General features: G+C 72.3%; 45 protein-coding genes. 24 read left to right on the forward strand and 21 right to left on the reverse strand.

Annotated elements, in window-relative coordinates; translation table 11 throughout:
• Positions 1-63: 63 nt before the first annotated feature.
• The gene (locus U874_RS0113040) at positions 64-501 is read right to left on the reverse strand and encodes a carboxymuconolactone decarboxylase family protein (RefSeq protein WP_025134975.1); all 438 of its coding nucleotides are present in this window, start codon (positions 499-501) and stop codon (positions 64-66) included.
• 153 nt (positions 502-654) lie between these two features.
• Here U874_RS0113040 and U874_RS0113045 point away from each other — a divergent pair, with 153 nt between their 5' ends.
• Entirely contained in the window at positions 655-1,554 is a 900-nt protein-coding gene (locus U874_RS0113045) for a hypothetical protein (protein ID WP_025134976.1), read from the forward strand.
• A gap of 43 nt (positions 1,555-1,597) precedes the next feature.
• On the opposite strand, the gene U874_RS0113050 is transcribed toward U874_RS0113045, so the two are convergent.
• Positions 1,598-2,329: an SDR family NAD(P)-dependent oxidoreductase gene (locus U874_RS0113050; RefSeq protein ID WP_025134977.1), complete on the reverse strand. Its 732-nt coding sequence runs from the start codon at positions 2,327-2,329 to the stop codon at positions 1,598-1,600.
• Positions 2,330-2,581: 252 nt separating this feature from the next.
• Between U874_RS0113050 and U874_RS0113055 the strand changes: the two genes are divergently transcribed.
• The 5 genes from U874_RS0113055 (at position 2,582) to U874_RS0113075 (ending at position 6,526) form a co-directional block, all read left to right on the forward strand.
• Entirely contained in the window at positions 2,582-2,917 is a 336-nt protein-coding gene (locus U874_RS0113055) for a lactococcin 972 family bacteriocin (RefSeq protein WP_081810023.1), read from the forward strand.
• Positions 2,918-3,053: 136 nt separating this feature from the next.
• The gene (locus tag U874_RS0113060; RefSeq protein WP_025134979.1) at positions 3,054-3,671 is read left to right on the forward strand and encodes a hypothetical protein; all 618 of its coding nucleotides are present in this window, start codon (positions 3,054-3,056) and stop codon (positions 3,669-3,671) included.
• Between the two features lie 13 nt (positions 3,672-3,684).
• Positions 3,685-4,746: a hypothetical protein gene (locus tag U874_RS0113065; protein ID WP_025134980.1), complete on the forward strand. Its 1,062-nt coding sequence runs from the start codon at positions 3,685-3,687 to the stop codon at positions 4,744-4,746.
• Positions 4,743-5,444, forward strand: coding sequence for an ABC transporter ATP-binding protein (locus tag U874_RS0113070; RefSeq protein ID WP_025134981.1), 702 nt, complete (start codon positions 4,743-4,745; stop codon positions 5,442-5,444). Before U874_RS0113065 ends, U874_RS0113070 begins: the two co-directional genes overlap by 4 nt.
• Entirely contained in the window at positions 5,441-6,526 is a 1,086-nt protein-coding gene (locus tag U874_RS0113075; protein WP_025134982.1) for a hypothetical protein, read from the forward strand. The genes U874_RS0113070 and U874_RS0113075 overlap by 4 nt, the downstream gene beginning before the upstream one ends.
• A gap of 9 nt (positions 6,527-6,535) precedes the next feature.
• Here U874_RS0113075 and U874_RS0113080 read toward each other — a convergent pair whose 3' ends face one another.
• Positions 6,536-7,018, reverse strand: coding sequence for a MarR family winged helix-turn-helix transcriptional regulator (locus tag U874_RS0113080; protein ID WP_051582930.1), 483 nt, complete (start codon positions 7,016-7,018; stop codon positions 6,536-6,538).
• Positions 7,019-7,142: 124 nt separating this feature from the next.
• Here U874_RS0113080 and U874_RS0113085 point away from each other — a divergent pair, with 124 nt between their 5' ends.
• Entirely contained in the window at positions 7,143-8,339 is a 1,197-nt protein-coding gene (locus U874_RS0113085) for a hypothetical protein (protein WP_025134984.1), read from the forward strand.
• Here U874_RS0113085 and U874_RS0113090 read toward each other — a convergent pair.
• Positions 8,336-9,286 (reverse strand): dihydrodipicolinate synthase family protein, encoded by a 951-nt coding sequence (locus U874_RS0113090; RefSeq protein ID WP_025134985.1) that lies wholly within the window; start codon positions 9,284-9,286, stop codon positions 8,336-8,338. The genes U874_RS0113085 and U874_RS0113090 overlap by 4 nt on opposite strands.
• 53 nt (positions 9,287-9,339) lie before the next feature.
• On the opposite strand from U874_RS0113090, the gene U874_RS0113095 reads away from it, so the two are divergent.
• The 3 genes from U874_RS0113095 to U874_RS0113105 all read left to right on the forward strand — a co-directional run bounded on the left by U874_RS0113095 (position 9,340) and on the right by U874_RS0113105 (position 11,732).
• Complete coding sequence (locus U874_RS0113095; protein ID WP_025134986.1) at positions 9,340-9,771, forward strand: MepB family protein; 432 nt, start codon at positions 9,340-9,342, stop codon at positions 9,769-9,771.
• Positions 9,772-9,906: 135 nt separating this feature from the next.
• Positions 9,907-10,527 carry a hypothetical protein gene (locus U874_RS14910; protein ID WP_025134987.1) on the forward strand — a complete coding sequence of 207 codons (621 nt, stop codon included), beginning with the start codon at positions 9,907-9,909 and terminating at the stop codon, positions 10,525-10,527.
• Positions 10,524-11,732: a PrsW family intramembrane metalloprotease gene (locus U874_RS0113105; RefSeq protein ID WP_081810024.1), complete on the forward strand. Its 1,209-nt coding sequence runs from the start codon at positions 10,524-10,526 to the stop codon at positions 11,730-11,732. The genes U874_RS14910 and U874_RS0113105 overlap by 4 nt, the downstream gene beginning before the upstream one ends.
• On the opposite strand, the gene U874_RS0113110 is transcribed toward U874_RS0113105, so the two are convergent.
• From U874_RS0113110 to U874_RS15420, 3 genes are all read right to left on the reverse strand, one after another.
• A complete protein-coding gene (locus U874_RS0113110; RefSeq protein WP_025134988.1) occupies positions 11,722-12,252 on the reverse strand; it encodes a hypothetical protein in 531 nt (176 codons plus the stop codon). The genes U874_RS0113105 and U874_RS0113110 overlap by 11 nt on opposite strands.
• 22 nt (positions 12,253-12,274) lie before the next feature.
• Positions 12,275-14,929 (reverse strand): LuxR C-terminal-related transcriptional regulator, encoded by a 2,655-nt coding sequence (locus tag U874_RS14510; protein ID WP_025134989.1) that lies wholly within the window; start codon positions 14,927-14,929, stop codon positions 12,275-12,277.
• A 67-nt stretch (positions 14,930-14,996) separates the two neighbouring features.
• On the reverse strand, positions 14,997-15,434 hold the full coding sequence (locus tag U874_RS15420) for a hypothetical protein (RefSeq protein WP_025134990.1): 438 nt from the start codon (positions 15,432-15,434) through the stop codon (positions 14,997-14,999).
• Between the two features lie 210 nt (positions 15,435-15,644).
• Between U874_RS15420 and U874_RS0113125 the strand changes: the two genes are divergently transcribed.
• The 3 genes from U874_RS0113125 to U874_RS0113135 all read left to right on the forward strand — a co-directional run bounded on the left by U874_RS0113125 (position 15,645) and on the right by U874_RS0113135 (position 18,573).
• A complete protein-coding gene (locus U874_RS0113125; protein ID WP_025134991.1) occupies positions 15,645-17,381 on the forward strand; it encodes a SulP family inorganic anion transporter in 1,737 nt (578 codons plus the stop codon).
• Positions 17,382-17,511: 130 nt separating this feature from the next.
• Complete coding sequence (locus U874_RS0113130; RefSeq protein ID WP_025134992.1) at positions 17,512-17,901, forward strand: SHOCT domain-containing protein; 390 nt, start codon at positions 17,512-17,514, stop codon at positions 17,899-17,901.
• A 3-nt stretch (positions 17,902-17,904) separates the two neighbouring features.
• Positions 17,905-18,573: a GAP family protein gene (locus tag U874_RS0113135; RefSeq protein WP_025134993.1), complete on the forward strand. Its 669-nt coding sequence runs from the start codon at positions 17,905-17,907 to the stop codon at positions 18,571-18,573.
• Positions 18,574-18,630: 57 nt separating this feature from the next.
• On the opposite strand, the gene U874_RS0113140 is transcribed toward U874_RS0113135, so the two are convergent.
• The gene (locus U874_RS0113140) at positions 18,631-19,734 is read right to left on the reverse strand and encodes an ATP-binding protein (RefSeq protein ID WP_025134994.1); all 1,104 of its coding nucleotides are present in this window, start codon (positions 19,732-19,734) and stop codon (positions 18,631-18,633) included.
• Positions 19,735-19,932: 198 nt separating this feature from the next.
• Between U874_RS0113140 and U874_RS0113145 the strand changes: the two genes are divergently transcribed.
• Both U874_RS0113145 and U874_RS0113150 read left to right on the forward strand, forming a co-directional pair.
• Positions 19,933-21,249 carry a DUF1254 domain-containing protein gene (locus tag U874_RS0113145; protein WP_025134995.1) on the forward strand — a complete coding sequence of 439 codons (1,317 nt, stop codon included), beginning with the start codon at positions 19,933-19,935 and terminating at the stop codon, positions 21,247-21,249.
• Between the two features lie 141 nt (positions 21,250-21,390).
• Positions 21,391-23,937 (forward strand): hypothetical protein, encoded by a 2,547-nt coding sequence (locus tag U874_RS0113150; protein ID WP_025134996.1) that lies wholly within the window; start codon positions 21,391-21,393, stop codon positions 23,935-23,937.
• Here U874_RS0113150 and U874_RS0113155 read toward each other — a convergent pair.
• The 4 genes from U874_RS0113155 to U874_RS0113170 form a co-directional block, all read right to left on the reverse strand.
• Positions 23,934-26,486, reverse strand: coding sequence for a LuxR C-terminal-related transcriptional regulator (locus U874_RS0113155; RefSeq protein WP_025134997.1), 2,553 nt, complete (start codon positions 26,484-26,486; stop codon positions 23,934-23,936). The two genes, U874_RS0113150 and U874_RS0113155, sit on opposite strands and share 4 nt — an antisense overlap.
• A gap of 79 nt (positions 26,487-26,565) precedes the next feature.
• The gene (locus tag U874_RS0113160) at positions 26,566-27,267 is read right to left on the reverse strand and encodes a hypothetical protein (RefSeq protein WP_025134998.1); all 702 of its coding nucleotides are present in this window, start codon (positions 27,265-27,267) and stop codon (positions 26,566-26,568) included.
• The gene (locus tag U874_RS0113165; RefSeq protein ID WP_025134999.1) at positions 27,260-27,892 is read right to left on the reverse strand and encodes a S24 family peptidase; all 633 of its coding nucleotides are present in this window, start codon (positions 27,890-27,892) and stop codon (positions 27,260-27,262) included. Before U874_RS0113165 ends, U874_RS0113160 begins: the two co-directional genes overlap by 8 nt.
• 106 nt (positions 27,893-27,998) lie before the next feature.
• Complete coding sequence (locus U874_RS0113170) at positions 27,999-28,547, reverse strand: hypothetical protein (protein WP_025135000.1); 549 nt, start codon at positions 28,545-28,547, stop codon at positions 27,999-28,001.
• Between the two features lie 304 nt (positions 28,548-28,851).
• Here U874_RS0113170 and U874_RS0113175 point away from each other — a divergent pair, with 304 nt between their 5' ends.
• A complete protein-coding gene (locus U874_RS0113175) occupies positions 28,852-30,270 on the forward strand; it encodes a hypothetical protein (RefSeq protein WP_025135001.1) in 1,419 nt (472 codons plus the stop codon).
• 27 nt (positions 30,271-30,297) lie between these two features.
• Here the strand turns inward: U874_RS0113175 and U874_RS0113180 are convergent, their stop codons facing one another.
• The 4 genes from U874_RS0113180 to U874_RS0113195 form a co-directional block, all read right to left on the reverse strand.
• Positions 30,298-31,461 (reverse strand): hypothetical protein, encoded by a 1,164-nt coding sequence (locus U874_RS0113180; protein ID WP_025135002.1) that lies wholly within the window; start codon positions 31,459-31,461, stop codon positions 30,298-30,300.
• Positions 31,451-32,266, reverse strand: a complete 816-nt coding sequence (locus tag U874_RS0113185) for a TIGR03943 family protein (protein ID WP_081810027.1) — start codon at positions 32,264-32,266, stop codon at positions 31,451-31,453. The genes U874_RS0113180 and U874_RS0113185 overlap by 11 nt, the downstream gene beginning before the upstream one ends.
• Entirely contained in the window at positions 32,256-33,269 is a 1,014-nt protein-coding gene (locus U874_RS14515; RefSeq protein ID WP_025135004.1) for a permease, read from the reverse strand. Before U874_RS14515 ends, U874_RS0113185 begins: the two co-directional genes overlap by 11 nt.
• A 110-nt stretch (positions 33,270-33,379) precedes the next feature.
• Positions 33,380-34,036: a metal ABC transporter ATP-binding protein gene (locus U874_RS0113195; protein WP_232755927.1), complete on the reverse strand. Its 657-nt coding sequence runs from the start codon at positions 34,034-34,036 to the stop codon at positions 33,380-33,382.
• Between the two features lie 55 nt (positions 34,037-34,091).
• Between U874_RS0113195 and aztB the strand changes: the two genes are divergently transcribed.
• The 4 genes from aztB to aztD are packed head-to-tail and all read left to right on the forward strand — an operon-like array spanning position 34,092 to position 38,679.
• Positions 34,092-34,979 (forward strand): zinc ABC transporter permease AztB, encoded by an 888-nt coding sequence (aztB, locus tag U874_RS0113200; protein WP_025135006.1) that lies wholly within the window; start codon positions 34,092-34,094, stop codon positions 34,977-34,979.
• Positions 34,976-36,316 (forward strand): hypothetical protein, encoded by a 1,341-nt coding sequence (locus U874_RS0113205; protein ID WP_025135007.1) that lies wholly within the window; start codon positions 34,976-34,978, stop codon positions 36,314-36,316. Before aztB ends, U874_RS0113205 begins: the two co-directional genes overlap by 4 nt.
• Positions 36,313-37,350 (forward strand): metal ABC transporter substrate-binding protein, encoded by a 1,038-nt coding sequence (locus tag U874_RS0113210; RefSeq protein ID WP_198525856.1) that lies wholly within the window; start codon positions 36,313-36,315, stop codon positions 37,348-37,350. The genes U874_RS0113205 and U874_RS0113210 overlap by 4 nt, the downstream gene beginning before the upstream one ends.
• Before the next feature lie 60 nt (positions 37,351-37,410).
• Positions 37,411-38,679: a zinc metallochaperone AztD gene (gene aztD, locus U874_RS0113215; protein WP_025135009.1), complete on the forward strand. Its 1,269-nt coding sequence runs from the start codon at positions 37,411-37,413 to the stop codon at positions 38,677-38,679.
• 95 nt (positions 38,680-38,774) lie between these two features.
• Here aztD and U874_RS15235 read toward each other — a convergent pair whose 3' ends face one another.
• Positions 38,775-39,359, reverse strand: coding sequence for a YdeI family protein (locus tag U874_RS15235; protein ID WP_081810028.1), 585 nt, complete (start codon positions 39,357-39,359; stop codon positions 38,775-38,777).
• 8 nt (positions 39,360-39,367) lie between these two features.
• A complete protein-coding gene (locus U874_RS0113220) occupies positions 39,368-40,321 on the reverse strand; it encodes an alpha/beta fold hydrolase (protein ID WP_025135010.1) in 954 nt (317 codons plus the stop codon).
• Between the two features lie 54 nt (positions 40,322-40,375).
• Between U874_RS0113220 and U874_RS0113225 the strand changes: the two genes are divergently transcribed.
• Positions 40,376-41,389: a YafY family protein gene (locus U874_RS0113225; protein WP_232755928.1), complete on the forward strand. Its 1,014-nt coding sequence runs from the start codon at positions 40,376-40,378 to the stop codon at positions 41,387-41,389.
• A gap of 58 nt (positions 41,390-41,447) precedes the next feature.
• On the forward strand, positions 41,448-42,671 hold the full coding sequence (locus U874_RS0113230) for an MFS transporter (RefSeq protein WP_025135012.1): 1,224 nt from the start codon (positions 41,448-41,450) through the stop codon (positions 42,669-42,671).
• Here the strand turns inward: U874_RS0113230 and U874_RS14915 are convergent.
• Genes U874_RS14915 through U874_RS0113245 form a run of 3 tightly spaced genes read right to left on the reverse strand, consistent with a single transcriptional unit; the run spans position 42,584 to position 44,323 of the window.
• Positions 42,584-43,531, reverse strand: coding sequence for a helix-turn-helix transcriptional regulator (locus U874_RS14915; protein WP_025135013.1), 948 nt, complete (start codon positions 43,529-43,531; stop codon positions 42,584-42,586). The genes U874_RS0113230 and U874_RS14915 overlap by 88 nt on opposite strands.
• A 28-nt stretch (positions 43,532-43,559) precedes the next feature.
• Positions 43,560-44,045 carry an N-acetyltransferase gene (locus tag U874_RS0113240; protein WP_025135014.1) on the reverse strand — a complete coding sequence of 162 codons (486 nt, stop codon included), beginning with the start codon at positions 44,043-44,045 and terminating at the stop codon, positions 43,560-43,562.
• Positions 44,042-44,323 carry a metal-sensitive transcriptional regulator gene (locus U874_RS0113245; protein ID WP_025135015.1) on the reverse strand — a complete coding sequence of 94 codons (282 nt, stop codon included), beginning with the start codon at positions 44,321-44,323 and terminating at the stop codon, positions 44,042-44,044. The genes U874_RS0113240 and U874_RS0113245 overlap by 4 nt, the downstream gene beginning before the upstream one ends.
• Before the next feature lie 107 nt (positions 44,324-44,430).
• Between U874_RS0113245 and U874_RS0113250 the strand changes: the two genes are divergently transcribed.
• Both U874_RS0113250 and U874_RS0113255 read left to right on the forward strand, forming a co-directional pair.
• A complete protein-coding gene (locus tag U874_RS0113250; protein ID WP_025135016.1) occupies positions 44,431-44,619 on the forward strand; it encodes a hypothetical protein in 189 nt (62 codons plus the stop codon).
• A gap of 112 nt (positions 44,620-44,731) precedes the next feature.
• A partial coding sequence (locus tag U874_RS0113255) for an MBL fold metallo-hydrolase (RefSeq protein ID WP_025135017.1) occupies positions 44,732-45,773 on the forward strand: 1,042 nt, incomplete at its 3' end.

Consider the following 45,773-nt stretch of genomic DNA (forward strand, 5'->3'; position numbering starts at 1 on the left):
GGGGCAGGGGCAGGGGCAGGGGGGCAGCGGGGCAGGGGCAGGGGGGCCGAGCCGGTGCCCGGGCTAGGGCGCGACCCGGTAGCCGCTGCGGATCGCCACGCGGTTCCACGCGTTCATCACGACCGCGAGCCACGTCACCGCCGAGACCTGCGCGTCGGTGAGCACACCGGTGTCCCATGCCTCGCGCGCGGGGGCGGAGAGCTCAGTGACCTCCTCGGCGAGCGCGAGAGCAGCGCGCTCCGCCTCCGAGAAGTACTGCGACTCCCACCAGGCCGCGAGCACGGCGAGCCGGTCGGCGGTCTCCCCCGCCGCGACGGCATCTCGGGCGTGCAGGCGGCAGCAGAACGCGCAGCCATTGATCTGGGAGACGCGCAAGCGCACAAGTTCGAGGAGCTTCGGATCGAGGTCCGCGGCGATCGCCGCCTCCCCCGCAGCCTGGCTCAGGCCGGCAAGCTGCTGGTAGGTGGCGGGGTGCTGCTTGCTGATATTGACGCGCGACATCTGGGGCTCCGATCTCGGGGGGGTCTTCCGGCTACCGTCTCACGCTCACCCGGGAGGAGGGTGGCAGCGGCGGCCCTTGAAGGCACCCCGCCCGCCTAGGTGGCGGTGCCCGGCCATACGGAGTTCCGCGTCCGCACGCATAGCCTGCTCCGCATGTCACTGCTCCTCGTCGGCCGCGGGCCGGTCGCCACCGTACTGTCCGGGCTGATCCGGCCAGGGGTGGGCGTCGGCGTGCTCTCGCGAGGTACCGAGCGCAGCGTGCGCCTCCTCGCCGCCCGGTCCGGCGCACCGGAGACGGAATCCGGGCGGGCGTTCCCGGCATTCTCCTGGGACGAGGCGCTCGCGCACGGGCGCTGGGATGCAATCGTCTGCGCGGCTCCCCTCTCCCCCGGCGCGATCCGCGAACTCGCCGCCGCCGCACCCGATGCGCCGTTCGCGCTCACCTCGCACACCCCCTCCGAGGTACGCACGTTTCGATCGCTCGTCCGGCGCGGCCGCTGGGCACTCGCCACCCCGGGGTTCCTGGCCGCCCAGGGTCAGCCCGTGACCTGGTGGCAGCCCGGAGGCGCGCGCGTCGCGTTCGCCGGCCCCGGATCCCGCGCGATCAGCACTTTCTTCCTCCCGCGCGCCGTGAGCGAGGTGCAGCTCACCGAGACGCGGGCACTCGTGCGCGCCGCGACGACGGTGCCGTTCGCTGCTGCGCTCGATGTCGTCCGCGGCGACTGGGCAGAGCTCCTGCGCTGGGATCTGCCCCGGCGAGCGGCCAATGAGGCGCGGATCACGCTGTGCCCGAGCGCGCGCCGCCACCCGCTCCGCCGTCTCCCCACCCGCGCGGCGCTGAGCATGCTCCCGCGGCTCGCGGGGTTTCCCGCCGACGCCGCGCTGCGCGCCCACGTGGGATCCCGCCGCGCGCAGTCGCTGCGCATGCTCGACGACTGGATCGCACTCGGCGAGGCGGGCGGAACCGGTGTCGCAGCGCTTCGCGAACTCCGCGAGCACCTGGCACCCAGCGCCCGGCGCCCGCGACACTCAGCCGAGCCCAAAGGGCACTGATTTCCGTGACGACGGCACCTACCGCCGGACACCGCGCTGGCCGTTAGAGGCCGCCGGCAACCCGCAGCACTGCGCCCGTCGCGTACGCGGCGTCCTCGGAGATGAGCCAGGCCACCGCCCCCGCGATCTCGTCCGGCTGCCCGGCCCGGCCGAGCGGGATCGCCGCGGCGACCTTGGCCGGCCGATCCGGATCGAGATGGAAATCAGTCCACACCGTGCCCGGCTCGACGCAATTGACGCGAACACCGGAGGGCGCGAGCTCCTTGGCGAGCCCGACCGCGAGCGTGGCGACCGCCGCCTTCGCCGCGGCGTAGTGTACGTAGCTCCCGGGGCTGCCACTCGCTGTGGCGGCAGAGCCGAGCAGAACGATCGACCCGCCCGTGCGGGCAAGCCGGGGCGCCGCGGCGCGGCAGCTGAGCACCGCACCGAGCACGTTCACGTCGAGGTCGCGCCGGATCGCCTCGGGTTCGAGAGTCGCGAGCGCCCCGACCGCGGTGACGGCGCCCGCGCTCGCCACGAGCCCGCCGAGCGGGCCCAGCGCTTCGGCGGCGTCGAGGAAGGACTCGAGCGAGGTTGCGTCGGTGATCTCGACGCGCCGGGCTGCGGCGACACGGCCCGCGGCCCGCAGCTCACGAACGAGCGCTTCCGCAGCGGCCTCGTCGGAGCGGTAGCCGACGAGGACCCCGAAGCCGTCGTGCGCAAGACGCCGCACGATCGCGGCACCGATTCCGCGAGACCCGCCAGTGACGGCAATGATTCGAGCGCTTCGTTCCATGCATCGATCCTCTCAGCTCCCAGCGACACTCAGCCGCGACTCACCCGCGGTTGGGGATCAGCCGCCTGGCGATGGGCTCGGGACCGCGGAAGCGCATTCGGCGGCTGCGCATTTCCACCTAATTCCGTTCGCGCAGCCACCTGCACCACCTAGACGCGGTGTTTTTTCATCTGGGTGCAACATTTCTGCTGGTGGACTGAACGGGTTCGCGCGACGCCACCGTTCATCACTGAGGAAGTCCGAGGTACACACATGACACGACGAAGTTCACGATTCTGGGGAGCTGGTGTGCTCTCGGCGGCGCTGCTCGCCGCAGCGATCGTTCCCGTAAGCGCCGCCCACGCATCGGCGGGCAACCAGCAGGGCGCGCAGTATCTTCACGGCGGCTACTGGGACTACGGCGTGAGCTCGACCGTGGTCTGGTCTCGCTACCATCACAGCTGGTTCACGCACTACGTAGGCGTGCAGGCCGGCGAGCGTGTGGTGTGGGCCAAGACCAAACCAGGTTGGAGAATCTATCTTGAGATCCCCCGCGTCGCCTACGAGAACTATCAGTTCGCCGGCCTCGGAGATCCGCCCCGGGTCTAATTGGCGCGTGCCGACCGCGGGTGCGACGGGGTCGCGACATACGCGCCCCCGTCGCACCCGCGGGCCGTCTCAGCAACGTCACGAGCGAACCGCCGTGTGGGACCCCGCACGAGAGCACAGCAGCAACGGAGACCACATGAGAAAACAGACCATCGTGCCGCTCATCGCGGCACTCCTCCTCGCGGGCGCCACCGCGGGGTGCGCCCCGGCAGAACCGAGCCCGCGGAAGGACGGGACACCGGAGTTCTCGGGCCCTTACGCCGAGGAGTTCCGCAAGACGTACGAGAAGACCACCGACCCCGAGCTCCGCGCATTCCTCGAGGACGGCAAGATCACGGAGGCCGAGTCACAGGCCGTGGTGGAGCGGCTGCGCACCTGCCTCGCGGAGCACGGGATCACGCTCGTAAGGAGCGATGAGAACAGCAGCGAGGCCACCCTCCCGGAAGCTGGGCCCGCACGTGAGAACGCCGGTGAGCTGCTCCAAGAGTGCGGTACGCAATCCGGAGAGTTCTCGGTGCTCCCTCTGTACTACTCGATGAAGCAGGACCCGCAGAAGCAGATCACCACCGAAACTCTCGTCGCGTGCCTCGTCCGAGCCGGGGTCGTCCCCGAGGGCTTCACCGTCAAGGACTACGAGAGCGGAGGCATCGACGCCTACCACCCGCCCGAGGTGCTCTACGAGCCCGCAGGCGCGGAGACCCTGGAGCGCATCAAGACGTGCCACAGCGATCCACTGGGCTCCTATGTCGACTAGGCGGAAGAGCGCAATGGTGTCCGTCTCTGCCGTCGCGGCGGTCGTACTCATCACGGGCGGCGCGGTCGCGGGGCAGCGGCTCCTCCCGGTTTCGGAGCCCGCGGCGCTCAGCCCCGCAAGCGCGCGCACGGAGTTCGACGTGGAGCCCATCACCCACGACGACGCACGCACTGTGCAGGTCGGCATCACCCGTGGGGAGGATCACTCGCTCAGCGCGAAGATCGAGGGCCGGCTCACCCGGTCCGCCTGCGCCGCCGGGGAGCCCATCGTCTCCGGCGGCGTCGTGGCGCAGGTCGACGACAAGAGCGTGCTCGCCCTCCACACCACGCTTCCACTGTGGGAGCCGCTCGAGATGGGAGCCACCGGGGAAGAGGTGAACGGGCTCCGACAGGAACTCGCCCGCATGGGCGCCGACCTCCTCCCCGAAGGGCCGGTCAATCAGGCGGTGGTGTCCGTCGTGGCGTCGCTCCTCGCGGGCGAGGACGCCACCCCCGAACGCCTCACCGAGATCCCCTCCGACCGCATCCTGTGGATCCCTGAACGATCCGTCACGGTGCTGAAGTGCTCTGCCAGAGTCGGCCAGACGCTCTCCGCCAACGATCCGCTCGGCGTTGTCTCCGGCACGCTGCAGTCCGTGCAGGTCCGCGCGCTCCCCACGGACCTCGCCCCCGGGGCTCGACAGCTGAGCATCGGCGGGGTGTCGGTCGAGGTCGACGAGGCCGGATCCGTCACCTCCGCGGAGGGGCTCGCCGCGCTCGCGGCAACACCCGAGGTCGCGGCGAGCCGCAGCGATCCAGACGCGAAGGGCGGGGGCGAGGCGCCCACGGTCACCGGACGACTGGCGCTGAGCGAGAACGTGGAGGCCTGGGCGGTGCCGGCCGGCGCCGTCTTCGAGGTTCGCGACGCGGCCGGCTGCGTGCTGGGCCCGGACGGCGCCCTGCCCGTGCAGATCGTCGGATCGCGTCTCGGGAAGACGTTCGTCGTCCCCGCCGAGGCGGGAGCCTCGTTCCCGGGCAGCGTGCGCACCCCCGAGGCCGGGACCGCTTCCTGCTGGGACGACGAGGCAGCCGAGTGAGGCTGCGGCTCTCGGCGCTCGGCCACCGCTTCGGGCAGCAGGCCCCGTGGCTGTTCCGCGGACTCTCCGCGAACCTCAGCCCGGGCGAACGCTGCGCGCTCGTCGGGCCGAGCGGCAGCGGGAAGAGCACGCTGCTCTCGCTCGTCGCCGGCTGGTCGGCTCCCGCGGAGGGCACGATCCTCCTGGAAGGGATCGAGCGGATTCACTGGGTGTTCCAGAACCCGCACGGCGTGCCGCGGCGCGCGGCGATCGACCACGTGGCGTTCCCGCTCCTCGCCCAGGGCGCGGGCCTCGCGGAGGCCGACACCGAAGCCCTCGCGCTCTGCTCCCGAGTGGGCCTCGGCGAGCTCGCAGACCGGCGCCCGTTCTCCATGCTCTCGGGCGGCGAGGCGCAGCGCCTCATGCTCGCCCGGGCCATTGCGAGCAAGCCCGATCTGCTCCTCGTCGACGAGCCCACCGCGCAGCTCGACCGGCGGAGCGCGGTGCTCGTGAATGAGGCGATCGCATCGATCGGCACGGATGGCGGGATCGTGCTGATCGCCACGCACGATGAACTCACCGCGGCCGCCTGCGATCGCGAGATCTCGCTCGCGGAGTACACCGATCCCGGAGTGGGCGCGGAGCCACCGGAGCACGCGCCCCGCACCGGGCGCACGCGGCGCACGAAACGCACCGAGCGCGCGGAGCTCGAGCAGTGAGGCCGTCCGCGATCGCCCGCGAGGTGCGGCGCGACATCGTTTCGGGCGCGACCCGCGCAGCCTCCACCTGGATCGTGTTCACGGCGCTCCTCCTCGTGCTCGTGCTCCACGAGTCGCTGACGCTGACCGGGATCCTGCGTGCGGCGGAGGCGTACCAGACCGCGGGTGCGAACATTCGCCTCGTCGTCGCCGACGGGCGCGTCGACGGCGCGGCCTGCGCTGCGCTCGCCGACGAGTACGGGGTGGCGAGCGCAGCGCTCCGCGTGCTCAACGAGCCCGCGCGCGCCGAGGTCATGCGCGCCGCCCCGCTGAACCAGGTCACCGCGACACCCGGAATCGGGGAGATGCTCGACGCGACCGGAACGGGCGGTGGGCCCGTCGATCGTGCCGGTGTGCTGGTGAGCGAGCAGGTAACCGAGCACCTCGGCTCACCCGATCGACCGTGGCCGAGCGACGCGGGCCCTCTCGATGTGGCGGGGGTCTTCCCCTACCCCGAGGACGGGCGGCGCACGGGCCTCGGCTTCGCCGTGATCTCCCCCGAGCTCCCCGGGGAAGAGCCCTACGACGAGTGCTGGATCCGGTCGTGGCCGGAGTACCCTGACTTCGGCAGCCTGCTCAGCTCGGTCGTGCTCCCCGCGACGAGCCCCGACACTCCGGCGCCCGAGATCACCCAGCTCAACACGTCGCTCGGGGCGGGATTCGACGGGGCGGCGCTCTTCCGCGACCGTGCCAGCCGTTTCAATGCCTACGCCGCGCTCGGGATCGGTGCGGTCGTCGGGGTGGTGGCGGCGCGACGCCGCAGGCTCGAGATTGCGTCGGCACGGCACGCTGGCGCGTCGCCGGGCGACGTGCTGCTGATCCACACGCTGCAGCACGCGTCATGGATCGCTGCGGGCTGCGCCGTGGCGTTCTCTGCGGGAGCCCTCAGCTCGGCAGCGGCGCCCGGCGCGGTCGGCACGCTCACCGAGCTCACCCTGCGCACGGTCAGCCTCGGCGGCGTCGGGGCGCTCCTCGGGGTCGTCGTCACGGTGTGCGCGATCCCCGAGCGCTCGCTGTTCGACTACTTCAAGCAGCGGGAGTAGCGGGCCGAGCTACGCAGGCTCGGGCGAGCGTTCCGGCTGCTCGCCCGAGCCGTCGGCGATCCGCTGGAACATCGCGGAGAGCTGCTCGATCTCGTCCTGGGCGAGGCGGCCGAAGACCCGTTCGCGCACGAACTCGAAGTGCCGCTCCTGCAGACCGAGGATGTGTGCTCGGCCGGCGTCGGTGAGCACTGCGATCACGGCGCGAGATCCGGCGGCTCCCCCGGTGCCGCCCTCGCGCTGCACCCAGCCGGCCTTCTCGAGCTGCCCCACCTGATAGGTCAGCCCGCTGCGCGAGATCCCCACGGCGTCGGCGAGCTCGTGCATGCGCAGCCCGCGCTCCGACTGCTCGAGCATGAGCAGGATCTCGAACTGCACGAGCGAGATCCCCCCGAGTTCCTGCGCCTGCTTGCCGAGACTCAAGCGGATCGACACGATCGCGCGCTTCATCGTTGCGTATGCGGCGAGCTCGACGGGAGTGATCTGTGCGGACACCCCCTCAGCATACCTACCCACTACGGATTGAGTTCAAATTCGAACACTGCTAGCCTGCGAGCGATTCGAGTGCGAATTCGAACTCGCATCGCTTCCCCGCCTCCGCTCCCCCGAAAGGCACCCCATGTCCAGAGCAGCTCTCCTCACCGATGCCGCCGAGTCAGAACTCCCCCTCTCCACCGCCTCATCTGTCCAGCCTGTTTCCCCCTCATCGTTCGGCCGGGCCATCGGCCTCGCCATCGCCGCGGCCGCGGTCGTCTGCCTGGTCCTCCTCGCCTTCGCCTGGCCAGCCATCACCTCGACGCCCCACGACATCCCCGTCGGCGTTGTGGGGTCGACCGAACAGGTCGAGCAGCTCGAATCGCGCCTCGCCGAGCAGTCGGACGGCGCTCTCGCCCTCGAACGCTTCGACGACCGCGAGGACGCCGTCACCGCCATCACCGAGCGCCGGGCCTACGGCGCAATCGTGCTCGATGCGACAACGCCCACGGCACCGCCCGAGATGCTCATCGCGACCGCGGCGAACACCGCAGTCGCGCAACTCTTGCAGGGCCTCGCAACCGGAATGCAGGCGCAGCTCACCGAGCAGGTGAACGCGGGCGTCGAGGAGCGCGTGCAGCAGCTCATCGACACGCTCTCCGCGCTCCAGGCCGGGCAGCTGCCGCCGGGCGCCGGCGCCGCGAACGCGGGCGCCCCGGGAACCGCGCTGCCCACCGAGTTCTCGATGCCGGACACCCGCATCACCGTGACCGACGTCGTCCCGCTCTCCGCAGATGACCCCCGCGGCGCGGGCCTCTCGGCCGCAGCGCTCCCCCTCGTGATGGGCGGCATGATCGGCGCCATGATCATCTCGACCGCGATCCACGGCAGCCGCCGCCGGGCGGTCGCCCTGCTCGTCTACACCGTGGCCGCCGGACTCGCGCTCACCGCGATTCTCGAGGGCTGGTTCGGCGCGCTGCAGAACAACTATTGGCTCAACGCGCTCGCGATCACGCTCGCGATCGGCGCCATCTCCGCAACGATCGTCGGCCTGCGCAGCGTGCTCGGCTACGCCGGGCTCGGGATCGGGGCCGTGCTCATGTTCTTCTTCGCGAACCCGATCTCCGGCGCGGCGCTGCCACCGGAGTTCCTCGTCGGATCCTGGGGCGCCATCGGCCAGTGGTTCCCGCCGGGCGCGGGTCAGACGCTGATTCGCACGCTCTCCTACTTCCCCGAGGCGGACCAGGTCTTCCCCTGGACCGTACTCGGAGCGTGGACGGCGCTCGGGCTCGTGCTCATCTGGATCGGCTCGCTCCGCAAGACGGCACCGAAGACGGCCTAGACCCCGACGTCGCCGAGCTCGCGGTCGCGATCCAGCCCGAGCTCGGCGATGACGGCCGCCACTCGCTCACGCTGCTCCGCCGTGAGTCCCTGGATGGGCAGCGGCAGGCAGCGCGCAGGGGCGAGCCCCCGGTGTTCGGCGATCGCCGCGATCACACGGAAGCTCCCGCCCAGCTCGGCGAACAGCGCCCAGAGCGGGGCAAGGCGATCCGAGGCGGCACGGGCGTCGGCGAAGCGGCCCGCCCGCGCGGCTCGCGCGATCTCGAGCGCCGGCTCGGGCAGCGTGCCCGCGATGACCGAGTACCAGGCGTCGCAGCCCGCGGCGAGCGCGCTCGCCGCGCTCGCGTCCCCCGAGACTCCGATCGTCACGTGCGCGGGCACTGCGGCCCGCACCTCGGCCACGCGCTGCTCCGCGGCGCCCGGCTCCAGAGGGACGCTCGGGATCTTGATCGACGCGATCCCGGGCAGCGCCGCGATGCGCGCCACGAGCTCGGTGGAGAACGAGAAGTGCGTGGTGGTGGGGTTGTCGTACACGATGACGGGCAGCGCCGTGCGCTCCGTGACCGTGCGGAACAGCTCGAAGACATCGTGCTCGGTGAGCGGCTGATAGGTCATGGGCGCGAGCAGCAGCCCGGCCGCGCCGGCGGCCTCCGCCGCCTCGACGTGAGCAAGCACCTGCGACGTGCTCAGCGCGCTCACCCCGACGAACACGGGAGTCGCCCCCGCGTGCTCGACCGCGATGCGGGCCACCCGCGCACGCTCCTCCGCGCCGAGGTACGCGAACGCGCCCGTCGAACCGAGCGCGGTGATCGAATCCACCCCGGCGCGCTGCAGCCGGTCGACGAGACCCGCGAACGCGGCCTCGTCGACGCGATCGTCGCGGAGCGGGGTGAGCGGGAAGGCGCTCAGGCCGGTGAAGCGGGTGCGCGTGTCGTCGGTGATCGCCATGCTGCGCAGCCTAGTGCAGTCCACGCGCTCAGGCCCGGTGCTCGCGTTGACAGATGCCCTTCCCTGCCTTCGACGCCTACGCCGCGGCGCTCGGAATCACCGCCGAGATCACGCCGGAGCCGCAGAACAGCGACTACGAGTCCGGGGCCGCACTCATCGACGGCGAGCTCTGGCATCTCCGCACGGCGCGCACCACTCCGACGAAGCCCGGCGCGTTCCTCGCGTTCTGGCGCCGCGACAGCTCAGGGCAGACCGCGCCCTTCCCGGACGACGATGCCGCCGCGGGTCTGCTCGTCTTTGTCGAGCAGCACGGACGGCGCGGATGCTTCCGCTTGACGCGGGAGCACCTCGCCGAACTCGGGATCACGGCGGGGCGGAGGCCAGGCAAGCGCGGCTTCCGCGTCTACCCGAGCTGGTGCGAGGCGCTGAACGCGCAGGCAACGCGCACACAGAAAGCGCAAGCCGCCGCCTTCGAGGAGTTCTAAGGAACCCCCGGTCACCTCCAGATCTACACCGAGTTCGCTCTTTCGCTGCTTCCCGCGCGGCCACTATTCTGGACCTCATCGCGGCCGCGTGACCGCGCGCCGCGGGCGCGCGCTCGGGGCGCCAAAGGGGGCACGATGCATGATCAGCGAGCAGACCACGTCGCCGTCGACGAGCGCTGGCTCGGCTTCGACCGGAGGAGCGTGCCTCCCGCCCTCATCGTCGTCGCCGTCTTCCTCCTCTCGGTCGTGGTGATCCCGCTCGTGGACCGGCTGGTCCCCTGGGACGACCCGGTGGGCGCCGGCGACGTGCTCGCGCTCTCCGACTCCGTCGTGTTCTCACCTGAGCCCGGCTGGAACATCGAGGCCGGCTTCCGGACCGACGGCAGCCCGATCACGGACAGCGGGGACGCGACGCTCACGAGCTCCGGGGTCGTGATCCAGCTGACGGCGGACGTCTTCCACGGGACGCCCGCAGAGCTCCTCGCGCAGATCGACCGGGTCACTGCCGCGACAGAGGACCCGTCGTTCCGCGGCCGGGGTGAACCGAGCACCGTGACCACCGCGGCCGGGGCCGCGGGCGTGCAGCAGCGCACGAGCGGCCTCCAGGGCGACGGTGTGCTCGCTGCCTTCGTGCTCGGCGACACGGGCGTGCAGGTCTCCGCGCAGGGAACGCCCGCGCAGCTGCGCGTGGAGGCCGCCGCGATCGAGCGCATGATCGCGAGCATCCGCGAGGTCTCGACGGGAGCGGCACGATGAATCGGGATCTTTCCGCGGGCGCGGTGCCGTTCGACGGCGCGGACCTCCCCGTCTCGCGCACCCCGGGCGAGCAGCGCCGCGCCGCCGCGCTCCGCGTCTCGGGCTGGGGCGCGCCGTTCCGGTTCGTGCAGCCGCGCAACCTCGCGTTCTGGGTGTACCTCGCGCTCACGGGCGTCGGCGTCTTCAACATTTGGCAGTACTTCGGCCCACGGGTGGAGTTCTACGCCGAGAGCTTCGCGATCGGCGCGGTGCTCTGCGTGCTCTGCGGTGCCGCCTGGGCGTGGTGGTTCCACCGTATCGACCGCTGGGAGCGGCAGCCCGCTGGCCTCATTATCACGGCGCTCGTCTGGGGCGCTGTCCCGGCGACGTTCGCGTTCGCGTTGACGGTGAATGGCGCGATGCTGAGCCTCTACGCGAAGCTCTTCGGGCAGGAGTGGAGCTCGCACTGGGCGGCGGGCTTCACTGCACCGTTCACCGAGGAGGCCGCGAAGCTCTGCGGGTTCGTGCTCATCATGGCGCTTGCGCCGCGCCTCGTCCGCACCGCGAACGACGGCCTCATCATCGGCGCCTTCATCGGGCTCGGCTTCGCCGTCTTCGAGGATTTCCTCTACTCGGCGAACGCCACGGTCGCCGGGTTCAGCGTCTCCCCCGATGTCGGGGCCATGAACGTGGCGGTGACCCGCATCGCGGTGAGCGCCGTCTCCCACCCGCTGTTCAGCGCGCTCGTGTGCTCGGGGCTCGTGTTCCTCCTCGGCACCGTGGCTCAGCCGCGGCGCGTCGGCCGCGGCATCGCGCTCATCCTCGCGGGCATGTTCCTCCACTTCACCTGGGACAACGCGAACGGCCTCGGCGCGGGCAACGGCCTTCTCACGCTCGGGGTGATGGCCGGGTCGATCGTGCTCGCCATGATCGTGCTCTCGCGCGCCTTCGCACTCGCGGCGCCCGTCGAGTACGGAATCCTGGAGGATCTGCTCGCTCCCGAGGTCGAATCGGGATTCCTGTCCGAGGAGGAGGTCTCCGCCGTGCTCGGCCGGCGCAATCGGCGCGCGTTCCTCGCGCAGGCGCCCACGCATCGCGCGCGACGGGCGCGGAAGCACTGGCGCAGCGCGATCCTCGATCTCGCGCACGCGATCGCGCGGGAGGGCGACGACACGGCGCACGCGCGCTCGGAGGTGTCGCGCCTCCGATCCCGCGCTAGTGCGTGACGATCGCCTTCGCGATGATGATGATGAGCCCGAACGAGGCCGTGGCGAGCGCGCCGCCGATGCGCGCGATGAGCCGCACTCCGAGCCGCTGATAGGCGAGATAGCCGAGGCAGGCGAGCGCGCCCACGCACACCCACATGGCGAGCCAGTTCGCCGCCCGGTCGGGCAGCACGCCGAACACGCCGAGCAGCAGGGCGGCCGAGGGAAACACCGTCGCGACGACCATGCCGCGGGCCTCGCGAACGGCATGCCGGATCATGTGCCGCAGCGGGCGCGGATCGCCCGCCTCATCCGCGCGGCCGTGTCCCGCGACGATGTTCGAGTAGACGTGCGCGAGCCAGAAGACCGAAACCGTCACCACGATGAGCACGAACAGCCGGAGCGAATTCGTGCCCGCACTCCCCGCACCCGGATTGCTCGCGGTCGCGATGAGGCCCGAGACGAGGATGAGTCCGTAGACGCCCTGCTCCGTTGCGATGTGGCGGGCGAACTCCATCGTCCCGTTCTGCGGTGCTGCCATGGCGCCAGTATATTGCCGCGCGTCAGTCCTCGATGCGGTGGCGGATCGCCTCGCGGCGCGAGGCCACCCCGAGCTTCCGGTAGATCGCGCGCTGGTGCGAGCGCACGGTGTTCACTGAGAGGTGCAGTTCCGCGGCGATCTCCTCCGCGGTGAGCCGCGTGGAGAGATAGCCGAACACCTCGCGCTCGCGGCGGGAGAGCGCGGCAGACGCGCCATCGCTCGCGCCGCCGGGTGTGCTCGCTGCGGCCAGCATTTCGGCGAGCAGCACCTCGTGCGCGCTCCCCCAGGCCGCGTGCTGCGCGAGCAGTTCCCGGGTCGCAGCGGTCGGCGTGTGGAACGGGCGGAGGATCCGCTCGGGCGCGGCGCCGGTGAGCGCCCGCTCGAGCATTCGGTGGGCGACCTCGCGGCGGCCCCGTTCGGCGGCGATCGTGGCGACGATGACCTGCGACCAGGCGTGCACAGGCGGGATCAGCTCGGCGCGGCCGATGCCGCGCAGCAGTTCGAGCGCTTCCTCGGCGTGCCCGAGCCGCGCGGAGAGGTCGGCGGCGATCACCCGGGTCACGGGCAGGCTGTCGAAGTCGCGCACCGGGCGCAGTTCGCGGAGCGTGCCCTCGCGGTCGCCGAGCAGGTGGCGGAGCCCGGCCCGGGCCACGCCGAGGTACGCGGGCCAGGGCACGCCGTGCCGTTCGACGCGGCTGACCCCCGCGAGCATCGCTTCCGCCTCGGGCACGAGGGCGCGCTCGCCGAGCGCGGCCACCGCGAGCGCGAAGTACACGCGGGCGAGCGCCGCGTAGGAGGAGTCGTGCCCGCCCTGCGCGTGCAGCTCGCGCGCGAGGCGCAGCACCTCCGCGAGCTCCGCGCGCCAGTACGCCACGAGGATCGCCGCCATCGCGTCGATCCCGCCGTCGTAGACCCCCCACTCGCTGAGCGCGGCACCGATCCGGCTCTCAGATTCGAGGGCGAGCGGCGCGGCCGAGCCCGTGAGCACCTGCTCCGCCGCGGCAAGCCGCCCAGCGAACGCGAGCGCGAACGCGAGGTTCGCTGCTGCGCGGCCCGCGAGCACCTCGGCACCCGCACGGCGCGCGAGCACGAGGGCGGTGCGGAGCAGTTCGACCGCCCGCACGGGATCCCGCCGGAGCCGCAGCTCGGTCCAACCGAGCAGGAACGCGCCGTGCGCGTACGCGTCGGGCCCGAGCTCCGCGAGGTCGAGCACCTCGGCAACGGCATCCGCCGCGGCTCGCACTTCTGCGGGGTCCTCGGCGAGGAAGAGACGAGCGAACGCGCGCGTCGGCGCGGTGCGGTCGCGCTCCGCCGCGTCGAGCCGTTCCCAGCGCGCCTCGGCGTAGGCCGCGAGGCGCATGGCGCCCGCGCGGTCGCCCTCCACATCGAGGCACGCGGCGCGGATGCTCAGCAGGGAGGGACGATCGCCCCACTCCCCGGGGAGGCGCGCGCAGCGCTCGGCGAGGAGCCCGGCCTGCCCGCCGATAATGAGCTGCAGCCAGTGCGACTCGATGATCTCGGCGGCGCGGTCGGGCCGTTCGGCGGCGAGCGCGTGCCGGGCGGCCTCCGCGGGGAAGGTGTCAGCGAGCGCCGCCGCGGCCGCGAGCTGGCAGCGGATCGCCTCCGCGGGGTCGGTGCGCCGCAGGATTCCGCGGCACAGTCGGGCGAAGAGCGCGTGCCAGCGGTAGATCACGGGAGCGTCGTCGCGCTCGTACGCGTCGAGGAACAGCCCGAGTGAGCGGCACTCCTCGAGCAGCGCGTGCGCGTCGTCGCGCCCGCTCAGCTCCCCGGCGAGCCGGGCGGTGCTGCGCTCGCAGGTCGCGGCGCGCAGCACGAACGCCCGCAGCTCGGGGCGCAGCCCGGCGAGCACCCGGTGCTCCACGTAGTCGCCGAGTAGCCGATCCGATGCGCCCGGGTGCGGGCTCGCCGCGCCGAAGCGGGGGCCGCGCTGCTGCAGCGCGAAGCCGAGGGCCACGGGCCACCCCTCGGTCTCACGCCACGCCTGTTCGAGCGCCGCATCCGCCGCGTCGCGCGGGCGATCGGAGAGAGCAGCGAGCTGGCGCGCTTCCTCCGCCGTGAACGCGAGCGACTCGGGCGGCACGCGCTCTGCGCGGCGCGTGGCGAGGTCCGCGGCGAACAGTTCGCTCAGGCCGTGGGAACCGGCGAGCACGAGGCGCAGCTTGCCATTGGCCCCGACGAGGAGCGTGCGGAGCACGCCGACGCAGGCCTCAGCTCGGAGATGATGCGCGTCGTCGATCACGAGTGTCGTCGGCCCGGGCGCCTCGGCGACGACCGCCAGGATCGCGCGCTGCACGAGTTCCGGATCGGCCGTTCCCGCGGGTCCCGGTGTGCGCGGGGTGGCGGTGGGGACGGCTCCGCTCGTGCTCTGCATCACGGCGGCGAGCACGCCCGTGAGGAGAGCCGCGGGCGCGCGCTCGTCGCCCGTGAGCGCGAGCCAGGCGGTGCGCTGGGGCCTCCGTGCGTGCACCCAGGCGCTCAGCGCGGTGGTCTTGCCGTAGCCCGCGGGCGCCTCGACGATCGTCAGCTCGCTGCTCGCCGCGCAGCGCTCGAGTTCAGCGCCCAGCTGCGGCCGCCCGAGCATGCCGTCGCGCGGGCTCGGCGGCGCCGTGAGGAACCACGGTGCGACGAGTTCGGCGAATGCAGGAACGGCCCCCATGGGCTGAATCCTAGCAACGTCATGGGCGTTGCTCAGCGCGCACGGGGGCCGTTCGCAGCGGCGTGTTCTACTCGCAGGCGAGCGCCTCGTCGAGCTGCGTCTGGGCCGCCTCCACCTTCGTGAAGTCCGGCTGGAGCGAACGGATCGCCTCGGGAACCGTGAGCTCGGGATCGACGCCCTCGACGGCGGAGGCGAAGGTGTCGACGGCGCTCTCGACGGCGCTCACGCGATCGGTGGCGACGGATTCGAGGGCGGCGGCGAGATCCTGGGCGCTCTGCTGCACCCGATCCCGCGCGTCGGTGATCTCGCCGATCGTGGAGTCGGCGTTGAGCGTGCCCTTCGCCGCCGAGACGGAGTCGGAGAACTCGGCGAAGGCGGAGCAGGCCGCGGCCTCGTTCTCCGCCGGATCGGCGCTGCACCCCGCGAGGAGGAGCGCGGCGGCTGCGGCGAGCGCGAGGGCGGGGGTGCGAAGGGAGCTGGTGCGAAGGGAGCTGGTGCGGCGCATGGCGGGTGCTTTCTCTCGGGGAACACGACGTTGTGCCGATCCTCCGCGAGCCACGGACCCGACGCCACCCCAGTCCGCGGGTCGGCCCCGAAAATCACCCGCAGTGGATGAACCACGCCTGCGGCTGCGGACGATCCCCGCTCACCAATCGCTGGTGAATTCCCTCCCGGCCGCTCGCTCCGGCGCGGCCGCTCGGGAAGAGTCGAGCGCGTGGACACTTCGGCCGACCCTGCACGCACCCGCCTCCGGCGGGCGCTGACCCGGTACCGGCGGCGCTTCGGTTCGCGGCAGACGGTGCGCCGCGATCTCACGGCGGGGCTCGTCGCGGGCGTGGAGAGCGTCCCCGACGGCCTCGCCGCCGGGCTCCTCGCCGGGGTCAACCCCCTGTACGGGCTGTACGGGTACCTCTTCGGCACCCTCGGCGGCGCGCTCGCGACAGGTTCCGTCTTCATGAGCGTGCAGGCGACGGGCGCCATGGCCGTGATCATCTCGGACGTTCCCGAGACGCAGTCGGGTGCGGGAGCGGGCGCCGCACTCACCACGCTCGCCGTGCTCACGGGGATCGTGATGCTCGCGCTCGGGCTCGCGGGGGCCGGGCGCCTCGTGCGCTTCATCCCCACGGCCGTGCTCGTCGGCTTCATCAACGCGGTCGCAGTGAACATCATCCTTGGGCAGCTGGCGACGTTCACGGGGTACGCCGGGGAGGGCACCAACCGGCTCGCCTCCGCGGTCGACACCGTGCTGAACGTCGCCAGCTTCGACGGGTGGGCCGTGCTGATCGGCGCCCTCACGATCCTGCTCATCCTGCTGCTCGAACGCACCCGCCTCGGCCCGCTCGGCATGGTGGTGGCGATCGTGCTGACCTCGCTCCTCACCGCGGTGCTCCCCGGAGCGAGGGTCGAACTCGTCGCCGACGTCGCGCAGATCCCCGCGGCGCTCCCCGCACCCACGCCCCCGGACTTCACGCTCCTCCGAGCACTCGCGGTGCCCGCCGTGTCGCTCGCGCTCGTCGGCCTCGTGCAGGGGGCGGCCATCAGCGGATCGATCCCGAATCCGGGCGGCCGCCTGCCCGACCCCTCCGCGGACTTCCGCGGCCAGGGCATCGCGAACCTCGCCGCGGGACTCTTCCACGGCATGCCGGTGGGCGGCTCGATGTCGGGCACCGCCATGGTGCGCGCCGCTGGCGCACGCAGCGCGCTCGCGAACGTCGTCGCCGCCGTGGTGATGCTCATCACCATCCTCGTGCTCGCCCCCGCGATCGGCACGATCGCCATGCCGGCTCTCGCGGGACTCCTCATCCTCGTCGGCGTGCGCACCATGAAGCCCGGCGATCTCCTCCTCGTGTGGCGCACGGGTCCCGTGCAGGCCGCCGTGCTCGTCGTCACCTTCGCGCTCACGCTGCTGATCCCGCTCCAGTACGCCGTGCTCGCGGGCGTCGGCCTCGCGATCGTGCTGCACGTCTCGCGCCAGTCGAGCCGTGTGCGCGTGCGCGCCTGGCACTTCGGCGCGACCGCGACGCTCCCCGAGGAAGCCGATCCGCCCGCCCGCGTTCCCGCCGAGGAGACGGTGGTGCTCGTCGTCTACGGCAGCCTGTTCTTCGCGGCCGCGCCCGTGTTCGCCGCGCAGCTGCCCGCACCGGGGTCCGAGAGCGGCGGCGGCGTCGTGGTGCTCCGGCTCCGCGGCACCGACGAGTTCGGCAGCACATTCCTCCGCGTGATCGAGCGCTACGCCGCCGAGCTCGCCGCCGACGGCGCCCTGCTCGTGCTCTGCGGAATCGGCCCACGCGCCGAAGCCCAGCTCCGCAGCACGGGGCTGCTCCGCACACTCGGGCCGGAGCACGTCTTCCCCGAGACCAGCCGACTGGGCGAGTCCCTCGAGCGGGCGCGCACGCACGCCGCGGAGTGGCGCGCCGCGCAGAGCGACCCCGGGATCACCAACCACGGATGAATTCCGCGTGCGCGCGGGCCGTTTCCCGCGCGCACGGGGATCCGGGCAGGGAAGATCGACACGACGGTCGCTGTCTGCCCGTCGTCCGTCCCGCTGCCCCTCGCAGCGCCCCACCGCAAGGAGTCCGCACATGGAATTCTGGTCCTCGATCTGGAACGTGATCACCGTGTTCTTCTGGGCCTTCGTGTTCATCGCGTCGATCTACGCCCTCGTCGCCATCGCGACCGACCTGTTCCGCGACCGGAACCTCCCGGGCTGGGGCAAAGCCATCTGGCTCGTCTGCCTCGTGTTCCTCCCGCTCCTCACCGTCCTCGTCTACCTCATCGCGCGCGGCGACGGCATGGCCCGCCGCGCCGCCAAGGAAGGCGAGGAGGCCCGGCAGGCCGCAGAGGACTACATCCGCTCGGTCGCTGCGCCCACACCGGCCGCCGATATCGCTCAGGCGAAGCAGCTCCTCGACGCGGGCACCATCACGGCCGACGAGTTCGCGCAGCTCAAGCAGCGCGCCCTGCAGGGCTGAGCCGTGCTCGAGATCCTCGGCGAGACGCTCCCCCTCGCGATCGGCGTCGCGATCAGCCCCGTGCCGATCATCGCGACGATCCTCATGCTGCTCTCCGCCTCCGCGGGGCGCACCGGCCTCGGCTTCCTCGCCGGCTGGGTGCTCGGCATCACCGCGGCGCTCACCGCGTTCATCCTGCTCAGCTCCCTCCTCGGCGAGGCCGGGACGGACGGCCCCCGGCCCATCGCCGGCGCGGTGAAGCTCGTGATCGGCCTCCTCCTCGTGCTCCTCGCCGTGCGCCAGTGGCGCAGCCGCCCGCGTCCCGGCGACACCCCGGAACTGCCCAAGTGGATGTCCGCCGTCGACACCATGACGCCGCTCCGCGCTGCCGGGCTCGGCGCCGCACTCGCCGCGGCAAACCCGAAGAACCTCCTGCTCGCGGCCTCGGCCGGACTCGTCATCGGCGCGGGATCCGGCGCCGCGACGATCGTGGGCGCCGCGGCCTGCTTCGTCGTGATCGCGGGAGCCTCCGTCGCGTTCCCCGTGCTCGCCTACCTCGCCGCACCCGCACGGATCTCCGGCTGGCTCGACGCCCTGAAGGAGTGGCTCGTCGCGAACAACGCGACGATCATGGCCGTGCTGCTCCTCGTGATCGGAGTCGCGGTGCTCGGCAAGGGGCTCGCGAGCTTCTGAGCGCCGCGGCTCGCCGCTCCCCCGATCTGGCTCCGCACTCTCCCGGTGTGACCTCGATCAGAGCAGGCCGTTCTCCGTCTCCTCGCGGAGGGGCACGCGGACATCGCCGCCGTGCTCCTCCGTGAGGCGCGCGCTCACCTGCACCACGGCGGCCCGGTCGACGAAGCCGCCCGCGAAGAGCGCCTGGCCCTGCGCGAACTCCGGTGACCGCTCGACGAGCTCTTCCGGGGCGAAGCCGAACACCGCACCGAGCTCGGCGAGGTCGCGCGGCGCGTTCACCCGCATGAGGCCGAGGTTGTCGCACTGCGACAGCACGTTCGGGTGGATCTTTGTGGGGCGCTGCGTGGAGAGGAACAGCCAGAGGCCAAACTTCCGCCCCTCCGCCGCGATCTGGATGAGCTGCTCCGTGAGCGCCCGCTCCACCCCGGTCGTCGGATCCGGCGGGCACAGGTTGTGCGCCTCGTCGATCACGATCAGCATGGGCTTGCGCTCCTCGCGCCGCGCCCAGAGTTCCTCCAGCACGGCGAGCGCCGCGACCTTCCCCTCCGCGGGGTACACGCCGCCGCCGATGTCGAGCACGGTGGCGCGGGGCCGCTCCGCCACGTGATCGAGTACTGAGCCGCTGCCGCGCGACCACAGCGGCCAGTCGAGCACCTGCAGGTTCTCCATCCGGTACGCGAGGCGCTCCTGCATCGGGTCGCCGGAGGCGCGCAACCGCCGCATGAGCTCGTCGGTATCGAAGCGCTCCGGAGTGCCCTCGAGGTGGAGCAGGATGTTGTACTCTTCCGCGTCCCGGATCGGGTCGAGGCGCAGCACGGCCGCCTTCGTCGCCGGGGACAGGTCCACGTACCGCACGTGCAGCGCGCCATCGCCCTGAGCGCCCGAGCGGAACACCCGGATGTCGGATCCCGCGATCTCATCGCGAACGACCGCGGGCACCTCCGCCCGCGGCTCCCCGAAGCGCACGAAGTCGGCGTTCGGGTCGAGGATCAGCATGGGCATGCGCGTGCGGAGGAGCAGCTGTTCGAGTACGACGCCGAGCGCGTAGGTCTTCCCGCTGCCGCTCTGCCCGCACCAGAAGGTGTGCCGGTTGAAACGGCGGGCGTCGAGCGCCACGGGCGCTCCCCCCTCGACCGCGGTCCCGATCATCAGCTCGTTCATCCGTGCTCCCTCGTTCACGGCCCCATGGGCCCCGCTCAGCGTGCCAGCCCGCGCGCAGGCTGCTCACGGGTGACCCCAGAATTCACCAGTGGCGGATGATGCGCAAGCGCGCGCTGCCCCGCACACTGGAATCGGCGGGGACTCGGGGTGGGTCCCCGGCCACCATCTCCCCGAAACGAACACGAAGGAGCCCCGCGCATGACCGCAGAGCACGAAGCGTCGGTGCAGTCGTACCTGTACGCGTTCCCCCTGGTCTTCAATCTGGATCAGGTCGCACGCTACGTGTCGGAGGGCATCGGCGCGAATCCAGCGGCCCCCTGGAACACCTTCAGCCACGCGCGCACGCTCGCGGGCCCCGAGGACACCTTCGTCACGATCAACAACGACACGGTCTACTCGATGTCCCAGCTCGACCTCAGCGCGGGACCCGTCCTCCTCGAGGTGCCCGAGACGGGCGGCCGCTACTACGTGCTCCAGTTCGTGAGCGCGTGGACCGACAACTTCGCCTACATCGGGCACCGCGCCACCGGCTCCGGCCCGGGCCGTTTCCTGCTCGTCCCCGCCGACTGGGAGGGAACAGCCCCCGAGGGTGCGACCGTAGTGCGCGTGCCCACACGCATCGCCTCGATCGTGGGCCGGTGGGCCGTCTCCGGCCCGGAGGATCTCCCCGCCGTGCACGCACTGCAGGACGCGACAACGCTCACGCAGCTCGATCCCGCGCAGCGTCCCATCGGACTGCCGGAGGTCGCCGCGGAGGAGACCGACGCCGAGACGTTCTGGGCGAAGTTCCGTGCGTGGAGCGCCGCGTTCCCGCCCGCCCCGCGCGATCGCGAGCTCCTGGAAGGCGCCGAGGCGCTGAGCGCACGCGTCGGCGATCCAGGCGCCCGCGCCGAGCTCGTCGCGAGTGTCGCCGAGGGCTTCGACACCCTGACGGCCGTGCTCGCGAGCGGCGGCGGCAACGCCATGGTGAATGGCTGGAACATCACCTACCACTCCTTCGACTACAACCTCGACTACTTCGAGGTGGGCGTCGTCGCGGAACCGCGCTTCATGATCGCCGACCCGGCGCGACGCATCGTGCAGCGCGCGGGCGCGGCGCTCGGCGGCCTCTGGGGCAACCAGTCGTTCGAAGCGGCCTACGTTGCGACGTACGTCGACGCCGCGGGTGAGCCGCTGAGCGGCGAGCACGACTACGAGCTGCGACTCAGCCCCATGCCGCCCGTCGGCGCGTTCTGGTCGCTCACCATGTACGACGTGCCGAACTCGTTCCTCGTGGCGAACCCGGCCGAGCGCTACTCGATCGGCGATCGCACACCCGGGCTCGTGTTCGAAGACGACGGCGCGCTCGTGATCACGATCTCCGCCGCCGAGCCGAGCGATCCGAAGCGCCGCGCGAACTGGCTGCCCGCACCGGCGGAGCGCTTCCGTCCCGTGCTGCGCATGTACGAGCCCGACGAAGCCGTGCTCGACGGCAGCTACGAGATCCCCGCGATCGCGCGCATCGACGCCGCCTGAGCCGAACCGCTCTGCGCGTACGCGCACGCGCACGCACGCGCACGCGCAGAGCGAGGCCGCGTACCCCGTACATCCGGTCGGGCGGTCTGAGCGGGGAGCCGCCGCGGGGTTGACTCGAGGAGCAACCGAAAGGCGACTCCCATGCCCCAGCACTCCCCGCTCGTCCGCTCCGCGCTCCGGCGCCTGCCCGCCGCTCGGATCTGGGCCGCCATCGGCGCCGCCCTCGTCGTCGTCGCAATGGGCGTGACCACGAGCCTCGTCGGCGCCATCAGCACCGACCGCTCCGCCGTCCGCGGCAACTCGTTCGCGCAGGCGGTTCGCACCGACCTCGGTGTGCACGACCTCGTGGTCGCTCCCGACGGGAGCGACCACTTCGGCCCGGGGGTCTCGAGCGGCAGCGTGCAGCTCGATCTGCTTTCCGAGTCGGCGACGGAGACCAGTCTTCCCTCGGGTGAGACCGCCACGGTGGTGTTCGCACTCCCACGCGGCATGCGAGCGTCCGAGCTCCCCGCGCCGAGCACCGCACCGGGCTCCACGCTGAGCTGGTCGGAGACCGAGCACGACGGCGCCTGGGAGGTGCGCGCGGAATTCCTCGTACAGGGCGACACCCCCTTCCGCCCGGATCCCCTCGTATTCACCGTCTCCGCGGAGTTCCCCGAGGTTGTCGCGGCCGAGCAGCTCGCGCTCACCGCGACGGTGGAGCTTCCGGAGGCCTACACGAGCGCGCAGCCCGCAGGATCCGTCGCGGTCCCCGCGCGCTGGGAGGTCGCCGCGGGCGTCACCGAGCTCGACTTCGCGCGCGGCGCATCGGCCACAACGGGCACGGTCGCGTTCGCGAGCCACTCGGGGGCGGCCGGCGAGACGTTGCACGTGGCCCCAGGGGACGCGCTCGCGACGAGTGTGCGGCTGCCGGAGGGCGTGACCCCGGGCCCCCTCCCCGCGGCCGAGCGCACGGAGGCGCGCGAGATCGTGTGGACCAGCCGGGCGGACGGCTCGGAGACGATCGTGACGCGCACCGAAACCGTGCTCGCACCGACAGCGGTGTACGGTCCGGCCCGGGCCAGCTTCCCCGTCGAGCTCACGCACGCCTCGGCGCGGGCCGGCTTCGTGCTCACCGCCGCAGCCGAGCTCCCCGCGCGCTTCGTCAGCGCACACCCGAGTGCGTCCGTCGAGGTGCCGCCCGGCTTCGGACCGCCCGCTCCGTCGCGCATCGCGGCGGGATCGGAGCACTCCCTCGCCGTGAACTCGCGCGGCACGCTGCTCGGATGGGGGCGGGGACTCGAGGGACAGGTGGGCCAGGGCGAGCGCCACGGATCGGATGTGCCCGTCGCGGCCGTGCTGCCGAACGGCGAGACGTTCACGAACGTCTCCGCGGGCGAGCAGTTCTCCGTCGGGCTCGCGAGTGACGGCACGATCTGGGCGTGGGGCGAGAACGCCTCGGCGCAGGCCGGCGGCACGACACCGTACGTCACCGAGCCGCTCAAACTCACACCCGCGGGCGCTCGGGTGCACTTCACCGAGGTCTCCGCTGGCGCGCATCACGCGGCGGCGCTGAGCAGCGACGGCCGGGTTTACACCTGGGGGACGTACACGGCCGGGGCGCAGGGAAACGGCTATCTTTCGGGTAAGAACCGCATCCCGACGGTCATGTCTTCCATGTCTTCAAAGCGCGTCGTCGCGATCGACGCCGGCAACGATCGCACCTTCATGCTCACGGACACTGGAGAGGTCTGGGCCACGGGCTCGAACAGCGAGGGCCTGCTCGGCACGGGGTCCAGCGAGGGGCAGTACCGGAGGCCCGTGCGCATCGCGATGCCCGTCGACGAGCCGATCGTGCAGATCTCGTCCGGTATCGAGTGGTGGGACGGCCACGTGCTCGCGCTCACCGAGAGCGGACGGCTCATCGGCTGGGGCCGGAACCATGACAGACAGCTCGGCTTCACCCCCGACGGCTGGTGGAGCACGAGCTACCCGGACCCGACTGAGCTGCTGGTCCCCGAGGGCATCCGCTTCGTGAAGATCGATGTGGGTCTCGCGTACTCCGTCGGGCTCGGAGCAGATGGTCGGGTGTACACCTGGGGCATGAATGCGCCGGGAACCGGGATCGGCGCGGGAAACGAGCGCCCCACACCGATCGCGGTCCCTGCCGATCGACGCTTCGTGGACATCGCCGCGGGCAGCGAGCACGCCTTCGCGCTCGACGCGGACGGCACGCTCTTCGCCTGGGGGCGCGGCAACCACGGTCGCCTGGGCACCGGCGACGACACGTACCTGCTGACGCCCGCGCCGGTCACGCTGCCCGACAGCGATCCGGCCACGCCCGCGAAGCGCGCAAGCGAACCGGAGCATGCGGCGCCTGCGAAACCGACGCCGAGGCCCCAGCCCGATGCGGGCGGATCCGGCACCGCGGACTCCGGCGCTGCAGACTCGGGCACCGCGGATACAGGGACCGCCGATTCCCACGCCGCAGACTCCGACGCCGCAGACTCCGACACCACAGCCTCCGAGGCCGCCGAATCGGATGCCACCGACGCGAAACCCGCCGACCCCGGCACGACGTCAGCGGGTTCGGAGCACACGGGGACCGATTCGGCTGCGGCTGCCCCTGGACAGACGACGCTGAATCCGGAGCGCGGGCACGCCCGGAGCACGGCGGCGCCGGCGCGGGAGAACGCCGCCCTCCGCTAGCGGTTGCCTGAGAAGCCGCCGATCTCGTCGCGGTCGAGCGCTCCCGATTTCCGCCGGATGTTGCGCAGGTGGGTCTCGACCGTCCGCACGGAGAGGCTCAGCTCGGCCGCGATCTCGGGGTTGTTCATCCCCTCGGCGACGAGGTCAATGATCTCGCGCTCGCGCTGGGTGAAGCCGAGGCTCGACTCGAGCTCGGACAGCGCCGAGGGCGTTGCGGGATCCTCCGAGGCCATGAGCGCGGCGATCTCCTCGCGCACCTCCCCCGCGGCGTCCTCGCGCCCGTGCTCGCGGAACAGCCGCACGGCCGCCGTGAAGTACTTCAGCGCGGAGTCGTTCGCGTGCTCGGCCTGCAGCCGGCGCGCGGCGCCGACGAGCGCGATCGGATCTTCCGCGTGGTGCGCGAGCCGCGCGTCGAGGTAGGCGAGGAACACGGCGCTCCCCATCCCGGCGACGCGGTCCCGCTTCGCGGCGGCCGCCTCGGGATCGAAATCGACGAGGAGCGCGAGGATCGTGGAGCCCGCGGCGGAGAAGGTGTACCCGCGCGCGCGAAGCTCCTCGGCGAGCGCGCGATACGCCGCGCCGATCTCCTCCGGGCTGCCCTCGAGCTCGGTGACCATCGCAGCGGGGAACCCCGCGGCCCCCATGGGCAGTGCGTCGCTCCGCCCGCGGTAGCCCTCGCCGCGATCGATGAGCGTCGCGACGGCGCCGCTCCGACCGCTCCGGCGGGCCGCGAGCGCGAGCGCGTTCATGAGTGCGCGATCCGGCCCGAACGGGAGGTTCGCCGCCTGGAACCGGCCGCTCGCCACGAGGCTCCCTGCCGCCGTCGCGTCGGCGTACCGGCTCATCGTGAGGAGCGCCATGACGGCGATGTAGGCATCGGCGACGATCGCCGAGCGGTCGAAGCGCTCGCGCGCGATCGTGAGCTGGGCGGACGCCCACTCGAGGGCCCGTTGCGGTTGCCCCGCCGTGATGAGGGCGAGGCCGCGCAGGGGCGACGCGAAGCGCGCGACCCAGCCCGAATCGTCGAGGCGTTCGAACTCTTCGAGCGCGCGGGCGGAGCTGCCGCCGAGTGCGTGCATCGCGATGAGGATGAGCCCCGCGATCTGTCCGTCGACGCCCCGCATGGCCGCAAGCTCCTCGATCCGGTCGAGCGCGTCGGAGCCGATCGCGTCGCGCTCGGCGTGGAGCCCGAGGATAAGCGCCTCGATCGCCGCGGGGTGGCCGAGGTCGCCGTCGCCGTGCAGCGCAGCCTCGATCTCCGCGAGCGGCGCCTCCTGCGTGACGAGCCAGCGCGAGTGCAGGTAACGGAAGAAGAGCTGTTCTTCCACCGAGCCGCCACTCGAAGGGGTCTCGGCAAGGATCGCGCGCACCTCCTCCGGATCCGCGGGCCCCGTGAGCCGCAGCTCGAGCGCGCGGATGCCGGTGCGAAGCGCGGGCTCCGCACGCCACGCCTCCCAGCTGCGCACGAGGTCTGCATCGAAGCGATCGCTGAACGCCCGGGCGAGGAACGGCACCTCCGACTGCGCGACCACATCGGCGAACTGGCGCGGCAGCACGGGCGGCTCCGCGAGCCCGAAGGTGGCCTCCTGCCCCAGCCGCTCCTCCAGCTGCTCGCGGAGGCGGAGGCTGCGCACCGTCTCCGGCCGATGGCGGAAGTAATCGCTGATGCCCGGCGGGTTGACCGTCACCCGCGGGCTCGCGCCCACGCGAAAGAGCCGCACGAGGCCCCGCCCTTCGAGCCCTTCGAGTTCCTCCTGACCGATGAGGCTCGCGGCCTGCGCCACGGGGATCGGGCCGGCCAGCACGAGCAGTTCGAGCGATTCGCGTACGTTCTCGGGATAGCGGAAGATCAGCGATTCGAAGGCGCCCTCCAGTTCGTCGCTCCAGAGCTCCGTGCCGTCGTGCCAGGTCTCACCGTTCCGGTGGATGCGCCCGCGGCGGCGGCCCGTGTCGGCGAAGGCCACCGCGAAGCCGGGCAAGCCGCCCGATTTCATGTGAATCCTGCCGCTCAAAGACGGCGAGACCTGCCCGCCCAGTCGCGCATCGAGCAGATCGTGCACCGCATCGAGCGGCAGCTCGTCGAGCGTCAGCTTCACGACGGGCTCCGCGCGACGGATGAGGATCTTCTCCTCCGGGTCGATCCCGCCGCGCGCCTCGGCCGTGGCGATGATGGGTGTGCCGAGGCTCTTGTGCATCTGCTCGAGCAGCACCCAGGAGGCCTCGTCGAGCCGATCGATGTCGTCGACGAGCACCGCGGCGGGCCCCTCGCCGAGCAGTTCAGCCACGACGCGCGTCACGTCGGCAGGCCCCTCGGACTCGCCGCGCCGCGCGTGGGGCACAGCGGGGAGCGCGAGCCGGAACGCTTCGAACGGCCGGGCGTGCTCGATGCCGCGCAGTTGCAGCGTCGCGAGCCCGATGCCGCGGAGCGCCGCATTGACGTGCTTCAGTAGCTCCGTGCGGCCGCTCCAGTGCTGGCCCACGACGGACACCGAGGTTCCGTCGACGACGTAGCGCACGATGCGCTGCACGAGTGCGTTCCTCGTGTACATGTTTCCCCCTTTGCGCGCGGTTCCCGAGTGCGCGCACCGTTCCGTGGGGAGGCCAAGGCCACCCCGCCTGCTGCCTAGACTAATGCGCGGAGCGCGCGGAATGACGGCGGTGCGCGATGAGCGTCGCGCCGAGCCCGGCAAGCGCCCCGCCGAGCAGGATCCCGCCGAGCAGGGTGTCCGCTCCGGTGAGCGGCAACGCGGGGTCGGGATCGCGGAGCGCGGCCGCCTCACTCGCTGAGAACGCGAGGTCGACCCGGGCCGTGTCGGGGGCATCGAGCGCGCGCGGGGCGTCGTAGTCCACGCGCACGCACAGTTCGAGGGCCTCCCCCGGACCCAGCAGGCCCTGGTCAAGCGCCTGGGCCGCGGGGAACGGGGTGCCCGGAGTCGCCGCCATCGCGGCGACCGAGCACTCGGGAAGCCGCGCGGTCGCGAGCGAGAGCGCGGAGAACGCGCCGTGCGAAGCCGAGGCCTCGATCGGGGTGAGCCGCACGCGGAGCTCCGCGGCGGAGTGGTTGACCAGCGTCGCGGGTGCCACCACGCTGTCGCCGGGGTGCAGGGTCACGTCGAACAGCCGGTCCGCGGGCGAGACGACGAGCGCCGCGGAGTCCTCCGAGCGCAGTGCGACCGGAGAGTCCGGGCCGAGCGCGTCGGGGCTCGCCGCCGCCGGCCCGGCGACACCGAGGAGCCCCGCGAGCGGGAGCAGCGCGAGGAGCGCGCCGCGGCCGGTGCGGCTCGCGCGGTTCTCACGGCGGGCTGCGCCACGTACCGCTGGATCAGGCACGGTGTTCCCCCGACGCGCCGCCCGCGAGCGCCGGGACGCGAGCCTCGGCACGAACAGCGGGCTCCGCGGTACCGGTGCCGGGCTCCGCCGTGTCGATACCGGTGCCGGAACCGGTGCCGGAACCGGTGCCGGGCTCCGCCGTGTCACGGGGGCGCGTGCGCCCGCGGCTGGGCACGAAGAGCGCGACGAGGAACACCGCGCCTACGAGCCCGCGAGCCGCCCACGACTCGGAGACCCGGAACAGTGTGGCGAGGCCGCCCTGCAGCACCCAGCGGGGCGTGCCGAGCACCTGATCCTGCGTGACCGGCACGGGGTCGACGACCTCGTTGCCGTCGCCCTTCAGCACGGCGCCCTCGGGCACCAGCTCGTGCACGCGGTGCACGTACTGCTCCTCCCGGTTCCCCGGAGTGAAGGACACGATCACGGGCTCGCCCACTCGGCTCAGCTCCTCGCCCGTCGGCTGCTGCACGACGAGCACGTCCCCCACCTGATAGGTGGGCTTCATCGACACCCCCGTGACCGTCATGTAGTAGTCCCCGCTCACGGTGGCCCAGAGGAAGGGGACGGCGAGGGCGACGAGCGCGAGGCTCGCGATGGTCCGCAGGGTGAGGATGAGGGCGCGCATATCGGTCTCCGGGAGGGCCGCCCCCTGGAGCGAGCGGGCGGCGGCTGGACGGACGGGGGTGGAAGCGGAACGGGGCGCCCGCCCCGAGGGGCGGGCGACCGGCCGCCTACTTCGCGATGCTCGTGAAGAGGTAATCGGCGGTGACGGTCGCACCGTCGAGGCCCAGACCGCGGAACGCGTCGGCGTCATCGACGAACACGTCGACGCGCACCTTCGCACTCGCACCGGGCGCGAGCTCGAAGGTCTCGCCGGCGCCGAGGCGCATGTCGCTGAGCGAGCCCGTGGACACGAGCGCACCGTCGTCGACCGAGACGCGCGTGTCGAGGGCCCCCGCGAGCGCCGCGGACTGCACGCCGCCGGGCTGCAGCTGCGATCCGAGGCCGACCGTGAGCGTCGAGGTGGCGGAGGTGTTCGTCGCGGTGTAGTAGCCCGTGATCACTTCGCCGTCCATGGCGCCCGTGAAGGTGTTGCTCATCGGAGCACCGGTCACGGTGAGCTCGCCGTCGGCGGGCGTCTCCGTGATCTCGGCGTTGAACACGTTGTTGAAGATCGTGCTGTTCGCGGTGACGAGCGCGCCACCGACCGTCACGCCGGCAATGAGGAGCAGCGAACCGCCTGCGATCGCGAACTTCTTCTTCGTCGACTGGGAAGCCATGTGGCAGACCTTTCCTAGGGGATTGAGGGAGTGAGCTCGATGCCGCCGGAGTGGTGCCGCCGGGTGCGCTGCTCGATGTCGAGTCAACCGGCGCAGCACCCCGTCCCCAGCGCTCCACCGAGGATCTGCGGGGCCCGCACCCGTGATCTACGCGTGCGGTACCGCGCACGTACGCGGCACCGCGCCGCGCCGTACTGGCCACGGAGCGCTGCGGTCGGGCAATATGGGGATCACGGCTCCGCTGGGCGCCGCGAGCGCCGTTCCCGCTGGCGCGTCCCGATCACCGTCGCCGAGGAGCCCCGCTGTGACCCAGACTCCCGTCTCCCCCGATTCCGTGCCCCGCGCGGACACCGCCGCGAGCGAGCGCTCCGACCGCGAGCTCGATCGACGTCTTCGGGCGCTCGAAGCGGAGAACGCCGCGCTCCGCGCAGGGCAATCGGGTCGCCGTCCCCGCGGGATCCTCCGCAGCCTCCTCGCCGCGGTGGCGCTCACCCTCGCTGTGCTGCTCGCCCCGCTCGCCGTGCTCGCGTCCTGGGTGCGGATCGAGCTGGTCGACACCGACCGCTTCGTCGCTACCCTCGCACCGCTCGCGGAGGATCCCGCGGTGCAGAGCTTCTTGGGCGACCAGGTGATGGCGGCCGTCGACGAGCAGGTCGACTTCGACGCGATCGTCGGCTCGCTCGCGTCGGGGCTCACTAGCCTCGAGCTGCCGTCGGAGGCGGACGCCGCCATCACGCTGCTCCGCGGGCCCGCGGCCCAGGGGATGCGCTCCGTCGTCGCGTCGACGGTCGAGGAGACGATCGCCTCGGACGCGTTCGCCGGTACCTGGCAGCTCGCGCTCACGAACACGCACCGGGCCACGATCGCCCTCATGCGCGGCGACACGAACGGCATGCTCACGCTCGACCGCGACACGGGCGAGCTGGCGATCGACGCGGGCGTCATCGTCGCGCAGGTGAAGGATCAGCTGGAGGCCCGCGGCTTCGGCCTGGCGTCGATGATCCCGAACGTCACGGCGTCGATCCCGCTCACCACCGCCGAGGGGCTCGTCGGTGCGCAGCTCGGCTACGCCGCGGCCGTCGCCCTCGGCACGTGGCTGCCGTGGCTCGTGCTCGCGCTGCTCGTCGCAGGCGTGGCGCTCGCCCGCCGCCGCACCCGTGCGCTCGCGCGCACCGGCTTCGGCCTCACGCTCGGCTTCCTGCTGCTGCTCGGCGGGCTGAGCGTCGGCGCGGCGCTCTTCGAGCAGGCCGTGAGCCCGGGCGTCATGCCCGGCTCGACCGCCGCCGCGCTCACCACCCAGCTCACCGAATCGCTGCGCTCCACGAGCGCCGCCCTCGCCTTCGCCGCGGCACTGATCGCGCTCGCGGCACTGCTGCTCGGGCCCTCGCGGGGCGCAGTGGCGCTGCGCAGCGCGCTCACGTCGGGCTTCGCGCGGGCGCGCGCCGCGTACTCCGCGCACGGGGTGACGACGGGCGCGGTCGGCACGGCGATCGAGCGCTTCCGCTCGGCACTCGCGCTGATCGTCGCCGTCGGCGGGGTGCTGATCATCTTCCTCGCCCGCCCGGTGAACGCACCGACGATCGCCTGGACCACGGTCGGGGTGCTCGGCGCGCTCGCCCTGATCGAGCTGCTCCGCCGTCCGGAGGCCGAGGAGCACCGCGCTGAGGCCGAGGAGCACCGCGCTGAGGCCGAGGAGCACCGCCCGGCGGCCGAGAGCGCGTAGCAGGGGTCCCGGCGCCGGGCGCGACACTCAGCACCAGCTTGGGGCCGCCCCGATCACGCTGCGCACCGGGCGCCCTGTCGCGGCGTCGAGCAGCACCGTCGTGGTGCGCCTCCAGCCGGGGCGCACCGCGCGCCCGTCGGGCTCCGCGTCCGCCGAGACCACCTCGACCGCGAGCAGCCGACCGTTCGGCGCCGCGCACACCGCGGCGATCCGGCTGCCCGGCGCGGCGGGGGTGAAGCGCACGCCCCGAGCGTCGAGCGTCACCGCCTGCAGCAGCGCACCCTCCTCCGCGTCGGCGGCGAGCGGCTCGGCGGCCGCGCCGAGGAGTGGGTCGGCGCGCCAGAGCGTGCCGTCGTCCGCGCGGACCACCACGGCGCTCGACCCCGGCACGAAGCGCCACTCGGCCACGCGGAGCGCGGCGCCGTCCGCCCGGGCGACGACGAGCGGCGCGGCGAGCGGGCCGCTCGCGTCGAAGAGCAGGAGCGTGCGGTCCGCGTGCTCGGAGCCGAGCGGGGTGCCGCTCGCCACGACCCCGGCGGCGAGCACGGTCGGCTCCGCGCGGAGCTGTTCGAGCACGGCCGGCGCGTCGGCGATCACGTCGCTCGCGTCGCCGCCGGCGAGCGGGGCGACGCGGAGCGCAGCCCGGCCCGACCCCGTCTCGGCGATGACGAGCGCCCGGTCGGGAAGCACCGCGAACTCCTGGATGCGCGGTGCTGGCGTGAGTTCGACGGGCGGGCCGTCGGCCACGACGCCGGAGCCGAGCAAGCGGTCTCCCCGCGGGTCGCGCACGAGCGTGAACACCCGCGTGTCCGGCGCGCGCAGCACGGCCTCGACCGTGCTCGCCGTCCCCGTGCCCGCGCTGCGCACGTCCGCGAGGATCCGGAGCTCGCTCCCGTAGTCGAGGCGCTCCCCGAGGGTGACCACGAGATCCGATCCCGAGCTTGTCACCTCGACGGGCAGCGCGGGGTCGGTGCGCACGTGCCGGGCGTCGACCGGGTCAACGGGCTGGCTCAGCCGGATCGAGACGCGAGCACCGTTCTGCTCCGTCAACGCGACAGGCCGCACCTCCACCGAGACGAGGCGAGGCGGCTGCAAGACGTTGGCCGCACCGAGCCCAGCAGCGAGGACTCCGAGGCCGACCATGAGCGCGGCTGTGCGCGCGGCGAAGCGCCGGTTTCGGCTAGCCGACATAGGGATCCTCCGGTTCGTCCGCGGGGGTGAGCGCTTCGGGGAGCAGCACCGAGACCCACCCGCTCCCGGCGCTGGGGTTCGGCGCGAAGGCGCCGCGCGCCACGAGCCAGTCGCCCGCGGTGAACCGGCTCTGCCATCCCGGGGCGTACACGGGAACGCCGACCGCCTGCGCGTCCACGGCGCAGCAGGTGATGGCGAAGCGGGTCACCACGAGCACGTTCTCCGGGTCGTCGCGATCGGGGGCCGCGAAGCCCAGCAGCTCGGCGGTGCGGCCGTCGACGGCGGCGGCGTGCGGGTGGCGGGTGAGCACCGACCAGTCGCGCACCGTGAGCTCGGCGTCCGCGCGCCCGGCGAGGGCCGCGAGCTCGCGATCCGCGCCGGGATCCGCGCCCGGTTCGGAGGCGCGCACGGGCATCGCCTGCTGCGCGGCCCGCTCGGCGCTCAGGGTCGCGGGCGGGAGGAGGATGAGCAGCGCGACCGCGAGCGCAGCGATCGCCCCGCCTCCGAGCCGCCGGAGCGCGCGCCGCAGCCGGGTCTCCGTCCCCGCACGGGCGGGCGGGTGCCCCGCGTGCGGAGCGTCCGCCTCGCCGATGCGCCCGGCTCGCTTCCAGGCTCGCGTCCGGGCCGCGTGCACGGCGCAGCCCGCGGTGAGGAGCACGGCCGCGATCCCGCCCATGAGCACCGTGAACCAGGCGGAGCGCGGATGGATGTACCAGGCGAGCCGCCCGCTCAGCGCGAGCGAGAGCGTCGCCGCGATCCCGCAGGCGAGGAGCACGAGGCCCGGCCAGCGCCGCTCAGGCCGCAAGGTTCATCCCCCAGGCGATCGCCGCGACGCAGAGCGCCGTGAGGAACGCGAGCTGCGCCACCGCCCGCCCCGTGAAGGTGGTGCGCAGGAGCACGATCATCTTCACGTCCATGAGCGCGCCGAAGAGGAGGAACGCGACGACGCTGCCGGGCAGGAATGCCGCGCTCACCGAGAGGATGAAGAAGGCGTCGACCGTTGCGCAGAGCGAGATGATCGCGGCGAGCACGAGGAGCGCGATGACCGACCAGAGCGGATCGGCGCCGAGCGCGAGGAGCGCCCCGCGCGGCACGCCCACCTGGATGGCGCCCGCGAGCACCGCGCCGAGCGCCAGGGCGGGCATGAGCTGGGACGTCTCGGCGAGGAACGCGTCGGCGCTCCGCGCCAGCCGCCCGCCCGCGTCCCCGGGCGGGTGCGCGCAGCTCGCCCGGAACTCGGGGGTCAGCAGGGCCTCGGGGCGGGGGTGCGTGCTGAGCCACCAGCCGAGCAGGTTGGCGATCACGAAGCCGCCCAGCACACGCGCCCAGAGGATCTCGGAGCCCCAGCCGAAGGCGTGCGCCGTCGTGAGGATCGTGACGGGGTTCAGGATCGGCGCGGCGAGGAGAAACGTGACCGCCTCGGCGGGCGAGCAGCCGCGCTGCAGCAGTCCGCGCGCGAGCGGCACGTTGCCGCACTCGCAGACGGGGAGCACGATGCCGAAGAGGGAGAGCGCGAGCCGGCGCAGGGCGGGGCGCCGGGGCAGGGCCCGCTCGAGCACGCCGCTCGGCACCCAGATGCGCACGGCGATCGAGATGAGCGTGCCGAGCACGACGAAGGGCAGGGACTCGAGGAACACCGCGAGCGCGAGCGTCACGAAGTCTTGCGCGGCGGCGGGAAGCGCGGCGACTGCGGCGGAGCCCCCCGCGCCCCCGCCGGAGGGTCCGGGGCGGAGCACGATCGCCGCGATCAGTGCGGCCGAGACGAGCCCGGCCGCAAGCCACCCGGCGGTGCTCCCCCGCGGTCGCACGGCGCTCCGGGGTGGGACCGCGCTCCGCGGGTGCACCGCGTTCCGCGCACGCGGGGCGCGGTGCGACGGCGCGGGATCCCGCTCCGGCGCCGCTGGCTGCCCGGTCCCGCTCACGCGCAGACTCCCCGGGGCACGTCGGCGACGATGCGCCCCGCGTCGAGCCGGATCACCCGGTCGGCGACGGCCCGGTCTTCCGGGTCGTGGCTCACCGCGCAGACGGTCGCGCCCCGCGCGGCGCGGTCCACGAGGATCTCCCGTGTGCGGGAGCGGCTCTCGGCGTCGAGGCCGGCGGCGGCCTCGTCGAGGAAGAGGATCGCGGCCCCGCTCGCGAGGCCCTGGGCGAGAAGCGCGCGCTGGCGCTGGCCGCCGGAGAGCTCGTGCAGCGAGCGCTCGGCGTGCGCGGTGAGCCCCACGGCGGCGAGCGCGTCCGAGATCGCCCGGCTGCGCGCCGCGCCCCGGAGCCGCGACGCCGCGCGCGGCCCCGAGACGCCGATCGCGACGGTGTCGGCGACGGTGAGCGGCAGCGCGGTCGGCACGGCGGGGCGCTGTACGACGAGCGCGGTGGGCCCGGTGCGGATCACGCGGCCGGCGCTCGGCCGCGCGGCGCCAGCGAGGATCTCGAGCAGCGTCGATTTCCCGGCCCCGTTGGGCCCCATGATCAGGGAGAACGTGCCCGGGCGCAGGGAGAGATCGATGCCGTGCAGCACGGCTGAGCGACCGAACGCCGCGTGGATCCCCTCCGCCCGGATCGCGGGGTCATGTGTCATGACACCCACGCTACCATGTTGAGAATGGTTCTCGTTATCTGTATGGTCGTGTCCCATGCACTGGATCATCGATGCGCTCGGAACCGAGTTCTTCCTCCGCGCGCTCACCGGCGGCGCCCTTGTCGCCGTCATCTGCGGCGTCGTCGGCACCTGGGTCGTCATCCGCGGCATGGCGTTCCTCGGCGAGGCCGTGGGCCACGGCATGCTGCCCGGCGTCGCCCTCGCGACGGTGCTCGGCCTGCCGCCAATGCTCGGCGGCGCGGTCTCGGCGGCGCTCATGAGCGCGCTGATCGGAGCCCTCCAGCGGCGCGGCCGGCTCTCCTACGACACGAGCATCGGCCTGCTCTTCGTCGCAATGCTCGCCGTCGGCATCATCATCGTGTCCCACTCCGGCTCCTTCGCCACGGACGCGACCGCGCTGCTCTTCGGCGATGTGCTCGCGATCACCGGAGCCGATCTGGCCGCACTCGCGATCGCCGCGGCCGTCGCCCTCGCGATCGCCGCGGCCGGGCACCGCGCGTTCATCGCCCTCGCGTTCGACCCGCGCATCGCGCGCACGCTCGGCTACCGCACCGGCCTCGCGGCGGCCGGCCTCACCGGCCTCGTCACCCTCGCCGTGGTCGCCTCCGCGCAGGCCGTCGGCACCCTCCTCGTCGTCGCGCTGCTCCTCGGGCCCGCGGTCGCGGCTCTCCCCTGGAGCAGCCGGATCCCCCAGCGCATGCTGCTCGCGGCCGGCTTCGGGATCGGCGCCGTCGGGATCGGGCTCGCCGTCTCCTGGCTGCACGCGACCGCCGCGGGAGCCACGATCGCCGCCGCAGCCGTCGGCCTCGCGGCCCTCTCCCACCTCGCCCGCGCGGGCCTCACCCGCGCCGCGCCGTCCGCCCCTCACACCACCGCCCGTCGCACCACCACCCCCGCCACTCCCTTGGAAAGTCACGCATGACCCGCTCCCCCGCGCTCACCGCCGCGAGCACGCTCCTCACCCTCGCCCTCATCGGCTGCTCGGCAGCCCCCGACCCCGGCGCCGCAACCACCCCGCCCCCCGGACCCACCACGGACTCGGATGCCTCGGAGGCTTCGGGCGGGCACGGCGCCGTCGCCGGAGCATCGGAGGCCGCCGAAGCGCAACTCCACCTCGTCACGGTGGACGCTGCGGGCGCCGTCGGCCTCCTCGATCTGCTGAGCGGCGACGAATCGTCACTCGGCACGATCACGGCCCCCGACCGCGTCGAGAGCGACGGGCGCTACGTCTTCGCCGCGCACGAAGCGGGGCTCGAGATCATCGACAGCGGCGCCTGGACCTGGGACCACGGAGACCACTTCCACTACTACCGCGGCACACCGCGGCTCGTCGGCTCGGTCCCGGGATCCGGCCCCGCCCGAGTCGTCGGCGGCCCGCTCGCGACCGCGGGAGGCACGGGCGTCTTCTTCCCGGGCTCCGGCGAGGCCGTACTGCTCGACAACGCCGCGCTCGCCGCAGGCACCCCCGACGAGCTCTTCCGGGTCTCGGGCACCCCGCACGCCGGGCTGCTCGCCCCGCTCGGCGCTGGGGCGATCATCACCGAGGCCGACGACTCGGGCCGGATCACCCAGTTGCGCGCCCTCGCGGCGGACGGCACGCCGAGCGAGACAACGGCCCCCTGCCCCGACGCATCGAGTGCGCTCACGACGCGCAGCGGCACGGTGTTCGCCTGCGCGGACGGCGCCGTGCTCGGCACCGTCGACGCGGACGAGCAGGCGGTGCTCGAGCGCATCCCGCTCTCGGAGACCAGCGGGGCCGAGGCCGGTGCCGAGGCTGGTGCCGGCGCCGACGCCGGTGCCGCCGGGTTCGGCACAGCGCCGACGGAACTCGCGGGCCGGAAGGGCCGCCCCACGGTCGCCGGTATCAGCGCGGCATCCGGCAGCGGTGCGAGTCCCGGGTTCTGGCGTCTCGACACGCGTGCGCGGAGCTGGCACTGGACCCCGAGCGCCGTGCCGCTGCTGCACGCCATCGCGGTCGACGACGCCGAGGATCACGTCGTCGTGCTCGATGCAGCGGGCAGTGTGCGCGTGTTCCGCGGCGACACCGAGATCGGTGCGACGGATCCGCTCCTCAGCGCGGCCGAGCTCGCCCCCGAGGCCCGCGACCGGATCACCCTCTCCGTCGACGCGCAGCGCGCGTACCTCGGGGCGGCGGATTCCGGCGTGGTCGCCGAGATCGACTTCGCCGACGGCGCCCGGATCGCCCGCGAGCTGCGCCCCGCGGTGGCCCCGGTGCACCTCACGGAGACGGGCCGATGAGCGCGGCCCCCCGCCGCGGCCGAGCATCCGCGACTCGCGTCCAGGCGGACCGAACGCCCGGGATCCGGACCCCACGGACCCGGACCCCGGGGATCCGCGCGCTGCTGGCTGCCGCACTGCTCGCGGCGACCGCGCTCGGCGCCACCGCGTGCGCGCCATCCGGCGGCTCGCCGGGCGGCGGCTCGCCGCCGTCGATCGTCGTGACGACGAACATCCTCGGCGATGTGGTCGAGGAACTCGTCGGCGACACCGCGGACGTCACGACGCTCATGCGCCCGAACGCCGATCCCCACTCCTTCGAGATCTCGGCCCAGGAGGCCGCGGCGCTCGACCGCGCCGACCTCGTCGTGTCGAACGGGCTCGGGCTCGAGGAGGGCCTCCAGCACCACCTCGACCGGGTCGAGGCCGCGGGCGGCGCCCAGTTCGTGGCAGGCGCGCACATCACCCCGCTCAGCGGCCAGGAGGGCGCGGCGACCGCCGACCCGCACTTCTGGACCGACCCCACGCGCATGATCGAGGTCGTCGACGCACTCGGCGCGCTCCTCGCGAGCGGCGAGCTGCCCGGCTTCGACGGCGCGGCGCGCGCGGAGATCGGCGAACGCACCGCGAGCTACGCCGCACGGCTCACGGCGCTCGACGCGGAGATCGAGGATCGCTTCGCCGCGATCCCGCCCGCCCAGCGCGCGCTCGTCACGAACCACCACGTCTTCGCGTACCTCGCCGAGCGCTACGGCTTCCGCGTGCTCGGCACCGCGATCCCGGGCGGCACCACTCTCGCCGCGCCGAGCGCCGCGGACCTCCGCTCGCTCGTCACCGCGATCGGCGAAGCGGGCGTCCCCGCCATCTTCGCCGAGACCTCTGCCCCGGACCGGCTCATGCAGGTGCTCGCGGAGGAGGCCGACATCGAGGTGCGGGTCGTTCCGCTCTTCACCGAATCGCTCTCCGAACCTGGCGCAGGAGCGGAGAGCTACACGGAGATGCTCGCCACGAACGCCGAGCGGATCGCCTCGGGGCTCGCCCCCACCGACCACTAGCCCGGCCGTGCGCTCAGCCGAGCGCCGGCTACCCACCCCAACACCCCAGAAAGGGAACCCATGACCCAGACCGAACGCGCACGCCCCCGAGCGTCGCGCCATTCCCGCCTGCTCCTCACCGTGGCGGCGAGCGCGGGCCTCGCGCTCCTCGCGAGCGGCTGCACCGCGCAGGCTGGCGCCACCGACGAGTCGGGCGAGCAGAACCACGCGGGACACTCGCACGCGGATCATGACCACTCGGCGCACGCGGACCGTCTCGCGGTGACCACCGCCGGCGGGATCACGGTGCTCGACGCCAGCGCGCTCGACGCGGGCACCCTCAGCGAGGCCGGCCAGCTCGACACCGAGGAGTTCACCCGCCTCAACAGCTTCGGCGACGGCAAGCACCTCCTCGTCACGACGTCCCGCGGCTTCGAGGTGCTCGACACCGACTCGGCGAAGCTCACGGGGCTCGTGTTCCCGGCGACCGCGGCGGGCCACGTCGTGCGGCACGCCGACCGGACCGTGCTCTACGACGACGGTACGGGGCGCACGACGATCCTCGACACCGCGGCGCTCGACCGAGACAACACGACGGCGCCGAAGCAGCGCGAGTACACCGCGGAGGCCCCGCATCACGGGGTCTCGATCGAGCTCGGCGACGGGACGCTCCTCACCACCGTGGGCACCGCGGACGGCCGCACCGGCGCCGTCGCGCTCGCGCCGCACGACGACCACTGGCACGAGCACGCAGTCTCGGCGGACTGCCCCGGGATCCACGGCGAGGGCACCGCGAAGGACGAGGCCGTCGTCTTCGGCTGCGAGGACGGCGCGCTGCTGTTCCAGGACGGAGAGTTCACGAAGCTGAGCGCGCCCGACGCGTACGGCCGCATGGGCAATGCGTTCGTCTCCGAGGACAGCCCGCTCGTGGTGGGCGACTACAAGAACGATCCGGACGCGGAGGGCTACCTCCTCAGCGCCGTGACGCTCATCGACACGGCCGCGGGCACGCTGCGCGTGGCCGAACTGCCCGAGAACGTGCGGTACACCTACCGCGACGTGGTGCGCGGCCCGGAGGGGCACGCCTACATCCTGTCGACGGACGGATCGATCCACGTGCTCGACGCCGCCACCGGCAAGATCGTGAACGAGTTCCCCGTGATCGCGGCGTGGGAGGGCCCCGCCAACTGGCAGGATCCGCACCCGACGATCGTGACCGACGGCTCGACCGCGTACGTTACCGAACCGGCTGCCAAGACCGTGCACGCCGTTGACCTCGAGAGCGGCAAAACTCTTGCGAGCGCGAAGCTCGCGGGCGTTCCCAACGAGATCGCGATCGCGCGCGGCTAACGCCACCCGTGGGTGGCCGGGGCGTCTGCCCCGGCCACCCACGGGTCAGCGCAGGTCCGCACTCACATGCGGAGTCCGGCAGCGCATCGCGCGGGTCACGAAGCGGGCCCCGTTGGTGCACGGAAGGCAGGGACTCGATGCCCTGCAGCCGACGAGGCAATCAGAAGTTCCAGCCGTCTCACCCGGGTCTCTTCTCTCTTCGCGCTCATCACCCACCAGACGGCGTCACGTCGGTACGACGGCGCGAACTTCCCGAAGTTCTCCCAGGCCACCACGCTGTCAGCAAATCGCCGTGCGTAGTCGGGGTGCAGCTCGACGTTTCGCGATGCAGACGAATAGCCTGAAATGTCCTTTCGGTTCTCGAACAGCTGCAGCCCTTCCGGCCGCATCTTTCCGAGTCGAATCAACGTTTCAGCCTTGCTCACGTTGACGGCGCTCCACACGCTGTCTCGCTTGCGGGGCGTGAATCGCACGGTGTAGCTGTCGCTGTCGACGCGTTTCCTGAGTCCGTCGATCCACCCAAAGCACAGAGCGACGTCGACCGCTTCAGACCAGGTCTGACTCGCTACTCCTGAGCTCTTCTTCTGGAACAGAACCCACACCTCACGCCGGTGGGAGTGATGCTCGTCGAGCCATGCGCTGAACGCAGCAGCATCGCTGAAGAAGAGTGCTTCGTCCATGGCGCTCCCTACCGAGTCGGGTTTCGTGCCAACCATTTCAGGATCGCACGTGTGGTCTCACTGGGACGCTCCTGGTGCACCCAATGCCCGCTATCCACGCTGAATTCTTCAACGTTGGGGACGAACGTCGACAGGGATTCCGATCGGGCGACTGCGTCGCGAAGACCGTACATCATGAGCGCGGGCTGGTGGATGATCGGATCGGCTTCCGCCAAGAGATGCCAGTTCCGGTTCAGATTGCGATACCAGTTGATCCCACCAGTAAACCCCGAGTGCGTGAATGCGGCGTCGTACACGGCGAGTTCCTCCTCGCTGAGGAGCGGCTCGCCCAGCGGAGCATCGCTCTGGGCGGTCTCGATGAGCACCATGCCCGGCGCGGGGGGCTTCAGTGGCTCGTTCCGACGGTACAAGTTGTTGATGAAGCGTGCGGGGTTCGCGTCAAACACCGCATCTGCGACGCCCGGTTGCTTATTGAAGTGGACGAAATAGTAGTCATCGCCGAGCACTGCCTCCATGAAATCGAGCCACGGCATCTCCCCACGGGCGAGGTACGGCAGACTGAGCGCCACCACTCGGTCAACCCGATCCGGGTACAGCAGCGTGAAGCTCCAGACGACGAAGGCCCCCCAGTCGTGCCCCATGAACGTTGCGCTCGTGTAGCCGAAGTGATCGAGCAGCGCGGCGAGGTCTCCCGTGAGATGCTCAATGTCGTACTCAGCGATATCCGCAGGCCTGGCCGAGTGCCCAAACCCTCGCTGGTTGGGTGCGATCACATGGTAGCCCGCCGCGACAAGAGCTGGGATCTGAAAGCGCCAGGTGAACGCGAGATCGGGCCAGCCGTGGCAGAGCACAATCGGATTTCCTGCGTTCTCTTGGCCGGCTTCGAATACTTCGAGGTCAACACCGTTCACGGAGATGATGGTGGCGTCGGGGAAGGCAAAGTCATGGGTTCGAATCTTCATTTTCTCAAGGTAATCCAGTAAACAGGACACCTTTTGACCGGTTTTTCTGGAAGTATGAAAATCATGAAATCGGATCGCCTGGTCGCCATCCTCCTGCTGCTGCAGCGGCGTGAACAGGTCACTGCCGCAGAGATCGCACAAGAACTCGAGGTGTCCGAACGCACCGCACGGAGGGACCTCGATGCGCTCGGCATGGCCGGAATTCCCATCTATTCGGTCCGAGGGAGATCCGGCGGCTGGCGGCTCCTCGGCGGCGGTCGCATTGATCTGTCGGGACTGACCGAGAGCGAAGCGCGCGCACTCTTCGTCGCTACGGCGCCAGTTGCAACAGCCGACACCGCGACACCAGAACTCCGAGCCTCCCTGCGGAAGCTCGTTCGAGCCCTCCCCGAGACCTTTCGGACCGGGGCCGAAGCTGCTGCGTCTTCCCTCTTCGTCGATTCACGCCCCTGGGGTATGGCTGACGCTCCGAGCAGTCCACCCCCGTTTCTCGAAGCCCTGCAGGATGCGGTCATCCGCGGGGTGCAGGCGCGGCTCGGCTACGTCGACAGCGCGGGCGCCGAGTCAGATCGGATCGTGCACCCGCTGGGCTTGGTATCGAAGAGACCGCACTGGTACCTCGTGGCGCACACCGCACACGGCCAGCGGACGTTTCGCCTCGACCGCGTCACCGCTGTCGTCCCCAGCGATGAACCCGCACTTCGCTTCGCGGACTTCGACCTCACAACCACCTGGCGCGCCCTCGCCGACGATGTCGAGCGCCTCCGAGAGGGCGTCGAGGTGCACGCGATCTGTGCGCCTGAGGGGCTCGGATTTCTCCGAACAGCAGTGGGCGACAATCTCCACATCGGTCAGGCAGCGAGCGATGGTCGCATCCCGGTCGTGATCCATGCACCGAGCGAGTACGGGATTGCGGGTCACCTCGCCGGCCTCGTCGAGTGGCTGGACATCATCAGCCCACCAGGAGTGCGAGACCATCTGGGAAGAATCGGTGCGGCGCTGACGCGCCGCTATTCCCTCCCCCGAGATGCGCCCGTGGAGTGGACGCCAGCAACCGCGGACGAATGATCGGGAAGAGCGGACGCACGGTCGGGCATCCGACGCCGCGCACCGCCACGCTGGAATCATGACCACGACTGCCCCCATCACGCTCCCCCGAACATCACCACCCGGCCGCATGCGCTACGGCGGCCTCATCGCACTCATGGCGATGAGCTTCTTGCTCGTCACAGCCGAGTTCCTCCCGAACGGCGTGCTCACCGAGATGGCCGAGAGCCTCGGGGTGACCCCCGGTCAGGCCGGGCAAACCGTCAGCATCACCGCGCTCGCCGGACTCATCGCGGCCCCGACCATTGGTCTGGTCTTTCCCCGGCTCGATCGGCGCGTACTCCTCGCCGGGATGGCCGCGCTCGGCGCGGTGTCGAACCTCGTGGTCGCGCTCGCCCCGTCGTTCCCGCTCATTCTCGCCTCGCGGTTCCTCCTCGGCGTCGCGATCAGCACGTTCTGGGCGATGTCGATCAGCGTCGCGGCGCGGCTCGCCGGGCCCGAACGGCTCGGGCGGGCGATCATGTTCACGTCCGCGGGGATGTCACTCGCCACGGTCGCGGGCGTTCCGCTCGGCGTCGTGGTGTCCGAGCTCGCCGACTGGCACCTCGCGTTCGCCGGCCTGAGCGCCGCCATGGCCGTGCTCGCCGTCGTCGTGCGCGTCGTGCTGCCGCCTGTCCCCGCCGCGCGCACCAGCAGTCTCGCCGCGCTCGGCCGCACCCTCGTGCGCCCCGGCATCGCCCTCGGGCTCACGGGCCACACGCTCGTCGTGCTGGGACACTTCCTCGCCTACACGTACATCCGGCTCGCGCTCGAGCGCGTCACCGTCGGCCCCGATGCGGTTCCCGTGGACGCGGGCACCATCGTGCTACTCCTCGCCCTGTTCGGCGCGGGCGGGCTCATCGGCAACGTCCTCGTCGGGCTGATCGTCGATCGCTCGTTCGCGACGCTGTCGGTGCTCGTCCCGCTCGCCATCGCGGTCGCGGTGCTCACCACACTCACCCTGCCCGGCGCGCTCTGGCTCGTCGCCGCGGCGGTATTCGTCTGGGGCTTCTGCTTCGCGTCGTGGCTCATCGTCGTGAACACGTGGGTGGGGCACCGCCTCCCCGACCGCCTGGAGGCCGGCGGCACGCTCGTCGTCATGGGCTTCCAGGCCGCCATCACGCTGGCCGCGGGGCTCGGCGGTCTCGTGATCGACGCGCTCGGCGTCGCCGTCGGCTACGGCGTGGGCGCGGCGCTCCTCGTCGCGGGGGCCGTCCTGTTCGGGCTGTCCCACCGCCAGCGCGAGGGCACGACCCCCGTGTGACGCCGGAAGGCCCGGCTGAAGCCGTCATCGGAGGCATAGCCGAGTTCACGTGACACCTGCGAGACCGGTGTGCCCGTCGCCAGGCGCCGCTTCGCATCCTCCATGCGAATCCGCGCGAGGTACTGGCCCGGCGTCGCCCCGAGGGTGTCACGGAACCGGCGCGCAAATACCGAGCGCGACATGGCGCCGAGCGCGGCGAGCGTCTCGAGCGACCAGTCCCGCCCGGGCTCGTGGTGGATGGCGCTCAGCACGCGGTCGAGCTGCGGATCGGCCGCCCGCGCGCTCCACCCGCGGGGCGCACAGCCCGCGCCATACCAGGAGCGCAGCACCGCGAGCAGCACCGTCCGAGCCATGAGCCGGCAGACTACGCTACTGCCCGCGGGCGGCGGCGCTCCCCCGTCGGCGGAGGCGGAGGCCTCGGCGATCCCCATGTGGCTCGCGAGCGCAGCGCCCGCCGGGTCGAGGGCCGGGAAGCCGAGCAGCGTGAGCGGCTCCGGCAGCAGCTCGTGGAGGCGCTGCGCCGTCTCGCTGAGGTCGAGCGTCACGATGAGGATGGCGCTGTCGCACGCCGCTTCGAGGGTGTGCGCGCCGCGGCCGAGCGTCAGCACGGCGGCGCCGGCCCCAAATCCGCCTGCGGGCCGGGCCGGTACAGCGGTCACGTGCGCACCGTCCCGCGCCACGGTGCACGCGGGCATCGTGGCTCCCCGAAGCTCTCCCGTCAGCACGTAGATGAGGGTCGTCACACCGGCTGCGGCATGCACGCGCTGGCTGGCCGCGAGGTCTCGCCGTTCCGTGCGTCGCACGGTGAGGTCGACGTCCTCGAGGAGGCGGTCAAACACTGCAGATTCGGGCTCGGTCACCCTTCATCCAACGGAGAACGCGCGCCCGCTATTCCGCACCCGGAACCGCGCGTGTGCGCGGCACGGTCGTAGCGAACTCGATCATCTCGTCGCTGACCCCGCGGTTCTCCCAGCCGAGCGCCGTGAAGAACGCGTGCGCCTCGGGGTTGCCCAGGTCCACGTATGAGACCCACGTCTCGCCTCCCGGGTGCCCGGCCCAGGTGAGCGCCGCGGCGAGCGCGCGGCGGCCCAGGCCCTGCCCGCGACGCGCGGGGTCGACTGCGAGGTCCGACACCGTGTGCGGGTGATCCGCGGCCTCCCAGACGCAGCCGATCAGCGCGATCGGCTGCTCCGGCTCGGCCGCGTCGCTGACGACGAGTTCCGCACCGCCCGCGTCGCTGAGCACGTGGGCGAGCCACTCCTCGTCGAGCGGGCCGAGCTCAGCGTCGAGCTTCGGGTCGGCGAACCAGTCCTGGATCCATGCCCAGTCCGCGCGCACCATGCGGCGCACGAGCGGGGCGTTCGGCGCGCTCACGCGAGCGAGAGGAAGAGCTTCTCGAGCTCCTCGGGCTGCGTGGCTCCCGGCGCGTCCGGATCCTCGAGGCAGTCGCGGAGCGCGCTCGAGATCACGAGGAAGCCGGCGCGGTCGAGCGCCTTCGAGACGGCGGAGAGCTGCTGCACCACATCCCGGCAGTGCGCGTCCTGCTCGACGGCGTCGATGACGGCGGCGAGCTGGCCGTGCGCACGGCGCAGGCGGTTCACCACCTTCCGCTTGGCCTCGGCGTCGTGGGTGACGGGGGTCTGCTCGGTCATTCCCGGGCTCCTCTCAGCGATCGAGTTGACATTCACTATACCCCCGGGGGTATCATCGCACCATCCCGGGAATACCCCCGGGGGTATCCTTCACGATTGGAACTCCCATGTGCCGCCCCACCACCTGCTCCACCTGCCAGCGCACAACCTGGGCCGGCTGCGGCCAGCACGTCGACATGGTGCGCGCGAGCGTCCCCCGCTCCGAATGGTGCAACGGCTCGCACACCCCCGAGGAGATCGCACAGGCCAAGGCCGCGCGCCCCGCGGGCTTCCTCGGCCGCCTGCTCGGGCGCTGATCCCGGCCGCTCACCGCGGACGCGAGCCCGCAGCCCCGCTCCTCTGTAGCCCCGCTCCTCTGTAGCCCCGCTCCCCCGTAGCCCCGTAGCCCCGTAGCCCCGAAAGGACCCCATGCTCCTCGAACGATTCTTCGACCCCGATCTCGCGCAGGCGAGCTACCTCGTCGGCTGCCAGGCCACGGGCGAGGCGCTGCTCGTCGATCCGCGCCGCGACACCGCCGAGGCGCTCGCGACCGCGGCCGCCCACGGCCTGCGCATCGTCGCGGTCGCCGAGACCCACATCCACGCCGACTACCTCTCGGGCACCCGCGAGATCGCCGCGCGCACCGGGGCGCGCATGTACGTCTCGGACGAGGGCGGCCCGGAGTGGCGCTACGGCCCCGAGTTCGACGACGCGGTTCGGCTCCGGGACGGCGACGAGATCCGCATCGGCAATCTCACCGTGCGGGCGCTCCACACGCCGGGCCACACGCCGGAACACCTCGCGTACCTCCTCACCGACGGCGCGCAGGCGACCGAGCCGGGCTACCTGCTGAGCGGAGACTTCGTGTTCGTCGGCGATGTGGGCCGCCCCGACCTCCTCGACGAGGTGCAGGCGACCACCGACTCGCGTTTCGCCGGCGCGCGCGAGCTGTTCGCGAGCCTGCGGGATCGATTCCTCACGCTGCCCGACTACGTGCAGGTGCTCCCGGGCCACGGCGCGGGCTCGGCCTGCGGAAAGGCGCTCGGCGCGGTGGCGAGCACCTCGGTCGGCTACGAGCGCCGCTTCGCCTGGTGGGCGCCGTTCCTCGCCGCGAACGACGAGGAGGGCTTCGTGTCCGAGCTCCTCAGCGGCCAGCCCGATGCGCACGCGTACTTCGCCCGGATGAAGCGAGAGAACCGGCTCGGGCCCGCCTTCCTCGCCGACCGGCCGCTGCTCGAGCGAAGCGCGGAGGAGCTACGCGCCGAGCTCGACGCCGACCGCGTGATCCTCATCGATACGCGTCCCGCGGATCAGGTGCGGCTCGGCACCGTGCCGCGCAGCCTGAACATCCCGGGACCGGCGCAGGCCGCGAGCTTCGGGGCGTGGGCGATCGACCCGGAGCGGGAGACCCGGCCGCTCGTGGTGCTCGCCGCGGACGTCGCGGCGGCCGCCGAGCTGCGCGACCACCTCG

The sequence above is a fragment of the Leucobacter sp. PH1c genome (assembly GCF_000633415.1).
Classification (GTDB): domain Bacteria; phylum Actinomycetota; class Actinomycetes; order Actinomycetales; family Microbacteriaceae; genus Leucobacter.

What these genes read in the sequence shown, in the direction of transcription:
- U874_RS0113040 (WP_025134975.1), bottom strand. Translation starts at nt 501, where the DNA reads ATGTCGCGCGTCAATATCAGCAAGCAGCACCCCGCCACCTACCAGCAG.
- U874_RS0113045 (WP_025134976.1), top strand. Translation starts at nt 655, where the DNA reads ATGTCACTGCTCCTCGTCGGCCGCGGGCCGGTCGCCACCGTACTGTCC.
- U874_RS0113050 (WP_025134977.1), bottom strand. Translation starts at nt 2,329, where the DNA reads ATGGAACGAAGCGCTCGAATCATTGCCGTCACTGGCGGGTCTCGCGGA.
- U874_RS0113055 (WP_081810023.1), top strand. Translation starts at nt 2,582, where the DNA reads ATGACACGACGAAGTTCACGATTCTGGGGAGCTGGTGTGCTCTCGGCG.
- U874_RS0113060 (WP_025134979.1), top strand. Translation starts at nt 3,054, where the DNA reads ATGAGAAAACAGACCATCGTGCCGCTCATCGCGGCACTCCTCCTCGCG.
- U874_RS0113065 (WP_025134980.1), top strand. Translation starts at nt 3,685, where the DNA reads ATGGTGTCCGTCTCTGCCGTCGCGGCGGTCGTACTCATCACGGGCGGC.
- U874_RS0113085 (WP_025134984.1), top strand. Translation starts at nt 7,143, where the DNA reads ATGTCCAGAGCAGCTCTCCTCACCGATGCCGCCGAGTCAGAACTCCCC.
- U874_RS0113090 (WP_025134985.1), bottom strand. Translation starts at nt 9,286, where the DNA reads ATGGCGATCACCGACGACACGCGCACCCGCTTCACCGGCCTGAGCGCC.
- U874_RS0113095 (WP_025134986.1), top strand. Translation starts at nt 9,340, where the DNA reads ATGCCCTTCCCTGCCTTCGACGCCTACGCCGCGGCGCTCGGAATCACC.
- U874_RS14910 (WP_025134987.1), top strand. Translation starts at nt 9,907, where the DNA reads ATGCATGATCAGCGAGCAGACCACGTCGCCGTCGACGAGCGCTGGCTC.
- U874_RS0113105 (WP_081810024.1), top strand. Translation starts at nt 10,524, where the DNA reads ATGAATCGGGATCTTTCCGCGGGCGCGGTGCCGTTCGACGGCGCGGAC.
- U874_RS0113110 (WP_025134988.1), bottom strand. Translation starts at nt 12,252, where the DNA reads ATGGCAGCACCGCAGAACGGGACGATGGAGTTCGCCCGCCACATCGCA.
- U874_RS14510 (WP_025134989.1), bottom strand. Translation starts at nt 14,929, where the DNA reads ATGGGGGCCGTTCCTGCATTCGCCGAACTCGTCGCACCGTGGTTCCTC.
- U874_RS15420 (WP_025134990.1), bottom strand. Translation starts at nt 15,434, where the DNA reads ATGCGCCGCACCAGCTCCCTTCGCACCAGCTCCCTTCGCACCCCCGCC.
- U874_RS0113130 (WP_025134992.1), top strand. Translation starts at nt 17,512, where the DNA reads ATGGAATTCTGGTCCTCGATCTGGAACGTGATCACCGTGTTCTTCTGG.
- U874_RS0113140 (WP_025134994.1), bottom strand. Translation starts at nt 19,734, where the DNA reads ATGAACGAGCTGATGATCGGGACCGCGGTCGAGGGGGGAGCGCCCGTG.
- U874_RS0113145 (WP_025134995.1), top strand. Translation starts at nt 19,933, where the DNA reads ATGACCGCAGAGCACGAAGCGTCGGTGCAGTCGTACCTGTACGCGTTC.
- U874_RS0113150 (WP_025134996.1), top strand. Translation starts at nt 21,391, where the DNA reads ATGCCCCAGCACTCCCCGCTCGTCCGCTCCGCGCTCCGGCGCCTGCCC.
- U874_RS0113155 (WP_025134997.1), bottom strand. Translation starts at nt 26,486, where the DNA reads ATGTACACGAGGAACGCACTCGTGCAGCGCATCGTGCGCTACGTCGTC.
- U874_RS0113165 (WP_025134999.1), bottom strand. Translation starts at nt 27,892, where the DNA reads ATGCGCGCCCTCATCCTCACCCTGCGGACCATCGCGAGCCTCGCGCTC.
- U874_RS0113170 (WP_025135000.1), bottom strand. Translation starts at nt 28,547, where the DNA reads ATGGCTTCCCAGTCGACGAAGAAGAAGTTCGCGATCGCAGGCGGTTCG.
- U874_RS0113180 (WP_025135002.1), bottom strand. Translation starts at nt 31,461, where the DNA reads ATGTCGGCTAGCCGAAACCGGCGCTTCGCCGCGCGCACAGCCGCGCTC.
- U874_RS0113195 (WP_232755927.1), bottom strand. Translation starts at nt 34,036, where the DNA reads ATGACACATGACCCCGCGATCCGGGCGGAGGGGATCCACGCGGCGTTC.
- aztB (WP_025135006.1), top strand. Translation starts at nt 34,092, where the DNA reads ATGCACTGGATCATCGATGCGCTCGGAACCGAGTTCTTCCTCCGCGCG.
- U874_RS0113205 (WP_025135007.1), top strand. Translation starts at nt 34,976, where the DNA reads ATGACCCGCTCCCCCGCGCTCACCGCCGCGAGCACGCTCCTCACCCTC.
- U874_RS0113210 (WP_198525856.1), top strand. Translation starts at nt 36,313, where the DNA reads ATGAGCGCGGCCCCCCGCCGCGGCCGAGCATCCGCGACTCGCGTCCAG.
- aztD (WP_025135009.1), top strand. Translation starts at nt 37,411, where the DNA reads ATGACCCAGACCGAACGCGCACGCCCCCGAGCGTCGCGCCATTCCCGC.
- U874_RS15235 (WP_081810028.1), bottom strand. Translation starts at nt 39,359, where the DNA reads ATGGACGAAGCACTCTTCTTCAGCGATGCTGCTGCGTTCAGCGCATGG.
- U874_RS0113220 (WP_025135010.1), bottom strand. Translation starts at nt 40,321, where the DNA reads ATGAAGATTCGAACCCATGACTTTGCCTTCCCCGACGCCACCATCATC.
- U874_RS0113225 (WP_232755928.1), top strand. Translation starts at nt 40,376, where the DNA reads ATGAAAATCATGAAATCGGATCGCCTGGTCGCCATCCTCCTGCTGCTG.
- U874_RS0113230 (WP_025135012.1), top strand. Translation starts at nt 41,448, where the DNA reads ATGACCACGACTGCCCCCATCACGCTCCCCCGAACATCACCACCCGGC.
- U874_RS0113245 (WP_025135015.1), bottom strand. Translation starts at nt 44,323, where the DNA reads ATGACCGAGCAGACCCCCGTCACCCACGACGCCGAGGCCAAGCGGAAG.
- U874_RS0113250 (WP_025135016.1), top strand. Translation starts at nt 44,431, where the DNA reads ATGTGCCGCCCCACCACCTGCTCCACCTGCCAGCGCACAACCTGGGCC.